Here is a 56,915-nt window from a genome sequence, read left to right as displayed (position 1 = left end):
CCCGCTGCCGGCTGCGGCAGGTCGGCGCCTCCCGCGCGGGGGAGCCGCTGTGGCTGCTCTCCGCCGGACACGGCTCCCGGAACGTCCTCGTGGTCAGCGGCGCGCATGCGAACGAGCCGGCCGGGGGCGCCGCCGTAGCAGAACTGGCCTGCCGCGCCGTGCGCGGCGGACCCGACGGCCGGCAGGACCGCGCCGCCGCCTGGCACTTCCTGCTCTGCCTGGACCCGGACGGCGCCCGCCACACCGAGGCGTGGACCCGCCACCCCGGCACGCTGGAGCGGCAGCTCCGCCACTTCTACCGGCCCGCCGCCGACCAGCAGCCCGAGTGGCTGCCGCCGCCCGGCACCCGCGCCGCGCCGCTGCCGGAGACCCGCGCCCTGCTGACCGTGCTGGACGAACTGCGCCCGGTGCTCCAGATCTCCCTCCACGCCAACGACGCCGGCGGCGCCTGGGCGCAGCTCACCCACGACCTGCCGGGCGCCCCCGCGGCGCTCGCGCACGCCGCCGCCGGCGTCGCCGTCCCGCTGGCCGTCGCGCCGGTGGACACCCTGCACATGCCCAGCGCGGGCCCGGGCGTCTTTCTGATGGCCGCCGGCGCCGGGCTCGACGCCAACGTCGTCCACCGCGACTGGCTGAACCGTTCCACGTGGTTCCACCCGCTGTGCCACGGCACCGTCACCGCCGTCGTCGAGACGCCGGTCTGGGCCGTCGAGGCCATCGCCGACCGCCGGCCCACCGAGGCGCCCGATCTGGTCGTCGGGCAGGCCGTGGCGCATCTGCGCACGCAGGCCGACCAGTTGGCGTGGCTGCTGGACGAGGCCCGCGCCGGTTTCGCCGACGCGCCCGGGCCGCTGCTGGACGCCGCGGCCTGGCTGACCGACGCCTGTCTCACCAACGCCGCGCAGTGGTCCGCGCCGCCCACCCCGGGCGGCGCCGCGCCCGCGGCGACCGCCGGCGGCGCCCTCGCGCTGCGGATGGCCGCCCAGCGGCTGCCGCTGCGGGCCGCGGCCATGCTCGCCCGCGCGACCGACGGCCATCCCGTCGGCCCGGCGGCCGAGGCGCTGCTCACCGGCTGGCGCAGCCGCTACGCCGCGGACTTCGCGCCCCGCTGGATCCCGGTGCGCGACCAGACCGCACTGCAAACGGAGTTCATCAGCCGCCTCGCCCGCCTGGCGCTCAACGCCCGGCGGTACACCGGCGGATCACCCGCGGCGCACCACCGCGATCGGTGACCCCGGCCCGCGGCCCGGGGCGCACCCGGCGGCCCCGTAGCGGAAGCCGGTCCCGCGGCCGTACGGGTGGAGACGAAAGAGCGGCCCTCTGCGCGTGCCACCACGTCGCGCAGAGGGCCGCCTCCCCTGTGCCGGCGTCGCCCAATACGCCGGCGGTGCCGCTGCCGTACCGGGGACCGTCACCTCCCGGTCGGCAGCGCGTCGTCGTGTCCCCTATATGCCCCTCACAAATTCACAACCCACATCTACTCGCGAGTAGATTTCTCGCGCCGTGCGGAACCGCAGGTGCGACCGGCGCGACCGGCGCAAACGTGCGCGGGGGGCGGCTACGGCACGACGACGACGGGCCGTTGCGCCCGCCGGGCGAGCCGGCCCGCGACGGAGCCGAAGATGCGGCCCACGATGCCCTGGGTGGAGCCGACGACGATGGCGTCGGCCTCGTACTCCCGGCCGACCTCCTCCAGTTCGTGGCAGATGTCGCCGCCGCGCTCGACGAGGATCCAGGGCACGTCGGAGAGATAGTCGGCGCAGGCGAGTTCCAGCCCGAGCACCTCGGTGCGGTGGTCCGGCACGTCCACGAAGACGGGCGGCTCGCAGCCGGCCCAGACGGTGGTGGGCAGCCGGTTGGCCACGTGCACGATGATCAGGCCGCAGCCCAGCCGCCGCGCCATGCCCACCGCGTAGGCAAGGGCGCGTTCGCTGGAGGTGGAGCCGTCGAAGCCGCAGACGACGCCGTGCTTGAAGGCGGGATCGCAGCCTTGGCGCGGCTCGGCCGCCGCTTCCAGGTCCGCCGTGGGATCGGCGACCGGCTTGCGGTCCGCGGGTTCGGGGATTTCGTGACCGGCCATCGGTGTCTCGGCGAAGGGAATCCTCGTGACTGGAGGGACTCGGCTTGCTGTGTCCGGGAATCATCTTCCCAATCCCGTACAACAAGGGTACGGCGACACTACCTCCCTTGCCCAGGGTCGGGCGGCAGTATGCCAGGTGGCCCCCGCGAACGGTTCACAGGAGCATGCCCGAGTGCGGCGTCCGGCGCAACGCCGACGGGGTCGCGCGGCGGCCCGGCGATCCGTCGCGGGCGCCGTCGGGGGGCGCACGGTACCGGCGCTCACGGATCCGGTGTCCGCCCTTCGTGCCGCCCCCCACGCTTCCGTGCGCTGCTGCCGCGCCCCCCGGGCGCATCGTCGCCGCCGCGAACGCGCACGCGGCCCGTGCGCCGGGGTCGCGCCGCAGGACACGGCGGGGCGCACTCGTCCACCGGCGTTTTCGCGGCTCCGTGCGTCCGTCCGCCCGTGGTTGAGGGGACAACTTCCTGTGACCCGATCTTTTCGGCCAACTTCCCTTCTGCACACCGGAGTTGCGAGACTGAAGGCTGGAACGTTCCGGGCTCGGGGGGCTGGGGGCGCAGTCGGGGCGCACGAGCCTTGCACGTCGGAGAACCGGAGGGGGGTGGCCTTCCCTGTTGCGTGAACCAGTGAAACCGTTCGCGATCGAAAGCTTCACGCCAGGTTTCCATGTCGACATAGAGGTAGGGCCGAACCTGTCCCGTCTGTCACACAAGACACGCTTTACCTGTCGATATAGATGCGGGGCTGAACCTGTCCGGTCCGTCGGACAAGACACAGTAGATTTGATCTTGGCCGAGAGACCGAGATCGTCCCGGGGGTGTAGGTGCAGGACGCAGAGGAAGAGAGAAGCGAGGGGGCTTAGCGTCATGAGCCAGGACTCCACCGGAGCGGGCGCAACGATCCGGTCCGGCGGGCCACGCACACCCGAGGTCGGGCCACGCACACCCGACGTGGCGGCGGCGGTACGAGGCGAGGCACCACGCCCGCCCCGGCGGCGCCGCGAGGTCGTCGCCGTGCTGCTGTTCAGCGGTGGCCCCGTCTTCGAGAACTCCATCCCCCTCTCCGTCTTCGGAGTCGACCGCCAGGACGCCGGCACACCCCGGTACCGGCTGCTGGTCTGCGCCGGTGAGGACGGCCCGCTGCGCACAACCGGCGGTCTGGAGCTGTCGGCTCCGTACGGGCTGGAGGCGCTGGCCCGCGCCGGCACCGTCGTCGTACCCGCGTGGCGCTCCATCACCCAGCCGCCGCCCGCCGCCGCGCTGGACGCGCTGCGCCGTGCGCACGAGGACGGCGCCCGCGTCGTCGGGCTGTGCACCGGGGCGTTCGCGCTGGCCGCGGCCGGGCTGCTGGACGGCCGCCCCGCCACCACGCACTGGATGTACGCGCCGACGCTCGCCAAGCGCTACCCGTCGGTCCACATGGACCCGCGCGAGCTGTTCGTCGACGACGGCGACATCCTGACCTCGGCGAGCACGGCCGCGGGCATCGACCTGTGCCTGCACCTGGTGCGCCAGGACCACGGCGCGGAAGCCGCCGCCGCGCTCTCCCGGAGGCTGGTGGTGCCCGCGCGGCGCGGCAGCGGCCAGGAGCGCTACCTCGACAGGTCTTTACCCGAGGAGATCGGCGGAGACCCGCTGGCGGAGGTCGTGGCCTGGGCGCTGGAGAACCTGCACGAGCAGTTCGACGTGGAGACTCTGGCGGCCCGCGCGTACATGAGCCGACGCACGTTCGACCGGCGGTTCCGCTCGCTCACCGGCAGCGCCCCGCTCCAGTGGCTGATCACCCAGCGGGTGCTTCAGGCACAGCGGCTGCTGGAGACGTCGGACTTCTCCGTGGACGAAGTGGCGGGCCGCTGCGGCTTCCGCTCGCCGGTCGCGCTGCGCGGGCACTTCCGCCGCCAGCTCGGCTCCTCCCCGGCCGCGTACCGGGCGGCCTACCGCGCCCGCAACCCCCAGGCCGTACCGCCGCCGGAACCCCCCACGGTGCCCGCGCCCCGGCGCCCGCAGCCGCCCGGCGGGGCCGGCGGCGCCGCGGGGGTCGTGGGCAGTGCCGCGGGGGGCGGCGCGGACGGTGCCGAGAAGCCGCAGTCCGACGCGTACGCGCCCGGCCACCCCGAGCCGCACCCGCAGCGGCACCGGGGCGCACTGGCCCGGCGCGCGACCGTGCCGGGTCAGCGCGACCGGCACGTAGGGTGAGGGCCATGAACGATCGGATGGTCTGGATCGACTGCGAGATGACGGGCCTCTCCCTGGCCGACGACGCGCTCGTCGAGGTGGCCGCGCTCGTCACCGACTCGGAGCTGAACGTGCTCGGTGACGGCGTCGACATCGTCATCCGGCCGCCGGCCGAGGCCCTCGCCTCCATGCCCGGCGTCGTACGCGCCATGCACACCGCCTCCGGCCTGCTCGACGAGCTGGCCGGCGGCACGACGCTCGCGGACGCGGAGCGGCAGGTGCTCGACTACGTACGGGAGTTCGTGCCCGAGCCCGGCCGCGCCCCCCTGTGCGGCAACTCCGTCGGCACCGACCGCGGCTTCCTCAGCCGGGACATGCCGAACCTGGAGGGCCACCTGCACTACCGCATCGTGGACGTCTCGTCCGTCAAGGAGCTGGCCCGCCGCTGGTACCCGCGGGCCTACTTCAACAGCCCCGAGAAGGCGGGCAACCACCGGGCGCTGGCGGACATCAGGGAGAGCATCGCCGAGATGCGCTACTACCGGGAGGCGGTCTTCGTGCCCCCGCCGGGCCCGGATTCGGAGACCGCGAAGGCCATCGCGGCCCGCCACACCCTGGCACCGGACGGCTCGTAGCGGGGCCCGGCGGGGCGGGGAAAGCGGGGGGCGAGCACCGCCGGCGACCCTGTACACTTCTAGTCGGCCGGTGCGGAAGCATCAGCTCACGGTGGGTGTAGCTCAGATGGTAGAGCACCTGGTTGTGGTCCAGGTGGCCGCGGGTTCAAGTCCCGTCACTCACCCTCTTCGGTCAGGGCCCGTATCGCGGAAGCGGTACGGGCCCTGACGCGTCCGCGCGTCCGTTTCCGTCGGAGGCGGCGGCGCGGCGGGCGGCGTAGGTGCGGGCCTTGGCGCGGTTGCCGCAGCCCTGCATCGAGCACCAGCGTTTGCTGCGGTTCTTCGACGTGTCCCAGAACACCTCGTGGCAGGTGTGCTCCGCGCAGCGCTTCAGGCGCGCGGCGTCGCCGGTGACCGCCAGGGTGCTCCACGCGACGGCCAGTTCCGCGACCGCCCGCTCCGTGCCGGTGAGGCCGGGGCCGGGGGAGAGGGTGCCGTCGGCGGCGATACGGACCGGGAAGTGCGCCAGCGCCGCGTCGGCCGCCGCCGTGACGGCGGGGTCGGGGGTGTCGCCGACGTGGGTGCCCAGGTGTTCGCGGATGCCCGCGCGCAGGGCGACGGCCGCCGTGTGCAGGGCGGGGCCGGGGGTGCCGGCGGCCGGCAGGCCGTGGTCCGTGAGCCAGGTGGCCAGGTCGTCCGGGGTGCTCAGGGTGTCCGTACCGGCGTGGATGTCGAGGGTGTTGGCGAAGTCGGCCACCAGCTCGGCGGCCCGGGGGGGTGCGCGCATACCTGCCACTTTACCGGCTATCGCGTTAGGTGGTAACTTCATCTCACCAGTAAACAGCTTTGACGGTTAGGTGGGAGTGGTCATGGGGGATACGGCAGCGGTTCTTCAGGGCGGGCGCCCGCGGGCCGGGCGGGACGCCGGGCGCCGCAACACCGCCGTGCTCGTCGCGTTCACCGCCGTCACGAACCTCGCCGACGGCGTCGTGAAGATGGCGCTGCCGCTCCTCGCCGTCCGCGCCGGGGGTTCCCCCGCGCAGGTCACCGGGGTGGCGCTGGCGATCTCGCTGCCCTGGCTGCTCGTCGCCCTGCACGCCGGCGTGCTCGTCGACCGCGTCGACCGGCGCCGGCTGCTCTGGATCGTCAACGTGCTGCGGTTGCTCGCGATGGTGCCGCTGCTCGCCGCCGCCGCCAGCGGCGGGCTGTCCCTCGGGCTGCTGACCGCCGCGGGCGCCGCCATCGGCATCGCCGACGTCGTCGCCTCCACGGCGGCCACCGCCCTGGTCCCCGCCGCGGTGCCGCCCGCCGGGCGCGACCGGGCGAACGCCTGGATGGCCGGGGCCGAGACGGTGTTCAGCGAATTCGCCGGGCCGTTCGTCGGCGGGCTGCTCATCGCCCTGGGCGCCGGGTACGCGCTGGGCGCGACCTGGGCCGCCTACGCCGCGGCGGCGCTCGTGCTGCTGCTGCTCGTCGGGCGCTTCCGGGCGGGCTCCGTATCCGCGGCGTACGAGACCGACGCCGCGGCGCCGCCGCCCGCCACCACCGTCAACGGGCAGATCGCCGAGGGCCTGCGCTACCTCTGGCGGCACCGCCTGCTGCGCTCCCTCTCCCTCATCCTCACCGTGCTCTCCGGCACCTGGGGCGCCTGGCTCGCCCTCATCCCGCTGTACGCCACCCGCGACATGGGCCTGACGCCCGGCGAGTACGGCGTCCTGCTCAGCGCCCTCGGTATCGGCGGGCTCCTCGGTGCCGTCACCGTCACCTGGCTCAACCGGCTGCTGGGCCGCCGCCGCGTGATGCTCGCCGACCTCTTCGGCACCGCCGCGATGGCCGCCGTCCCGGCGCTCACCGCGGACGCCCGCGCCGTCGCCGCGGCGGCGTTCCTCGGCGGGCTCGGCGGCACGCTGTGGACGGTCAACAGCCGCACGGTCGTCCAGCGGGCGGTGCCGGACGCGATGCTCGGCCGGTTCAGCTCCGCGAACCGGATGTTCGCCTGGGGCGCCATGCCGCTGGGCGCCGGGCTGGTCGGGCTGCTCGCCGAACTCGCCGGGCCGCGGGCGGCCTTCGGCTTCTTCGCGGTGGCCTCGGCGCTGACGGTGCCGTTCTTCCTGCGGGCGGCGGCCCGGGGCGCGGACGCGCTGCGCTGAGCGGACGGCTCGTACCCGCGGCTCGCGGCGCCGTCCGGCGGCCCCGGTTCGTCACGCGCGAAGATTTTTCCGCGGGCATGTCGAGAACCGGCGCGCGGCCGCGTCCCAGGGGTGAACGCGGCCCACAATGGGCCGTACCCCAGCAAGGAGAAGACCATGGCGAAGTACCTGCTGCTCAAGCACTACCGGGGCGCGCCGGAGGCGGTCAACGACGTGCCGATGGACCAGTGGGAGCCGGAGGAGGTCACGGCCCACATCCAGTACATGCGCGACTTCGCCGCCAAGCTGGAGACCACCGGCGAGTACGTCGGGGAGCAGGCGCTCTCCCCGGAGGGCACCTTCGTCCGCTACGACGGCGAGGGCCGGCCCCCGGTCACCGACGGGCCGTTCGCCGAGACCAAGGACCTCATCGCCGGCTGGATGGTGATCGACGTCGAGACCTACGACCGCGCGCTGGAGCTGGCCGCCGAGCTGTCCGCCGCCCCGGGCGCCGGCGGCAAGCCGATCCACGAGTGGCTGGAGATCCGCCCCGCCTACGGTGTGCAGGCCACGGCCACCGAGTGAACGAGTCGCTGCTGCGGGAGCTGGTCCCCGAGGTCATAGGCGTGCTCGTCCGCCGCGGAGCCGACTTCGCGGCGGCCGAGGACGCCGTACAGGACGCCCTGGTCGAGGCCGTGCGCGGCTGGCCGGACGACGAGGCGCCGCGGGACCCCAAGGGGTGGCTGATCACGGTGGCCTGGCGCAAGTTCCTCGACGCCGTACGCGCCGACACCTCCCGGCGGCGGCGCGAGGAACGGGTCGAGGCCGAGCCCGTGGCGGGTCTGGACGCGGGCGGGTCGGTGGACGACACGCTCCAGCTCTACTTCCTGTGCGCGCATCCCTCCCTGACGCCGGCCTCGGCCGTCGCGCTCACGCTGCGCGCGGTCGGCGGCCTGACGACGCGGCAGATCGCGCGCGCCTACCTGGTGCCCGAGGCGACCATGGCGCAGCGGATCAGCAGGGCCAAGCGGACCGTCTCCGGCGTGCGCTTCGACCGGCCCGGCGACGTCGCCACCGTGCTGCGCGTGCTCTACCTCGTCTTCAACGAGGGCTACTCCGGCGACGTCGACCTCTCCGCCGAGGCCATCCGGCTCACCCGGCAACTGGCGGACCTCACCCGCCACGAGGAGGCCGCGGGGCTGCTGGCGCTCATGCTGCTGCACCACGCGCGGCGCCCGGCGCGGACCGGCCGGGACGGCAGGCTCGTACCGCTCGCCGAGCAGGACCGCGGCCTGTGGGACACCCGGATGATCGCCGAGGGTGTCGGGATCCTCCAGGCCGCGCTGGCCCGCGACCGGCTGGGCGAGTTCCAGGCCCAGGCGGCGGTCGCGGCGCTGCACGCCGACGCCCCGACGGCCGGGGAGACGGACTGGGTGCAGATCGTCGAGTGGTACGACGAGCTGGTACGCCTCACCGGCAGCCCGGTGGCCCGGCTCAACCGGGCGGTCGCGGTCGGCGAGGCCGACGGCGCGCGGGCCGGGCTGGCGGCCCTCGCGGAGCTGGACCCGTCGCTGCCGCGGTACGCGGCGGTGGCGGCGTACCTGCACGAGCGGGACGGCGACGCGGAGACCGCGGCCCGGCTGTACGCCCAGGCCGCCCGCTCGGCGCCCAACATCCCGGAGCGCGACCACCTGACGCGGCAGGCGGCACGGCTCAACGCACTGCTGCGGGGGTGAACGGGGGTGAGGGCTGCCGGCGGCGCGTTGTCGGTGGGGCGGCCTACCCTTGGGCGGGTGTGCGGGGTTATGGGGTTAGCTGCCTCCGTACGGGGCCAAGGGGTTGCGTAGTGTGCCCACCAACTGGAGTGCCGCCGACGGGTCCGTCAGGTCCACCATCTGCCGGTTGTCGCGCAACTGGAGCCGGTTGAGGCACGACAGCGCGAACTCCGGCGCGAACAGGTCGTGCCGCTCGAACCGGTCCGCGAGGTCCGGCACCGCCGCCCGGTAGTCCCGCGCGCACTCCGCGACCGTCCGCCAGAAGTCCTCCTCGCCCAGCACCCCCGCCTCGTCCAGCAGCGGCGCGAGGAAGCGGAAGAAGCAGTCGAAGACGTCCGTGAAGACCGACAGCAGTTGCATGTCGTCCGGGACCTCGGCCCGGATCCGCTCCGCCGCCGCCGGCAGCGGCAGGTCCGGGTCCATCACCACGACCTCCTCCGCGATGTCCTTGAACAGCGCCCGCTCCACCGCCCCCGACTCGTCCAGCACGAGGATGACGTTCTCGCCGTGCGGCATGAACGCCAGCCCGTACGCGTAGAAGGCGTGCAGCAGCGGCGTCAGATACGCGTCGAGATAGCGGCGCAGCCACACCTCCGGCGCCAGCCCCGAGCCCTCGATCAGCGCCGCCGCCAGCGGCCGGCCGGCGCGGTCGGTGTGCAGCAGCGCCGCCATCGTCGCCAGACGCTGCCCCTCGGCGAGCCGCGGCACCGGGCTCTCCCGCCACAGCGCGGCGAGCATCTTGCGGTACGGCGAGCCGGGGGCGGTGGCGGCCTCGTACGCCTCGTGGCGGTAGCCGACCGCGGCCAGTTCGCGCAGGATCACCAGGCCTGTGCCGCGCAGCACCTCGTCCTGGTCGACCAGCCCGGCGACCCAGTCGTTGATGGCCGGGGTGGCCTCCATGTACGCGGCCGACAGCCCGCGCATGAAGCCCATGTTGAGCACGGACAGCGCGGTCTTGACGTAGTGCCGTCCGGGCGCGGAGGTGTTGAAGAAGGTACGTATCGACTGCTGCGGCTGGTACGTGTCCGCGCTCTCGCCGAGGTACACCAGCCGGCGCGTGGCGACCTCGCCGGCGAAGGTGACGGAGAGCTTGTGCTCCCACTGCCAGGGGTGCGCGGGGATCAGCAGGTAGTCGTCCGGGTCGAGCCCGAGGCCCCGCAGCCGGGCCGCGAACCCGTCGCGCACCCCCGGGCCCAGCTCCGCGCGCAGCAGCGTCTCGTGGTCGAGGTCCGCGGCGCAGGTGAAGGTCGCCCGGTCGCGGTGGGCGGCGAGCCAGACGAGGCGGGTGCGCGCGCCGGTCTCGGGGGCGTACGCGCGGTAGTCCGCCGCGCCCAGGCCCAGGCGGCCGTTGTTGGCGACGAAGCAGGGGTGGCCCTCGGTCATCCCCGCCTCGATCCGCTGGAAGTCGGCCGTCGCCAGGTCGGCGTCCTCCGGCCCGGCGAGCTTGTACGCGGTGCTCGCCAGCGTGGAGGTGATCTCCTCCAGGTAGACGGGCAGCACCTCGGCGCTCAGCCCCAGCGGCCCCCGCAGCTCGGTGAAGAACCGCTGCGCGTCGAGACCGGAGCCGCCGGGCGGGTCGCCGGGTGCGTGGCGGGTGACGGTGCGCGGGTCGACGCGCCAGTGGTCCAGCGCGTAGCGCCGGGCCTCGAAGCGGTATTCGGCGTCCCCGGCCCGTAGCGCGTACGAGCCGACCCCCCGCGGCTCGGGCGTCAGCAGCCGTTCGTGGGTGAACTCCCCGATCGCCTTGGCCAGCAGCCGACGGGTGGCCTCTTCCCAGCGGTCCGGGGTGAGGTGGCCGGTGGCGTCCGGGGGCCCGGCCGCCTGCGACGCCGCGAACTGCTCGCGGGTGCAGAAGCTCAGCAGCGCCTCCTTGCCGGGCTTGCCCGGTTCGCCGGGCATCCGTACGCGGCGCGCCACCCGGAAGCCGACGGCCTCGTTGAGCGCGTGCACGGCGGTGTTGCGCGCGTCGGGCTCGACCACCACCCGGCGCACCGCCGGGTCGGCGAAGAGCCACTCCATCACCGCCGTGATCACCGCCCGGGTGAAGCCGTGCACGGGGGTGCCGGTGGGCGCGGTCAGGAAGTGCATCCCGACGTCGCCGTCCTCGGCGTCGTGGACGCCGACCAGCTCGCGGTGCGCCGGGTCGTAGCGTTCGGCGAGGAAGGCGGGGGTGCCGTCGGCGAGGCCGAGGAAGGCGTCGTGGTGGGGATCGGCGTCGATCCGCGCGTACTCCTTCTCGACCTCCTCCGGCGTGCAGCCCTGCATCAGCCAGAAGGCGGCCTTGGGGTGGGTGACCCAGGTGTGCAGCAGCGGCGCGTCCCGGACCGGGTCCAGGGGGCGCAGGGTGAGGTTCATCAGGCCGGCGCTCCGAACTCCTGGAAGGCGATGGACTTCTCGATCGGGTAGACCTCGCGGCCGGTCATCTCCCGGATGATGCAGGAGTTGCGGTACGCGGCCATGCCGAGGTCGGGGGCGGCGAAGCCGTGGGTGTGCAGCTCGGCGTTCTGGACGAAGACCTCGCGGCCCGCGCGGTCGACGGTGTAGTTGCGGGCGACGGCGAAGCGCCCCTGCCCGTCGCGCGCGAGGCGGTCGGAGATGCCGGCGAGGAACGCCGGCTCGGCGTAGCGGTAGCCGGTGGCGAGCACCAGCCCCTGGGTGGCCAGGTCGAAGTCCCGGCCCTGCTCCTCGTGGCGCAGGCCCAGGGTGTACGTGCCGTCCGCGTAGCCGGCGGAGACCAGCGCGGTGTTGGTGAGCAGCCGGGTGGGCACCGGGCCGCGGCGGGACTTGACGTACAGCAGGTCGAAGATGGCGTCGATCAGCTCGGTGTTGATGCCCTTGTAGAGGTTCTTCTGGGCGGGGCCGAGCCGGTCGCGGACGGGCCCGGGCAGCGCGTGGAAGTAGTCGACGTACTCGGGCGAGGTCATCTCCAGCGTCAGCTTGGTGTACTCCAGCGGGAAGAACCGCGGCGAGCGGGTCACCCAGGTGAGGTGGTAGCCGTCGGGGGAGAGGTCCTGGAGCAGGTCGTGGTAGATCTCGGCGGCGCTCTGCCCGCTGCCGACGATCGTGATCGACTCCTTGGCCCGCAACCGCTCCTTGTGCTCCAGATAGCGGCTGTTGTGCAGGAGGTCGCCGCCGAGGCCGCGGCAGGGTTCCGGCACATACGGCGGCGTGCCGGTGCCCAGCACCAGCCGGCGCCCGCGGTACGTGCCCCGGGCGGTGCGCACGACGTACGTGCCGTCCGCGGCGTCCCGTTCGACGGCGGTGACCTCCTCGCCGAAGCGCACGTTCGGGAGTTTGGCGGCGGCCCAGCGGCAGTAGTCGTTGAACTCCTCGCGCAGCGGATAGAAGCTCTCGCGGATGTAGAAGGAGTACAGCCGCCCGGTCTCCTTCAGGTAGCTGAGGAAGGAGTACGGGGACGTGGGGTCGGCCAGCGTCACCAGGTCCGACATGAACGGCGTCTGGAGCGTGCTGCCCTCGATGAACATCCCGGAGTGCCAGTCGAAGCCGGGCTTGCGCTCCAGGAAGACGCCGTCGAGTCCGTCGACCGGGTCGGTCAGACAGGCCAGGCCCAGGTTGAACGGGCCGAGACCGACGGCGACGAAGTCGTGGACCCGGCGCTCAGCGGACCGGGACCGCGGGGACTGCGGGGACGCCGGCTGCGGGGGCTGCGGCTGCTTCGGGGACTGCGGGGACTGCGGGGACGTCGGTGACTGCGGGGACGTCGGGGACAAGGGATTCTCCCGTGTAGGCGGCGGCGTGCTCGGCTATGAGGTCGAGGACGGCGGCGAGGTCCTCGGTGGTCGTCTCGGGGTTGAGCAGCGTGAACTTCAGGTAGTGCCGGCCGTCGACCTTGGTGCCGGCGACCAGCGCGGCGCCGGAGGCGGCCAGTTGCTCGCGCGCGTGCAGGTTGGCGGCGTCGGCGAGAGCGGGGTCGGCGAGCGACGGGTCGGCCAGCGCGGGGTCGGCGCCGGTGCCGGCCGTGCCGCCCGGGACGTAGCGGAAGACCAGCGTCGACAACTGCGGCCGGACGGCGACCTCGAAGCGGGGGTCCTCCTCCAGCAGCCGCCAGCCCGCCCCCGCGAGGTCGCAGACCTCGTCGAAGAGCGCGCCGACGCCGTCGGCGCCCATGACGCGCAGCGTCAGCCACAGCTTGAGCGCGTCGAACCTGCGGGTGGTCTGGAGGGACTTGTCGACCTGGTTGGGGATCTGCTCGGCGACCATCCGCTCGGGGTTGAGGTAGTCGGCGTGGTACGTCGCGTGCCGCAGGGTCGCCCGGTCCCGTACCAGCACGGCGGAGGAGCTGACCGGCTGGAAGAAGGACTTGTGGAAGTCGACCGTCACCGAGTCGGCGCGCTCGATGCCGGCGAGCAGGTGCCGGCGCCGGCCCGAGACCAGCAGCCCGCAGCCGTACGCCGCGTCCACGTGCAGCCACACGCCGTACCCGGCGCACAGCCCGGCGATCTGCGGCAGCGGGTCGACGCTGCCGAAGTCGGTGGTGCCGGCGGTGGCGACGACGGCCATGGGGACGAGGCCGTCGCGCTGGAGTTCCGCGAGCGCCGCGGCCAGCGCGGCGGGCCGCATCCGGCGCTCGGCGTCGCACGGCACCTCGATGACGGCCTCCTGGCCGAGGCCGAGCAGCACGGCGGCCTTGCGGACGCTGAAGTGGCCGTGCGAGGAGGCGAGGATACGCAGCCGGGGCAGGATCTCGGCGGTGCGCAGCCCGGCGCCCTGCTGTTTGCGTACGCCGTCGCACGCCTCCTCCCGGGCGAGCAGCAGCGCGTGCAGGTTGGACTGGCTGCCGCCGGAGGTGAACACGCCGTCCGCGGCCGGGCCGAGGCCGACGCGCTCGGCGGTCCAGTCGACGAGGCGGCGCTCGATGAGCGTGCCGCCTGCGGACTGGTCCCAGGTGTCCAGGGAGGAGTTGACGGCGGAGAGCACCGCCTCGCCGAGCACCGCGGGGATGACGACGGGGCAGTTGAGGTGGGCGAGGTAGCGAGGGTGGTGGAAGTAGACGGCGTCGCGCAGGTAGAGCCGGTCCAGCTCGGCCAGCGCGGCGTCGGCGTCGCCGAGGGGGAGGTCGAGGTCGACGGCGTTGACGACCGGGGCGAGGGTGGGGGGTGTGATGCCCGTGAACGGGCGGTCTGCATGGGCCAGTCGGGCCGCGATGTGCTCGACGCCTGCGGTGACCGTACGACGGTAGGTGCCGGCGGTGCGGTCGTTGAGCAGGTGGGACCTCATGGATGCTGTCCTCACGACGGGGGCCAGAAACTTAGGGAAGCCTAACCTAAGTAATTCGGCCTAGGGCCCTCGCCCCCGTCGTTTCGGCCACTGTGTGCGGGCTCACCCCTCCGCGTCCGTATCCTCGGCCTCGTAGCGGAACTGGTCCTCGGAGGCGCCGCGGCGCCAGTAGCCGGTGAAGGCGACCGCCCGGCGGTCGAACTTCCGCTCCCGGACGAGCTGTCGGCGCAGCTCCCGCACCATCCCCGCCTCGCCCGCGAGCCAGGCGTACGGCGTCCCTTCCGGCAGCTCCGCGGCGCGCAGCGCGTCGACCACGCCGCCGGTGGCGCCGGTGAGCCAGGTGATCTCGGCGTCCGCGGCGGTGTCCAGCTTGATCGCGTCGTCGGTGTGCGGCACCCGGATCCACACCTTCGCCGGCTGCCCCTCCGGCAGCGCCTGGAGGATCGCGGCGGCGGCCGGAAGCGCCGTCTCGTCGGCGGCGACGATGACGAAATCCGTACCCTCGGGCGGCCGGAAACGTACGCCGGTGTTGTCGGGCACCGCCGGGCCCAGCGCGATGATCCAGTCGCCCGGCTCGGCCTCGCTCGCCCACTGCGCGGCGGGGCCCGCGGGGTCGGTGTGCAGCACGAAGTCGATGTCCACCTCGCCGGGGCGCTGGGCGCGCACCGTGTACGAGCGCAGCACGGCCCGTACGCCCGGGTCGAGCGCGCGGTACTCCTGGAACCAGTCCGGGCCCGTGGGCATCACCGGCTCCGCCTGGCCGGGGTGCGGCAGGAACAGCGACAGGCTCTGGTCGAAGCCGCCGGAGGCGAAGCCGTCGAGGCTGCCGTCGCCGTCGGCGCCGAAGGTGATCCGCAGGAGGGTGGGGCTGAGCCGCTCGGTGCGGGCGACTTCGAGGCGGAAGAAGCGGAACGGCTCGGCGGCGGCGTCGGCCGCCGGCTCCTCCGTCTGCGCGGTCGGTTCCGTGGTCACGTCAGCTCACCTTCCTGGCGTTCTCAAGGGCGTCGGCCAGGTCTTCGAGGACCGGCGCACATTTGTCGTACGAGTAGACGGGCTCGGTGACGCGGGAGACGACCTGGCCCGCCCGGACCGCGGGCAGCCGCTCCCAGGTGGGCTTGGCCTTCAGGGCACCGGGCTGGAGCGTGGCGGTGCGGTTGTCGAGCATGATCAGGTCGGCGTCGTACCTGTCGGCGTTCTCCCAGCTCAGCTCCTCGAACCAGCCGCCGCTGTTCTTCTTCGCCGACTCCGGCGGCTCGATGAAGTTCACCCCGAGCTGCTTGAAGTACTCCAGGTCGGCGGAGAGGTTCGTGCCCGAGACGTAGAAGAGGTCGGCGCTGCCGGAGCCGACGAGGACCTTGATGTCCTTCCTGGCCTTCGCCGCCTCCCGCAGCCGTCCGGCGGCGTCCTCGAAGCGCTTCCTGGCCGCCTTGATCCGCGCGGACCCGGTGTCGGCGCCGAGCGACCCGGCGAGCTGGAGCGTGCGCTCCAGCGGCTCGGTCATGGGCCGGTCGTAGACGCTGACGGCCACGCTGGGCGCCAGCTTGAGGATCTTGCCGGCGGACTCCTCGGGTACGTACCAGAGGGTGCCCGCGGCGTCGAACGTCGGGGCGACGATCAGTTCGGGCGCGAGCGCCGCGTACTTCTCGATGCTGAACTGGCCCCAGGCGTTGCCGAGTATCTCGACCTTGTCGACGTCCAGATCCCCGGCCTGCACGTCCGGCTTGCCGTCCGCGGTCTTGGTCGGGCCGAACACCCCGGCGCACTCGACGCCGTAGTCGTGCAGGGCGGCGGCCGTGCCCGTGAACGCGACGACGGTCCGCGGCGTGCCGTCCGCCTTCGCCGTCTTGCCGCGGTCGTCCTCGAACGACCAGGGGCCGCCCTTCGCGTCGCCGCCGCCGGAGCCGCCGTCGTCGCCGCAGGCGGCGAGGAGTGCGGTGAGGCCGGTGGCGCCGCCGGCGGCCAGCAGGCTGCGGCGGGAGAGCGGGCGGGCGCGGGCTCGGGGCATGGCGAGTCTCTCTCGTGCGTACGGTGGCCCTGCCGGGCCGTCGACGCCGATTAGGCTAGCCTAACCTAATTGACCTTCCCAGAGGGGTCGCGGACGATCCCGCCGCGGCGACGGAATCAGGCCATGAACCCCGCCTCCCGGTAGGCGCGCGCGGCGCCCGGGTGCAGCGGTGCCGGGACGTTGCGCCACGCGGTGTTCGGGTTGAACGCGGCGAGCGACGGATGCACGTCGGGCAGTCGGACGAGGGCGCCGAGCAGCAGCCGGGTCAGCGCGTACGCCGTGTCGTCGGCCAGGTCCGCGGAGACCACCAGGACGGTCCCGGCGAAGCACGTCGCCACGTCCCCGGTGTGCAGGCCCGGATACGTACCGGCGGGGATGACGCCGGGGGTGCAGCCGTAGCGGCGGGCGAGGTGGGCGACGAGGTCCGCGGGCAGCGGGGCGAGTTCGAGGCGCCGGGCGCCGCCGACCGCGGCGGCGATGCTGGGGGCGGGCAGCGTCGTCGCGCCGAAGACGTGGTCGACCTCGCCCGCGTGCAGCGCGCGGACCAGCGCGTCGTAGCCGTCGAGGAGCACCCGGCCGCCGCGGGCGCGGATGCCGTCGTACGAGGTGCCGTAGTGCGCGACGACGGCACGGAACATCAGCTCGTCGGTGGTGTCCTCCGGCGGCGCCCCGAACCGCCCGCTGGGCGGCCCGGATATCGCCTCCCTGAGCCCGCCGGGCACGGCATCGGAGTCCGCCGCCCGCAGCAGGTTGTACGGCAGCGCCGACCAGCCCGTGCCCAGGACCCGAAGGCCGGGCATCGGGGCGTCGAACGGCGGCCCGCCGTTGTACGCCGCGGCCGTCACCACGTCCGTACTCATCCCCACCTCGCCCGCGCCGTCCCGGATCCGCGCCAGGTTCTCCCGCCCGCCCCCGGCCGCCAGCGACAGCCGCAGCGCCGGGTCGCGGCCGTCGAGGAGCCGGATCAGGCCCTCGGTCATCTCGTACCAGCCGTCGCCCGGATTGCCGCCCAGCCAGGTCGATTCCCGGGGCGCCAGGGGCTCGCGTGCCTGCTCCGTACGGTCGGTCATGTGCGTCCGCCTCTCCCGTGAGGTGGGGCCACGTTCCGGATCAGTGCGTCAAGAAGCCGTCAGGAAACGGTACGTTCCCATAATCTGGTACCCCGTCAGCGTGGACGGGGACGAGGAGTTGCGCATGGGCCAGGGGTGGGAGGGGCGCTCCCGGCGCGACCGGGTCGTCACCGAGTACGTGGGCACCGCGCTGCGGCGCCGTTTCCGGCCCGCGTTCCTGCGGCTCACGTACCCCGCGCCCGCCGACGAGCAGCAGCCGGTGACCCTGGTGCTGGGCCCGCGCGGCAGCGGCAAGAGCACCCTGCTGCGGCACTTACGAAGTGCGTGGGACGACGTGCCCGCCTCCCTCCAGGACATCGCCGTGCACCGGCAGCACAACGCCACCTGCTTCGACGTACTCGCCGAGCTGGTCTTCGACCTGCACGCACGCAAGCGCGGCTGGCCCCGGCTCACCTTCCCCTCCTTCGGCGTGCAGGCCGTCGCCGTCCGGGCCGACGTGCCGCTGGACAGCCGGAAGGCGGCGGCCCGTGCCATGGTCAGGGCCCTCGCGCCGGTCCCGGCGGACGGCGGCGACGGCGCCTTCGTCAACCGGCTCGTGGAGGCCGCCGGCATGCTGGGCATACCGGCGCCGCTGCGCGCGCCCCTGCTGCTCGTGCCGGGCGGCCGGCGGGCGTTCGCGCTCGGGCTCGCCCGGCTGCGCCTCGGCCGGGCCCTGCGCGACGCGCGCCACCGCGGCTACCTCGACTACCTGGTCGACCTGAAGAAGCGTTTCCACGACCCCGCCACCCGGCGCAGCGCCGAGCAGGACCTCGCCCGCGCGTTCCTGGACGACCTCTGCCGCGCGTACGGGCGCGGGCACAGCGCCCGCGTCCACGACACCCGCTGCCTCGTGCTCCTCGACAACGCCGAACACCAGCTCGGCGGCGACCTGCTGGAGCTGCTGCTCGAAGCGCGCCAGGCCCGGCAGGAGGGAACGGGCATCCAGCCGCGGCCGGGGGAGCCCGGGGAGCCGGCCGGGCGCACCGACCCGCTCGTCGTCCTCGCCGCCGCTGCCGCCTACCCCAAGGCGCTCAAGAAGCCCGCGCTCGGCTACAAGCCGCAGCCCGGCCGCTATCCCGGCTGGTGGGACCCCGAGGACCCCGGCTTCCGGCCCAAGCGGCTCGCCCCGGGGCTGTGCGTCGGGCAACTGCGCGACCTGCGGCGCGAGGAGGTGGAGGCGCAGGCGCTCGAAGTGCTGCGGGCCGACGGCGCGGCCGGGGCCGGCGCCCCCGACGGCGATCCCGGTGAACTCCTGCCCGACGCCGGCGTGAAGTGGCTGGGCTGGGCCGCGTACGAGGTGACCCGCGGCCACCCCCTGGCCACCCGCCACCTCTTCGACGAACTGCTCGCCACCGAAGACCGCCAGTCCTGGGAGACCCGCATCCAGCGCGTGCTCGCCCCCGACTCGCCCCTCGTCACCACCCTGCTGGAGCGCCTGCTGCCCAGGGACGCCCGCGAGACCGGCCTGTGGGACGCCCTGCCGCGCTGCGCCGCCGCCACCGACCTGGCCCGCGCCGTCGCCGCGGGCCCGCTGTGGGCGGAGGGCGAGACGGCGCTGCGCAACGCCGTCGGCGCGTTCTCCGGCGACGTGCTCCAGACCATGCACGTACGCACCCGCGACAGCGCCGCCGACGGCCCGCTCCAGACCCTCCACCCGCTGCTGCGGCTGCTGCTCCTGCGCCGTCTGGAGGCCACCGGCGGCTGGCGGGACGCCCACGAGGCCCTGCGCCGCGACGCCGCGGAGCGCGGGCTGCCGGAGATCGAGGCGTACCACCGGCTCGCGCTGGAGGACCTGCACGCCGCCGCCCGCTTCCTCAACGACCGCTTCGGCGACGCCGACGCCACCCGCTGGTGCCGCCTCCTCGTCCGGCTGCGCCGCGCGCCGGTACGCGCCCGCATCCACGCGCACGCCCCGCAGGCCGACTCGCCGCAGCAGCGGTACGAGGGGCTGCTCGGCTTCCTCAGCACCGACGAGGTCGAGAGCCGGGAGCGCACCGTTACCCGGCTGCTGGTGGCGAGCTGGATGGCGCCCGAGCCCGCCGAGTCGCCCGAGACCGACCACGTCGGCGACCCGTACCGCAACCCGCTCGAAGACCTCTACGGCCAGCTCTACGGCGAGATCAACGCCCGCTTCATGACGCTGGCCTACGGCCCCTTCGGCGGCGGCACCCCGGCGCTGCTGGACCAGGCGCGACAGTACGAGGAGAAGCCCGGTGAGTGACAGGCGGCTGGGGCGCGGCGGCACGACGCCCTGGGGAGCGGTGGTGCTCGTGGCCGTGGTCGCGCTCGGCGCGCTGGCCTGGTTCCTGCCCAGGACCCTCGGCGGCGACGAGGAGTGCGCGGCCGGGGTCGTGCGGCTGGGCGGCGAGTGCGTGGGCGTCACCGACGGGGCGTACTCCTTCGACGGCGAACTGGACGAGGTCACCCGCCGGATCCGGGAGGAGAACGAGCGCGTCGAGCGCTCCGGCGCCGCGTCGGTGAGCATCGCGTACGTCGAGTCCATGACCCACGGCGCGGACGGCGGCGGCACCGGCGGACGGGCCGACGACCGCGACCCGACCGTCGTCCGCCAGGCGCTGGAGGGCGCGTACCTCGCGCAGCGCGCCCACAACCGGCTCGACGCCGACGACCCGCGCGCGGAGGAGGGCCCGTCGCCGAAGGTGCGGCTGCTGCTCGCCAACACCGGGGAGGGCGGGGCGCACTACGAGCGCGTCGTACGCGACCTGGAGGGCAGGGCGCGCGGCGACGAGCACCTGGTCGCCGTCACGGGCCTGGGCCAGAGCGTCGAGTCCACCGTCGCGACGGTGCGGCGGCTGCGCCGCGCCGGGATACCGATGGTCGGCGCGACGGTCGCCGCCGACGAACTGGCGCGCAAGGACCCCGACTTCTTCCGCGTCTCCCAGCCCACCGCGCAGCAGGCCGCCATCGCCGCGCGCGAGCTGGCCGAGCGGCAGCGCGAGGACCCCGGCTACCGGGTCGACGTCGTCAAGGACATCAAGGCCGGGGACACCTACAACAAGGCGCTGCGCGACGGCTTCGAACAGGCCGTCGCCGAACGCGGCGTGCGGCTCGCCACCGACGACGGCTACTCCTTCGAGTCCGGCCGCAGCTCGACCGCCAACGCGCTGACCTACATCGCCGACCAGGTCTGCCGCGCCCGGGAGGAACTGGACGCCGTCTACTTCGCCGCCCGCGGGCGCGCCCTGCGCCAGTTCGTCCAGGCCCTCGGGCAGCAGCCAGGCTGCAAGCTGGCCGTGGTGTCCGGGTCCAGCGCGCTCGGCCTGTACTTCGACTCGCCCGACCTGGAGCGCTGGGGCGCCCAGGGGCTGCGCATACGGTATACGGCCTACGCCCACCCCGAGGCCGGCGACGCCGCCGCCCTCGCGGACTTCGCCGACCGCTACTGCGCCGACTTCCGCCCCGGCGCCCGCCGCGGCGCCTGCGCGGCGGGCGACGGGCCGCTGGAGAGCGGGCAGGCGATCATGGGGTACGACGCGATGCTGGCGCTGGTCAAGGCGGTGGAGTTCGCCACGGGGCCGGACGGCGACGACCCCGTGGACGCGGGCGCGGTACGGCAGATGCTCCTCCAGCTCGGCACCACGAAGGAGGTCCGCGGCCTCGGCGGGCCCATCGGCTTCGACACGTACGGCAACCCGAAGGACAAGCCCATGGCGTACGTCGAACTCCAGTGGCGCTCCGGCTTCCGGTACGTCCACAAGGCCGAACTCTGGCCGTGAGCCCGCCTCCCGGCGACCGCCCGCGGCCCGTCAGGCGGTGGGCGGCAGGCCCAGCTCGCGGGCGATCAGCATGCGCTGCACCTCGCTGGTGCCCTCGCCGATCTCCAGGATCTTGGAGTCCCGCCACATCCGCGCCACCGGGTACTCGTTCATGAACCCGTACCCGCCGTGGATCTGCGTCGCCTCCCGCGCGTTGTCCACCGCCACCGTCGAGGTGTGCAGCTTCGCCAGCGCCGCCGCCTTCTTGAACGGCTCGCCGTGCACCAGCCGCGACGCCGCGTCCCGCCAGGCCAGCCGGGCGGTGTGGGCGCGCAGGTCCATGTCGGCCAGCTTGAACTGGATGGCCTGGTTGGCGCCGATGGGCCGGCCGAAGGCGTGGCGCTGCTCCGCGTACGCCAGCGACTCGTCCAGGCAGCCCTGCGCCAGACCGGTGGCCAGCGCGGCGATCGCGATGCGGCCCTCGTCCAGGATCCGCAGGAACTGGGCGTAGCCCCGGCCGCGTTCGCCGAGGAGGTTCGCGGCCGGGACGCGGACGTCGGAGAAGGACAGCTCCCGGGTGTCGGAGGCGTTCCAGCCGACCTTGGAGTACGGGGCGGCGACCGTGAAGCCGGGGGTGCCGGACGGCACGATGATCGAGGAGATCTCCGGCTTGCCCGCCTCGCTCCTGCCGGTGACGGCGGTGACGGTGACCAGGCCGGTGATGTCCGTACCGGAGTTGGTGATGAAGCACTTCGTCCCGTTGATCACCCACTCGCCGGCCGCCTCGTCCAGGCGCGCCGTGGTGCGCGTACCGCCCGCGTCCGAGCCGCACTCCGGCTCCGTCAGGCCGAACGCGCCCAGCATCTCGCCGGAGCACAGCTTCGGCAGCCAGGTGCGCTTCTGCTCCTCCGTACCGAAGTGGTAGACCGGCATCGCGCCCAGCGAGCAGCCCGCCTCCAGCGTGATGGCCACCGAGGAGTCGACCCGCGCCAGCTCCTCCAGCACGACGCCGAGCGCCAGGTAGTCGCCGCCCATGCCGCCGTACTCCTCGGGGAACGGCAGGCCGAACAGGCCCATGCGGCCCATCTCGCGCACGATGTCGTACGGGAACTCGTGCCGCTCGTAGTAGTCGCCGATCTTCGGCGCCACCACGTCGTGCGCGAACTCCTCGACCGTGCGGCGGAGCTGTTCCAGCTCGGGGGAGAGGCGGTGGTCGAGACTCGGCGTCATCGGGGTCACTCCTTGTGGGAGAGGGCGGTCACGGTGCGGGACGGGCTCGGGCGGCCGAGGCGGTCGGCCATCCAGACGCTGGTGGCGACGAGCCGGTCGAGGTCGACGCCGGTCTCGACGCCGAGCCCCTGGAGCATCCACACGAGGTCTTCGGTGGCGAGGTTGCCGGTCGCGCTCTTCGCGAACGGGCAGCCGCCGAGGCCGCCCGCGGAGGCGTCGACGGTGGTGACGCCGTGCCGGAGCGCGGCGAGGGTGTTGGCCAGGGCCTGGCCGTACGTGTCGTGGAAGTGGACGCCGAGCCGGCCGGCGCCGAGGCCGTCCGCGGCCAGGGCGTCGAGCAGCGCGGAGACGTGGCCGGGGGTGGCGACGCCGATGGTGTCGCCGAGGCTCAGCTCGTCGCAGCCCATGTCGGCGAGCGCGCGTGCGGTGCGCACCACCTGGGCCAGGGGGACCTGCCCCTCCCAGGGGTCGCCGAAGCACATCGACAGATAGCCGCGGACGTGCAGGCCCTCCTCCTTGGCCCGCGCGACGACCGGGGCGAACATCGCCAGGGACTCGGCCACGGTGCGGTTGAGGTTGCGGCGGGCGAAGGTCTCGGTGGCGCTGGCGAAGACGGCGACGCGGCGGGCGCCGAGGGCGGTGGCGCGATCGAGGCCGCGGATGTTCGGTACGAGGACGGGGAGGCGGACGCCGCTCTCCGGTCCGGTGAGGCCGGCGAGGCGGGGGTAGAGGTCCTCGGCGTCGGCGAGCTGCGGCACCCACTTCGGGTGCACGAAGCTGGTCGCCTCGACGGTGGTGAGGCCGGCGGCGGCCAGGCGGTGCACGAACTCGGCCTTGACGTCGGTGGGGACGGTGGCCTTCTCGTTCTGGAGCCCGTCGCGGGGGCCGACCTCGTGGATACGGACCCGGGCGGGCAGCCCGGCGGCGGGGACGCGCATGGGGAGGGGGGAGTCGGTCATCGCGGGCCCTCCTGGTCGTCGTCCGGCACCACGATGGCCAGGACCTGGTCCATGGCCACGGTCCCGCCGGCGACGACGTCCAGCTCGGCGACGGTGCCGGCGTGCGGGGCGGAGATGACGTGCTCCATCTTCATCGCCTCGACGACGAGCAGGCTCTGCCCGGCGGCGACGCGGTCGCCCACGGCGGCCTTGACGACGGTCACGGTGCCGGGCATCGGCGCGGTGAGCGCGTCGGCCCCGGCGGCGAGGGCGCCGCCGCGGAGCGCGGCCTCGACGGGGTCGTGGGCGAGGAGGTGCCAGGCGTCGCCGTCGCGCCCGAGCCAAAGACCCTCGGGGCCGGGGCCGGGGCCGGCGCCGGGGTCGTCGGCGGGGGCGAGGGTGAACCGGTGGGTGACGCCGTCGAGTTCGAGGGTGACGGTGCCGCTTTCGCTCTGCCGCAGCCGGGCCCGTACGGTCGCCGCGCCGTCCGCCGAGTCCTCCGCCGCGTCGTCGCCGGTGCGTACCTCCGCGGCCGTCGTCAGCCCCCGGACCCGTACCGCGACCGGATCCCGGCCCGGCCCGCGGAACCACCGCACCGTCCACGCGGGCGGGCCGCCCGCGCGCCAGCCCGAGGGCTCCGCGAACGGATCCGTCCAGCCCGCCGGGCCCGCGGGCTCGCGCGCCGCCGACTCCAGCGCCGACTGCGCCAGCAGCCCCGCCGCCGCGTACGCCTCCGGCGGCACCAAAACCGCCGCCAGGCGGGCCGCGTCGCGGTCGACCAGGCCCGTGTCCAGGTCCCCCGCCGCCACCGCGGGGTGCGCCAGCAGCCGCCGCAGGAAGCCCGCGTTCGTGTCCAGGCCCAGCACCACCGTGTCCGCCAGGGCCGTCCGCAGCCGGCGCAGCGCGGTGGTGCGGTCCGGGCCCCAGGCGATGACCTTCGCCAGCATCGGGTCGTACGCGGTGCCGACCTCCGTGCCCTCCGCGAGCCCCGAGTCGACCCGCACGCCGGGACCCGACGGCTCGCGCAGCAGCCGCACCCGGCCCGCCGAGGGCAGGAAGTCGACCCGCGTGCCGTCCTCCGCCACGCGCGCCGTCTCCGCGCAGATCCGCGCCTCCACGGCGTGCCCGTCCAGCACCACCTCGTCCGAGGTGAACGTCAGTTGCTGCCCCGCGGCCACCCGGAGCTGCCACTCCACCAGGTCGAGGCCCGTGACCAGCTCGGTGACCGGGTGCTCGACCTGGAGCCGCGTGTTCATCTCCATGAAGTAGTACGCGACGGGGCCCGCGCCCCCGCCCGGCACGATGAACTCCACCGTCCCGGCGCCCGCGTACCCGCAGGACCGCGCCGCCTCCACCGCCGCCGCGCCCATCGCCGCCCGGGTCGCCTCGTCCAGCAGCGGCGACGGCGCCTCCTCGACGATCTTCTGGTGCCGCCGCTGGAGCGAGCACTCCCGCTCGCCGAGGTGCACCACGTTCCCGTGGCCGTCCGCCAGCACCTGGATCTCGATGTGCCGCGGCCGGTCGATCCACCGCTCCACCAGCAGCGTGTCGTCGCCGAACGAACCCCGCGCCTCGCGCCGCGCGCCCGCGATCTCGTCCGCCAGCGCGCCTTCGTCCCGTACCAGCCGCATGCCCTTGCCGCCGCCGCCCGCCGAGGGCTTCAGCAGCACCGGCAGGCCGATCTCCCGCGCCGCCGCCGCCAGTTCGGCGTCCGACAGGCCGCTGCCCGACGAGCCCGGCACCACCGGCACACCCGCCGCCCGCACCGTCTCCTTCGCGCGGATCTTGTCGCCCATCAGCTCGATGGCACCGGCCGGCGGGCCGACGAAGACCAGCCCGGCCGCCACGCACGCGCGCGCGAACTCCGCGTTCTCGGCGAGGAACCCGTAGCCGGGGTGCACCGCCTCGGCGCCCGTCTCGCGGGCCGCGCGCAGCAGCTCCTCGACGGACAGATAGCTCTCGATCCGCACGGCGGTGCCGCCGGCCGCGGCGGCCTCGCGTACGTGCCGGGCGTCCGCGTCCGCGTCGGTGAACACCGCCGCGGGGCGGATGCCGAGCGCACGCAGCGTACGGATGACCCGTACCGCGATCTCACCCCGGTTGGCCAGCAGAACGGTCTCGAACACCGTCACCCTCCCCCTCACATCCGGAAGACGCCGAAGCCCTGCGCCGCGCCGTCCCTGGCGGGCAGCGGCGCGTGGGCGCAGGCGGTCAGCGCGAGCCCCAGCACCCGGCGGGTGTCCAGCGGGTCGATGACGCCGTCGTCCCACAGGCGGGCGGTCGCGTAGTAGGCGTTGCCCTGCGTCTCGTACTGCTCGCGGACCGGCGCCTTGAACTCGGCCTCCTCCGCCGCCGACCACTCCTCGCCGCGCGCCTCCAACTGGTCGCGCTTGACGGTCGCGAGGACGGAGGCGGCCTGCTCGCCGCCCATGACGGAGATCTTCGCGTTGGGCCACATCCACAGGAAGCGGGGAGAGTAGGCCCGGCCGCACATGGAGTAGTTGCCGGCGCCGTACGAGCCGCCGATGACGACCGTCAGCTTCGGCACCCGGGTGCAGGCCACCGCGGTCACCATCTTCGCGCCGTGCTTGGCGATGCCGCCGGCCTCGTAGCTGCGGCCGACCATGAAGCCGGAGATGTTCTGGAGGAACAGCAGCGGGATGCCGCGCTGGTCGCACAGCTCGATGAAGTGGGCGCCCTTCTGGGCGGACTCGGAGAACAGGATGCCGTTGTTGGCGACGATGCCGACGGCGTGCCCGTGGATGCGGGCGAAGCCGGTGACGAGCGTCGTGCCGTACTCGGCCTTGAACTCCTGGAAGCGCGAGCCGTCGACCACCCGCGCGATGACCTCGCGCACGTCGTACGGCGTCCGGGAGTCGACCGGCACGACGCCGTACAGCCCGGCGGGGTCGTGCTTGGGCTCCACCGCGGCGCGTACGGACCAGGGGGGCGGGCCGGGCTCGGGGAGGGTGTCGACGATGCCGCGGACGATGCGCAGCGCGTGCGGGTCGTCCTCGGCGAGGTGGTCGGTGACGCCGGAGGTGCGGGAGTGCACCTCGCCGCCGCCCAGCTCCTCGGCGCTGACGACCTCGCCGGTGGCGGCCTTCACCAGGGGCGGGCCGCCGAGGAAGATCGTGCCCTGGTCGCGGACGATGACGGCCTCGTCGCTCATCGCCGGGACGTACGCGCCGCCGGCGGTGCAGGAGCCGAGGACGGCGGCGATCTGCGGGATGCCGGCGCCGGACATGCGGGCCTGGTTGTAGAAGATCCGGCCGAAGTGCTCGCGGTCGGGGAAGACCTCGTCCTGCATGGGCAGGAAGGCGCCGCCGGAGTCGACGAGGTAGACGCAGGGCAGCCGGTTCTCCAGCGCGATCTCCTGCGCGCGCAGGTGCTTCTTGACCGTCATCGGGTAATACGTGCCGCCCTTGACGGTGGCGTCGTTGGCGATGACGACGCAGGCCCGGCCCCTGACCCGGCCGATGCCGGCGATGACCCCGGCGGCGGGCGCGGCGCCGCCGTACATGCCGTCGGCGGCGAGCGGGGCCAGCTCCAGGAAGGGCGAGCCGGGGTCGAGCAGGCCGTCGACGCGGTCGCGGGGCAGGAGCTTGCCGCGGGCGGTGTGCCGGGCGCGGGCCTTCTCGCCGCCGCCGGCGCGGGCGGCGGCGAGCTTGTCGTACAGCTCGCCGGCGAGCGCGCGGTGCGCTTCCTCGTTCGTCCGCCAGGCGGCGCCGGCCGGGCCGGCGGGGTCCGCGGCGGTCGTCAGCACGGGTGCGTGGTCCACGGGGGCGCGCCCTTCCCTAGGTGAGCCGTACGGCCGGAGTGACCGGGCCGGACGGACTGGCCGACAAGCAGGTTAGCTGTCGTTAACGCCGTGTGCCCAAGGTTAACGCTCACTAACCAGGCTGTCTACAATGGTCCCCATGAGCACCGAGGCCCCCACCCCCACCCGACGCGAGCAGATCCTGCGCGAGGCCGCCCGCCTCTTCGCGGACCGCGGCTTCCACGGGGTCGGCGTGGACGAGATAGGCGCGGCGGTCGGCATCAGCGGCCCCGGCCTGTACCGGCACTTCGCCGGCAAGGACGCCATGCTCGCGGAGCTGCTGGTCGGCATCAGCGAGCGGCTGCTGGAGGCGGGCCGCACGCGGGCGTCGGTGCGCGGAGCCGCCCCGGACGCCCCGCTCGACGCGCTGATCAGCGGCCACATCGACTTCGCGCTGGACGACCGCCCGCTGATCACCCTGCACGACCGCGAGCTGGACCGGCTGCGCCACGAGGACCGCAAGCTGGTACGCCAGTTGCAGCGGCAGTACGTCGAGCTGTGGGTCGACGTCGTACGGGAGGTGTACCCGGGCCTGACCGAGGGCGCGGCCCGTACCGCCGTGCACGCGGTCTTCGGCCTCCTCAACTCCACGCCCCACCTCGGCGCCCGCGGCACCCTGCCCGACCGCACCGCCACCGCCGCCCTCCTGCACCGCCTGGCCCGCGGCGCCTTCGCGGCGGCCCCGCAGCCGGAGCGGTGACCGCGCGGCCGGTGCGGCGCCTCGCGGTCAGGGCTGTGGCCGTGCGGCCGGGCTGTGACCCCCGCCGCAGCGATGCGGCCTGGACAGCCGTGGTGACTCGCAGGTAGCTTCGACTGAGCAAGCGCTTAGTCGGAGTTGCCCCGGGAGGCGAGGACCATGCGGCGGACGGTGTTCAACGAGGACCACGAGGCGTTCCGCGAGACCATCCGGGACTTCATCGCCGCCGAGGTCGTGCCGAACTACCACGACTGGATGGAGGCCGGCGCCGTCCCCCGCGAGCTGTACAAGAAGCTCGGCGAGCTGGGCGTCTTCGGCATCGAGGTGCCCGAGGAGTACGGCGGCGCCGGCGAGCGGAGCTTCAAGTTCAACGCCGTCATCAGCGAGGAGTGCGCCCGCGCCGGCGTCTCCTTCGGCGGCTCCTCCGTCCACACCGCGCTGTGCCTGCCGTACCTGCTCAAGTACGGCAGCGAGGAGCAGAAGCGCCGCTGGCTGCCCCCCTTCGCCTCCGGCGACATGATGACCGCCATCGCCATGACCGAGCCCGGCACCGGCTCCGACCTCGCCGGCATGAAGACCACCGCGAAGCTCTCCGACGACGGCACGCACTACGTACTCAACGGCGCCAAGACCTTCATCACCGGCGGCGTCCAGGCCGACCGCGTCCTCGTCTGCGCCCGCACCGCCCCGCCGACCCCCGAGGACCGCCGCGGCGGCATCTCCATCCTCGTCGTCGACACCTCCGCCGCCGGCTACGCGGTGGGGCGCAAGCTCGACAAGCTCGGGCTGAAGTCCTCCGACACCGCCGAGCTGAGCTTCACCGACGTCAAGGTGCCCGTCGCCGACCTGCTCGGCGAGGAGGGCAAGGCGTTCACGTACCTCACCCACAACCTCCCGCAGGAGCGCCTCGGCATCGCCGTCGGCGCGTACGCCCAGGCCGCCGCGGCCGTGCGCTTCGCGCTGGAGTACGTCAGGGAGCGCACCGTCTTCGGCCGCACGGTGGCGGAGTTCCAGAACACGAAGTTCGTCCTCGCCGACTGCAAGGCCGAGGTCGACGCCATGCAGGCGTACGTCGACCGCGCGCTGGACGCGCACGACGCGGGCGAGCTGGGCGTCGCCGACGCCGCCGCCGTCAAGCTCTTCTGCACCGAGCGCGCCGCCGTCGTCATCGACAAGTGCCTGCAACTGCACGGCGGCTACGGCTACATGAACGAGTACCCGATCTCCCGCCTCTACGCCGACACCCGCGTCACCCGCATCTACGGCGGCACCAGCGAGGTCATGCGCTCCATCGTCGCCAAGTCGATGGGCCTGTAGGGCCGCGGCTTCTGCGAGACTCGGCCCATGGACGACGCCGCACTCACCGCGCTGGTCGAACTGCTGGACCTGGAGCAGATCGAGCAGGACATCTACCGCGGCCACTCCCGCGCCGCCGTCGTCCCGCGCGTCTTCGGCGGGCAGGTCGCCGCGCAGGCGCTGGTCGCCGCCGGCCGCACCGTGCCCGCCGACCGGCCGCCGCACTCGCTGCACGCCTACTTCCTGCGCCCCGGCGACCCCGGCGCCCCCATCGTCTACACCGTCGACCGCATCCGCGACGGCCGCTCCTTCACCACCCGCCGGGTCGTCGCCGTCCAGCACGGCCAGCCGATCTTCCACCTCTCGGCGTCGTTCCAGATCCACGAGGAGGGCCTGGCGCACCAGGTGCCCATGCCGCCGGCGCCCGACCCGGAGACGCTGCCCACCGCCGAGGAGGCGATGCCGCGCTACGCCGTCAACTTCCTCGACCCCTCCCTCGCGCCCCGGCTGCTGGAGGCGCGCGCCGCGGTCGACCTGCGGTACGTCGCGCCGCCGCCGTGGGGCGAGGTCGGGGTTCCGCGGGAGCCGCGCTCGCAGGTGTGGTTCCGTACGAACGGCAAGCTCGCCGGCGCCATCGACACCCCGCTGCTGCACGTCTGCCTCATGACGTACGTCTCGGACATGACGCTGCTCGACTCCGTGCTGCTCGCGCACGGCCGCGGCGGCTGGGCCGTCGGGGACGTGGTGGGCGCCAGCCTGGACCACGCGATGTGGTTCCACCGGCCGTTCCGGGCGGACGAGTGGCTGCTGTACGACCAGGAGTCGCCGACGTCGCAGGGCGGGCGCGGGCTGAGCGAGGGGCGGATCTTCACCCGCGACGGGCGGCTGGCGGCGTCGGTGATCCAGGAGGGCGTGATCCGCGTCCCGCGCGCCTGACGCCGCGGACGCCGCACCGCGCCATCGGCAGCACGAGCGCTCACGTGCCCGAGCCGCCGGGCTACGGCAGCTCCAGCCCCGCCGCCGCCAGCAGGTACGCCGTCAGCAGCGGGTACGCCCCCGGATCCGTGACGTGGTCGTCCAGCGGCACGGCCACCGCGAGCGTGCCCTCGGCCTCGCCGAGGAACAGCGCCGGGTCGTTGCAGTCCGCGTACCCCACGGCGTGCACACCGCGCTGCGCGGCCCCGCCCGCCCAGCCGTGGTCGGCGACCACCAGGTCCGGCAGCGGCTCGCCGGCCCGCTCCAGCGCGTCGAGGATCCGCCGCACCGGCTGCGGCGCGTGCGTGTGCCACAGCGTCGCGCCCCGCTCCAGCACGGCCACGTCGCAGAACTGCTGGACGTTGCCGTACGTCCCGTCGTCGCCCTCGTCCGCCCGCAGCCCCGGCGGCACCGTGACGATGTCGCAGCCCGCCGCGCGCAGCGCCGCCGCCGTCCTGCTGTGCACCTCAAGCAGCCCGCCGGGGTGGCCGGTCGCCAGCAGCACCCGCTGCCGGCCCTCGGCGGCCTTGCGCAGCTCGGCCGCCATCCGGTCCAGGCCGTCCACGGTCAGCTCCGGGTCGATACGGTCCTGGCCGTGGGTGTGCGCGGGGTCGGCGACGACGCCGACCCGCTCGGCCATGACGGCCAGCACGTCGCGCTCGTCCGTCCAGCGGTCGCCGAGGTCGAGGCCGAGCCAGTAGCGCAGGTTGCCCTGGCTCAGCTCGCGGTAGTGGCGCAGGTTTCCCTCGCGGGGCGTGGCGACGTCGCCCGCGATCCTGGTGCGTACGAGGTGGTCGACGAGGTCGGGGCGGCTGGGTGCGTCAGGCAGGGACATGGGTGCCATGGTGTCATTGTCACCCGGACACATGTACGGGGGCGCAGGTGTCCATTCTGTACAGCGGCCTCCGCGCTGCCCTGCGCTTATGGTCGAAGGCATGAGCAGCACCGGCACCCCTCGCGGCCCCGTCGACTCCTCCCGCGTCCCGCGCTACGCGGGCCCGGCGACCTTCGCCCGGCTGCCCCGCCTGGACGAGGTGGGGCGTACGGACGTCGCCGTCGTCGGCGTCCCGTTCGACAGCGGCGTCTCCTACCGTCCGGGCGCCCGCTTCGGTGGCAACGCGATCCGCGAGGCGTCCCGGCTGCTGCGCCCGTACAACCCGGCGCAGGACGCCGCGCCCTTCGCGCTTGCCCAGGTCGCGGACGCGGGCGACATCGCGGTCAACCCCTTCGACATCGGCGAGGCGGTGGCCACCGTCGAGGGCGCCGCCGACGAACTGCTGGCCACCGGCGCCCGGCTGATGACCCTCGGCGGCGACCACACCATCGCGCTGCCGCTGCTCCGCGCGGTCGCCCGCCGGCACGGGCCGGTCGCCCTGCTGCACTTCGACGCGCACCTGGACACCTGGGACACCTACTTCGGCGCCGCGTACACCCACGGCACGCCCTTCCGGCGCGCGGTGGAGGAGGGCGTGGTCGACACCGAGGCGCTCTCGCACGTCGGCATCCGCGGCCCGCTCTACGGGCGCAAGGATCTGGACGACGACGAGAAGATGGGCTTCGGCATCGTCACCTCGGCCGATGTGATGCGCCGCGGCGTGGACGAGGTCACCGACCAACTGCGGCAGCGGATCGGGGACCGGCCGCTGTACGTGTCCGTCGACATCGACGTCCTGGACCCGGCGCACGCCCCGGGCACCGGCACCCCGGAGGCCGGCGGGCTCACCTCGCGCGAGCTGCTGGAGATCCTGCGCGGGCTGGCGGGCTGCCGGCTGGTCTCCGCGGACCTGGTGGAGGTGGCGCCGGCGTACGACCACGCCGAGATGACGTCGGTGGCCGCCTCGCATACGGCGTACGAGCTGACGACGCTGATGTCCCGGCAGATCGCCGACGAGCGGGGCGCGGACCAGCGCACGACGGACCAGGCGCCGCCGCGCCTGATCCTCTGATGCTGTGTGGGCCGGGAGTCCGTCAGAACTCGTCGGCCAGCCGCTCCAGTATCCGCATGCTGCCCGCGTGGGTCTCGGCCGTGGCGCAGAGCCGGTCCATGACCAGCTTGTAGTTCTCCACCTCGTCCGGCTTGTCCAGGTAGAGCGCGCTGGTGAGCTGCTCCAGATAGACGACGTCGGGCAGGTCCGGCTCGGTGAAGCGCATGATGTGTATAGGTCCACCGGCCGCCGCGAGGCCGCCGATGTCGAAGGGCGCGATCTGGATCGTGATGTTCTTCCGCGTGCCCATCTCCAGCAGGTGCCTGACCTGGCCCCGCATCACGTCCGCCCCGCCCAGCGGGCGGCGCAGCGCGGCTTCGTCCACGACGACCCACAGCTTCGGCGCGTCCGGCCGGTCCAGCACCTGCTGGCGGCGCAGCCGCACGTCGACCTTGCGCCGGATCTCCTGCTCGGCAGCGCCGGCGTTGGCCAGCAGCGTGACGGCGCGGGCGTAGTCCGCGGTCTGGAGCAGCCCGGGGACGAACTGGACCTGGTAGTTACGGATCAGGCCCGCGGCCTCTTCGAGGCCGAGCAGCGTCTCGAACCAGCCCGGCAGCACGTCGCCGTACTTCTGCCACCAGCCCGGCGAGCTGGCGCGGCGGGCGAGGGCCAGGAACTCGGAGCGCTCCTGCTCGTCCGTGACGCCGTAGAGGGAGAGGAGGTCGGAGACGTCGCGCTCCTTGTACCCCACCCGTCCCAGCTCAAGGCGGCTGATTTTGGCGTGCGAGGCCCGGATCGCATCACCGGCTGCCTCACGGGAGACGCCGGCCGCCTCCCGGAGCCGACGCAGGTGTGTGCCCAGCAGGATGCGAAGAACCGTGGGCCCTCCATGCTGCTGAGAGAGTGCCCTGCGTACCGATGAAGTCTGCTCCGGTGACGCTGACATCTGGCCTGCCCCTGTCCCGCGGTGTGTGAATTGACCGCTCAGTCTCTCACCGTGAAGGCTTCGGTGTACAGCTACTACGGAGTTCAACCAGGGTCTCTCGGCGCTCCGTTGACGATCAGATCGTCGAACTGGCCGTCCTTCGCGCCGAGCAGGAAGGCGGTGATCTCCGCCTGTGTGTAGATGAGGGCAGGTCCGCCCGGATCGCGTGAGTTGCGCATGGCGATGTCCCCTCCGGGGAGCCCGGCGACCTCCACGCACTCGCCGTTCGGATTGCTGAATCGGCTCTTTCGCCAGGTGATTCCGGCCAGTTGATCCGCCGGTACACCGTTCATGACCTGCTGCATCCTGTCTCCTTCTGTGACCGCGACACCAATGTACGTGCACCTGTTCTTGCGAATGAAATTGCATCCGTACTTGCAGCGGCAAGTGCACATCGATCACTATGGCATCGCAACCTGTTTCATCAACGTGCACGTGAGACTGGGGAGTTGGAGATGACCGCACCGGCTGAAGGGTGGGTGACTGCCTCCGAGTTCGCAGCGTGCACGCTCGAAGACGACCCCCGGTCCATATCCATCGCCCGCAACGTCGCCCGGGCGACGCTCCGCGGGTGGCTGCTGGAGGACCTCGTCGACGACGTCGCCGCCGTCGCCTCGGAGCTGGTGGCCAACGCGCTGCGGCACGGTCTCTGCGAACCGTCCTGGAGCCAGGCCCCCCACCCCGTAGTCCTCAGTCTGCTGCGCCGCGGCTCGGAGGTCGTCTGCGCGGTCTTCGACCCCGGGACCGGCGTCCCGCGGGTCTGCGTCGCCGACCCCCTCGCGGAGTCCGGCCGCGGCATGCAGATCGTGGAGTGTCTCAGCGACAGTTGGGGCTGGAGCGAGCCGGGCCCCTACGGCAAGGCCGTCTGGGCCCGCTTTTCCGAGGGCGGCAGGCCGGCCGCGCCGGCGGAGGAACACGGCGTCGAACAGCCCCTCACCCGGTTACTGGTACTCGTCGAGGTGCTCACCGGCAGCAGCCCGCCCCAGTTGCAGGCGGTGGCCTGACCTGCGCCGGGGCGCCCGCGCCCGGCCGCGCGCAACATTCCGTACGCACCCGAGAAACAAATCCCGGCGCCCGTAGGTTGTCGATCCTGGACCAGGACGATCGACACTGAGGCGGAGGCGGCCGGTGGCGGAACCATCGGGGAAGATCCCTGCGGCGCGGACCCCATCGGACGAGACCCCAGCGGAGCAGACGGACGGGACCCCGGCACAGGCGCCCCCGCGGAGCGGATCCGACGGCTGGGCGCGGCGGCTGGTCCGCCACTGTCTGCGCTATCGCCGCAACGTCCTGCTCTCGCTCGGCGCCTCCCTCGCCGGGATGGGCATCATGGCCCTCGTTCCGCTCATCCCCAAGCTGATCATCGACGACGTGATCGTCTCCGGCGACCGCCCGCTCGCACCCCTGGCCGTCCTCATGGTCGTCGCCGCCCTCGCCGTCTACGGCCTCACCTATGTCCGGCGCTACTACGGCGGCCGGCTCGCCCTCGACGTGCAGCACGACCTGCGCACCGAGATGTACGACGCGATCGTCCGGCTCGACGGCCGCCGCCAGGACGAGCTGTCCACCGGCCAGGTCGTCGGCCGCGGCACCACCGACCTCCAGCTCGTCCAGGGCCTGCTCTTCATGATCCCGATGATGATCGGCAACGTGCTGCTCTTCGCGGTCTCCCTGGTCGTCATGGTCGTGCTCTCCCCGACGCTCACCCTCGTCGCCCTCGGCGTCGCCCCCGCTCTGTGGTGGATCGCCAACCGCAGCCGCACCCGCCTGTTCCCCGCCACCTGGTACGCCCAGCAGCAGGCCGGCACCGTCGCCTCCGTCGTGGACGGCGCCGTCGGCGGCGTCCGCGTGGTCAAGGGCTTCGGCCAGGAGCGGCAGGAGACCGGCAAGCTCCGCGCCATCAGCCGCAAGCTCTACGCGGCCCGGCTGCGCACCGTCCGCATGAACGCCCGCTACACCCCCGCCCTCCAGGCCGTGCCCTCTCTCGGCCAGGTCGGCATGCTCGCGCTCGGCGGCTGGATGGCCACCCGCGGGGAGATCACCCTCGGCACCTTCGTCGCCTTCTCCACCTATCTCGCCCAGCTCGTCGGCCCGGTCCGGATGCTCGCGATGATGCTCACCGTCGGCCAGCAGGCCCGCGCGGGCGTGGAGCGGGTCTACGAGCTGATCGACACCGAGCCGGAGCTGTCCGACCGGCCCGGCGCACACGAACTGCCGGCCGACGCCTCCGCCGACGTCGAGTTCGACGACGTGACCTTCGGCTACGACCCCGGCCACCCGGTCCTCGACCGGCTGTCGCTGCGCGTCGAGCCCGGCGAGACGATGGCGGTCGTCGGCGCCTCCGGCAGCGGCAAGTCGACGCTGTCGATGCTGATCCCCCGCTACTACGACGTCGCGCCGGACGGCGGCGCCGTCCGCATCGGCGGCCACGACGTCCGCGACCTGACGCTGCCCTCCCTGCGCGCGGCCATCGGGCTCGTCCCCGAGAACAGCTTCCTGTTCTCCGAGTCCATCCGGGACAACATCGCCTACGGCAAGCCCGACGCGACCGACGCGGAGATCCGCACCGCCGCCCGCGCCGCACAGGCCGACGGCTTCATCACCGCCCTGGGCAACGGCGCCGGTCCCGACGGTGACGGCGACGGTGAAGGGGACGGGGGCGGGGACGGCGGCACGGACGCCGGCCTCCCGGAGGGCTACGACACCGTCGTCGGCGAGCAGGGCATGACCCTCTCCGGCGGCCAGCGCCAGCGCATCGCACTGGCCCGCGCGATCCTCACCGACCCCCGGCTGCTGCTCCTGGACGACGCCACCTCCGCGGTCGACGCCCGCGTCGAGCACGAGATCCACGAGGCGCTGAAGAGCGTCATGGCCGGCCGCACCACCCTGCTCATCGCCCACCGGCAGTCCACCCTGGCGCTCGCCGACCGCATCGCCGTCCTCGACGGCGGCCGGCTGGTCGACGTCGGCACCCACGAGGAACTCCAGGCCCGCTGCTCCCTGTACCGCCGGCTGCTGACGGACCCGGACGAGCTGGCGGACCGCGAGCGCGACCCCGCCGGCCAGGTCGCCGCCGACACCCACGCCAGCGTCGACGGGATCACCCCCGGCCTGTGGGTGCGCAAGGAGACCGGGGAGGAGAGCGCCGCCGCCGGCGGCAACTCCACGGCCTCGGCCGGCGACCCCTCCGGCTTCGCCGGCATGCTCGCCGGCTCGCCCGGCAGCCCCGAACTGCTCGCCAAGGTCGCCGCCCTGCCGCCCGCCACCGACGCCCCCGAGGTCGACGAGGACCACGCCGAGGCGCCGGAGAAGTCCTACGGGCTGCGCCGCCTGCTGCGCGGCTTCGGCGCACCGCTGGCCGTCGCCCTGCTCTTCGTCGCCGGCGACGCGATCGCCGGGCTGCTGCTGCCCGTCCTCATCCGGCACGGCATCGACAACGGCGTCCAGCAGCTCTCCCTCGGCGCCGTGTGGACCGCGGCGGGCCTCGCGCTGGCCGTGGTGCTCGGGCAGTGGGCCGCCCAGGTCGGCGCCACCCGGCTCACCGGCCGCACCGGCGAGCGCGTGCTCTACGCCCTGCGCGTCAAGATCTTCGCCCAGCTCCAGCGGCTCGGCCTCGACTACTACGAGCGCCATCTGACCGGGAAGATCATGACCCGGATGACCACGGACGTGGACGCCCTGTCCACGTTCCTCCAGACCGGCCTGGTCACCGCCGTCGTCTCGCTGCTCACCTTCTTCGGCATCCTGGTCGCGCTGCTGGTCATCGACCTCCAGCTCGCCCTGATCGTCTTCGCCACGCTGCCGCCGCTGATCGTCGGCACGTTCTTCTTCCGCCGGCAGAGCGTCAAGGCGTACGAGCTGGCGCGCGAGCGCGTCAGCGTCGTCAACGGCGACCTCCAGGAGTCGGTCGCCGGGCTGCGCATCGTGCAGGCGTTCCGGCGCGAGGACGGCGGCGCCGCACGGTTCGCCGAGCGCAGCGACGGTTACCGCACGGCCCGGGTCCGGGGCCAGTGGCTCATCTCGGTCTACTTCCCGTTCGTCCAGCTCCTCGCCTCCTTCGCCACCGTCGGCGTGCTGGCGGTCGGCTCTGACCGGGTGGCCGCGGGCACCCTGTCCGCCGGGGCGCTCGTGGCGTACCTGCTGTACATCGATCTGTTCTTCGCCCCCGTGCAGCAGCTCTCCCAGGTCTTCGACGGCTACCAGCAGGCGGCCGTCGCGCTCGGCCGCATCCAGGAACTCCTGCACGAGAAGCCCTCCACGCCGCCGCCCGCGCAGCCGCGGCCGGTCGGGAAGCTGAGCGGCGAGATCGCCTTCCACGACGTGCACTTCGCGTACGACGGGCAGGCGAAGGGCGCCGCCGAGGCGGCGCTGAGCGGGCTGGACCTCACGATCCCGGCGGGCCAGACCGTCGCGTTCGTCGGCGAGACCGGCGCCGGGAAGTCGACGCTGGTCAAGCTCGCCGCCCGGTTCTACGACCCGACCCGCGGCGCCGTCCGAGTCGACGGCACCGACCTGCGCGAACTCGACCTCACCGGCTACCGCCACCGCCTCGGCGTCGTCCCCCAGGAGTCGTACCTCTTCTCCGGCACCGTGCGCGACGCCATCGCCTACGGCCGCCCCGACGCCTCCGACGCCCGGGTCGAGGCCGCCGCGCGCGCCGTCGGCGCCCACGACATGATCGCCTCGCTGTCCGGCGGCTACCTCCACGACGTCGCCGAGCGCGGCCGCAACCTCTCCGCGGGCCAGCGCCAGCTCATCGCCCTGGCCCGCGCCGAGCTCGTGGACCCCGACATCCTGCTCCTGGACGAGGCCACCGCGGCGCTCGACCTCGCCACCGAGGCCGCGGTCAACAGCGCCACCGACCGCCTCGCGGGCCGCCGCACGACCCTGGTCGTCGCCCACCGCCTGACGACGGCAGCCCGCGCCGACCGCATCGTGGTCCTCGACCACGGCCGGGTCGCCGAGGACGGCACCCACGAGGAGCTGCTCGCCCGCGGCGGCCGGTACGCGGAACTGTGGCGGACCTACGCGGGCTCGGTGGAACCCGCGGCGGCATAGCCGGAGCAGCAGTCGACGAAATCCCCCCGGGCGGTTCTGCGTCATCGCTCGGCCCTGCCTTCCCAGCCCCCAGATGTCCATTCCGCTACTCAGAGTAATCGAGGCAGTGCAATCCGTGGAAGTTATCCACAGGTGGGCTCGGCGTTCTTCTCCGGCGTGGCCAACGCGGCTAGGTTCCGAGGGTCATTGTGAACCCGGGGAGGGAAGATGCGCAGGACGCTCGGATGGCTGCTGAGTCTGGCCGTGCTCACCGGCACGGCAGGGCTGGGCAGTTCACCGGTCGGCGCCGCTACCGCGGACGAGGCCGACATCAAGGACCGGCTCCTCTCGGTCAAGGGCATGAGCCTGATCGAGGAGAAGCCCGTCGACGGCTACCGCTACTTCGTCTTGAACTACACGCAGCCCGTCGACCACCGGAAGCCGCACGGCCGGACCTTCCAGCAGCGGATCACCGTGCTGCACAAGGACACCGACCGGCCCACGGTCTTCTCCACCGGCGGCTACAACGTCTCCACCACGCCGTCGCGCAGCGAGCCCACGCAGATCGTGGACGGCAACCAGGTCTCCATGGAGTACCGGTTCTTCACCCCGTCCCGGCCCGACCCCGCGGACTGGAAGAAGCTCGACATCTGGCAGGCCGCCAGCGACCAGCACCGCATCTTCGGGGCGCTCAACGACATCTACGACGAGAACTGGCTGGCCACCGGCGGCAGCAAGGGCGGGATGACCGCCACGTACTACGAGCGCTTCTACCCCCGTGACATGGACGGCGTCGTCGCCTACGTCGCGCCGAACGACGTGGTGAACAAGGAGGACGCGGCCTACGACCGGTTCTTCGAGCGGGTCGGGACGAAGGAGTGCCGGGACGCGCTCGAAGCCGTGCAGCGCGAGGCGCTGGTGCGGCGGGACGCGCTGTCGGAGAAGTACGCGGCCTGGGCCGCGGACACGGGCGCGACATTCACCACGGTGGGCAGCCTGGACAAGGCGTTCGAGGCGACGGTCCTCGACCTCGTGTGGGGCTTCTGGCAGTACAGCTCCGCCGCCGACTGCGCCGACGTGCCGGACGCCGCCACCGTCTCCGACCAGGGGCTGTACGACTACGTCGACGCCATCGCCGGCTGGTCCTTCTACACCGACCAGGGGCTCGCGCCGTACACGCCGTACTACTACCAGGCGGGCACCGAGCTGGGCGCGCCCACCATCCGCCTGCCGCACCTGAAGGACCTGAGCCGCTACGGCTACCAGCCGCCGCGGAACTTCGTGCCGCGCGACATCGACATGCGCTTCAAGCCGTGGGTGATGAACGACGTCGACAAGTGGGTGCGCAAGAACGCCCACCGGATGCTCTACGTCTACGGCGAGAACGACCCGTGGGGCGCCGAGCCGTTCCGCCTCGGTAAGGGCGCGCGCGACTCGTACGTCTACACCGCGCCCGGTGCGAACCACGGCGCACGGGTCAGCCAGCTCCCGGAGGCCGAGCGCGCCCGTGCCACCGAGCGGATCCTCGACTGGGCCGGTGTCGAGGCCGAGGCCCGCACCACGAAGGCGAGGCCGCTGGCGGCGTACGACAGCGGGCTGGACAAGGTGACGAAGAAGGAGCTGCGGGAGCAGTCGCTCCGGCCGTGAGCCGGCGCCGCTGAGCAGGCCGGGCCCGCGGGTGCCACCCCGCCCGCGGGCCCGGCCGTACGACGCGGGGGGGGCATGGGGCGTACAAGACGAGCCACGCGGCTCGTGCCGGACGTGTCACGTGGGGCCCACGGGACGGGTCGTGCCGGCCCTACGGGACGGATCCCGGCCGCGCCCTCAGCCGCCGACCCGTTCCTTCCACTCCCGCTGGAGCAGCCGCACCGCCTCCCGGATCGCCGGCCGGCGCGCGGCGCCCGTACGCCACAGCGCGTACACCCGCCGCACGGGCACCGGCTCCAGCGGCACCGCGACCGCCCCCTCCGGCAGCGGCCCGCGGCCCAGCCGCGGCACCAGCGCGATGCCCAGGCCGGCCGCGACCAGGGCGAGCTGCGAGGCGTACTCGGCGACCTGGTAGGCGAGATCCGGCTCGTGGCCGGAGGTGCGCAGGGTGCGTACGAGCCAGTCGTGGCACGTCGAGCCCGGCGGCTGGCAGATCCACCGCTCGCCCACGAGATCCGCGCGGGTCAGTGCGGTGCGCCGGGCGAAGGGGTGGCCGGCCGGGACGCAGATGTCGCACAGGTCGTCGCCGATGGGCGCCAGCTCCATCCCCTCGGGCGTGGGCAGCGGGGCGGTGTCCCAGTCGTGGGCGACGGCGAGGTCGGCCACGCCGCGGGTGACCAGGCCGGGGGAGAGGTGCGGGTCGGCCTCCAGCATGCGGGTGTCGAGCGCGGGGTGCTCGGCGGCGAGCGCGGCCAGCGCCGCGGGCAGCAGCCCGCGGGCGGCGGTCGCGAAGCAGGCCACCGTCAGCCGGCCCATGGGCCGGCCGCGGCGCTCCTCCAGCGTGGTCTCCGCCTCCTCGACCAGGGAGAGCAACTGCTCTGCCGTGGTGACGAGGTGCTGGGCCGCGTCGGTGAGCGTCACCCCGCGCCCGCGGCGCTCCAGCAGCGGCGTCCGGGTCTCGCGCTCCAGCTTGGCGATCTGCTGGGAGACGGCGGACGGGGTGTAGCCGAGGGCCGCCGCGGCGGAGCCGACGGAGCCGTGGACGGCGACGGCGTGCAGGGCACGGAGCCGGGACAGATCGAGCATGGCCACTCCCAGGATTCAGCGTTCCTACATCCAATCATGAAGTAATACGTGCTGGTGCTTCACGGTTGCCGGGGCCGATCCTGGGTGCATGCGCCCGCTGCACACCGCACTCGCCGTCCTCGTCGCCTTCCTGTGGGGCCTGAACTTCGTCGTGATCGACGTGGGTCTCGACCACTTCCCGCCGCTGCTCTTCACCGCACTGCGCTTCCTGGTGGCGGCGCTGCCCGCGGTCTTCTTCGTCGGCCGGCCGCAGGTGGCGTTCAAGTGGATCCTGGGGGTCGGGCTCGCGCTGGGCGTGGCGAAGTTCGGGCTGCTGTTCATCGGCATGGAGCAGGGGATGCCGCCGGGGCTGTCGTCCCTGGTGCTCCAGATCCAGGCGGTCTTCACCGCCTGCATCGCGGCGGTGGTGCTGGGGGAGCGGCCGGGGCGGGTGAGACTCGCGGGCATGGGGGTGGCGCTGTGCGGGGTCGCGCTCGCCGCCGTGGACGAAGGGGCTTCGGGGCCGCTGGGGGCGTTCGCGATCGTGCTCGCCGCGGCCTTCAGTTGGGGCATCGCGAACGTCGTCATGCGCAAGGCCGCGCCGCCGGACGGGCTGCGCTTCATGGTGTGGGTCTCCTGCGTGCCCGTGCTGCCGCTGCTCGCGCTGTCGCTGGTGTTCGAGGGCCCCGAGCGGGACTGGGCGGCGCTGCGCTCGCTGGACTGGGCGGGCGTCGGCTCGGTCGTCTTCATCGCGTGGGTCGCCACGATCTTCGGCTTCGGCGCGTGGGGCTATCTGCTGCGTACGTACGACGCCTCGACGGTGGCCCCGTTCTCGCTGCTGGTGCCGGTCGCCGGGATGTCGTCGGCGGCGGTGTTCCTGGGCGAGGGGATCACCGGGCTGCGCTGGATGGCGGCGCTGCTGCTGGTCGGCGGCGTGGCCGTGACCTCGCTGGGCGGCGGGCGGCGCCGGCGGCGGGACGGGGGCGGCCCCGCCCGCCGGTCCGACCCCCGCCCGCCGCGGGACGACGTCAGGCCGGCGCGTATGCCGGCCGGTTGATCAGCGCGACGCTCATCCAGAAGCCGGCCGAGGCGAGCACCAGCATCAGGGTGGCCCTCGCCTTGTCGTCGTAGTGCTCCGCGACCTCGGCGTACAGGGCGTCCGGCACCCGTACGCCGCCGCGGGCGTCGGGGCGGAAAACGGCGTCGGTCAGCGCCAGCGCGGCCTGCTCGGCGGCGGTGAAGCACGGCGCGTCACGCCAGGTCGCCACGGAGGCGATCCTCTCCTCGCTCTCACCTGCCCCGCGCAGGTCGGCCGTGTGCCGCAGCACCTGGTACGTGCTGCCGACGAGCTGGCCGGCGCGCAGGTAGACCAGGCTGGTGGTGGCCGGCGGCACCGAGCCGTTGCCGATGGCCCTGACCATCGTGCCGGCCAGCTCCTGGATCTCGGGCAGGTACGTGTGGGCGTCGGGGATCCGTGCGGTCACGGTGTCCTCCTCGATGTTCGGGAAAGCTGTCGCCCTATGAGCCCTCGCGCGGCGGCGATGTGACAGGCGGCGCGGAGATTCCGGCGGCGGCGGCGAACCGGCGGACCCGTTCCGGGTCGCGGATCCCGTGGATGGCGGCGATCCGATCGCCCGCGACGGTGAACACCAGCACGGCGAACGGCCGGTCGTCGATGGTGACCAGCGCGCCGACCGTGTCGTCGACGAGCACAGGATGCAGCCGGCCGCCGTGCGGGCCGCGGGCCTGCCCGGCCACGGCCGCCGCGCCGCGGACGACGACGGGCTGCTCGCCTTCCCTCAGGTCCGAGGTCAGGACGACGTCGGGGTCGAGGATGTGGACGAGGGCGTCGAAGTCGCCGGCCCGGGATGCCGCGAAGAAGGCGTCGACCACCTTCCGCTGCCGCGCCAGGTCCGGGCCGGGCGCCGGCACTCCGGTGCCGTTCGGCCCGGTGCCGCCGGTGCCGTTCACCCGTCGCCGTGCCCGGCTGGCCAGTTGCCGCGTGGCGGCGGGCGTACGGCCGAGGATGCCGGCGATCTCGTCGAAGGGCAGCTCGAACATGTCGTGCAGCACGAACGCCAGCCGCTCGGCCGGGCCGAGCCGGTCGAGCACCACGAGCAGCGCCAGCCCCACCGAGTCGGCCAGCAGCGCTTCCTGCTCGGGGTCGGGAGCGCCGCGCGGCGGCACGGCCGGCTCGGCGGTCCGCGGCTCCTCCCGCCGCCGGGAGCGCAGCGCGTGCAGGCACTCCCTGGCCACGACGGTGGTCAGCCAGCCGCCGAGGTTGTCGATTCCGTCCGCGCCGGACCGCCAGAGCCGCAGCCAGGCGTCCTGAACGGCGTCATCGGCCTCGGCCCGCGACCCCAGCATCCGGTAGGCCACGGCATGCAACCGGGGCCGGTGCTGCTCGAACCGCTCGGCCAGCCACTCGGTCTCCTCCATCGCTCACGTCATCCTCTCGTCCGGGCTCGGAGACATGAGCCCGCCGGGGCGCCGGATGTGACACGAGCGCCGCGCCGCGGCACCGGGCGACGCCGCCCGGTGCCTGCGGAACGGGTCAGCGCACCACCGTCTGGATCTCCCTGACGGTCACCGGGATCTCCGTGGTCGACTGCCCGTCGGGGAAGTCCTCGTGCACGGGCGTGCCGTCCGGGCCGCCGCTGGGGTTCCAGTTGACGTTCCAGGTGAGCGAGGCTTCCAGCTCGTACGTGCCGTCGCCCGAGGACTTGCGGTACGTGATGTTGCAGCCGGCATCCTCGGTGTCCACGGCGAAGCCGCCGCCCCTGCGGACGAGGTCGTACACACAGACGTCCGGGTCCGCGTACTCCGTGCCGGCCTCCAGCCTCAGCCGCTGCGGGGTGGCGACGGTGGTGGCGGAGATCCGGTCCATGCCCGGCGGGTCGATGTACGCGGTGACCCAGACGCGCTGCAACTCGGCCGGGTCGAGCACGGCGTGCGTCTCCAGGTTCACGACCTGGCGGTCGGGGTTGGGCTTCAGGTCCACCGGCGGCGCGGGCAGCTCGGTCTTGTTGTACGCGAGCGCGGCCAGGGTCTCCGGGTCGATCACGTCGGTGTTCGGCTCCGCGGGCTCGTCGGGGCCGACGAACATGAAGGACTTCGTCGCCGGGCACGCCTCGGCCGTCACGCCGTCGTCCTGGTAGACGAGCTGCCACCACAGCCCCTTCTTGTCCTTGCGGAGGTCGAAGGTGCTGTCGTCGGTGACGAGTTCGGAGATGGCCGCGGTGGCGTTGTGCTCGGCGTTGAAGTTCTCGTGGACGTAGTCGTCCATCTGGTCCGGCGTGTAGCGCGGCTCGTACCAGCACACCGGCGGTGACCAGCTCCCGCCGATCGGCGTCATGGGCGAGGTCTCGCCGGAGCCCGGGCTGCTGGCGTTGTACAGCACCCGGGAGCCGATCGTGTCGGAGTCGCCCTGGCCCGTCCCGTCGCCCGCCGTCGCCGGGACCGTCGCCGCGAGGACCAGGGCCGCGCCGGCCAGGGACACCGCTGCCGTTCGCCGTGTGCTCAGGAGGTTCCGCACTGCGCTGCTCCCTGTTCGTCGGACTCGTGGACCATCTGCCAGATGCCGTCCGCCGTCTTGCGCATGGTCGAGACGTGCCGGATGAAGTCGTCGGGGCTCGGCTCGGTCTTCAGCACCTTGCCGGAGTCGGCGATCTTCGCGTACGAGTTCGTCTGGTCCTCGCAGTACTCGACGGAGGCCACGTCGCCCTTCCGCGAGGTGACCTCGCGGTCGTAGTAACGCACGGTGCCGGACACGGTCCTGCCGTCCGCGACGAACTCGTCGATGCCCGCGCGCCAGCCCGCGAGGGCGTCGCCGGCGAGGTAGCGCTCCAGGACGTCCAGGCGCGGGTCCTGCTTCGCGTAGCCGAGGCGGATCGACTGCACGGCGTAGCCGTGGTCGCGCAGGACCGCGTCCTCGGTGGCGTCGCCGGCCGGTCCGTTCTCCACCTCGACCGTGACGTCCTCGGGGTAGTCGAACTCCGGTGCGTCGGCGTCGCTGTCCGCGGCCTTGGAGGGCGGGGCGGAGGAGGCGTCCCCGGACTCCTCGGTCGAGTCCTTCGCGCCGGTGATCCGGTCCGGGCCGTCGTCGGACGACCCGCACGACGTCAGCAGCGTGACCGCCATGGCCAGTGCCACAGCACTCGCCGGTGCGCAGAGCTTCATGACGGATCGAGCCCCCGTTCCCCGTGTGCAACTGCAAGTCGCGCCTCAGCGTAGGCAAGAGCGTAAGGATTAGGCCAGTCGGCCCCTTGGTTTCACAACCGATCTGTGACACAAGGCGGCCGGCGCCGCGGCCCCGAGGACCGCGCCGAGGTGCGGAGTTGTGCGGTCGCGCATCGTCGCGGGCGTCCGGGCGTGCCGGTCGTCCGCCGGGGGCGCCGCGGGTTCAGGCCACGTCGGCCAGCAGCCGCAGCAGATGCTCGCGTCCCCCGGCCAGCAGCGGCGCCAGCTCCCGGGCCTCGGGGAACCAGCGCTTCTCGTACTCCCAGCACAGCCAGCCGTCCCAGCCCGCCTCGGTCAGCACCGCCAGGCACTCCGCCAGCGGCACCGTCCCCTCGCCCAGCGCCAGCGGTGCCAGCTCGTCGCGCGACGCCGCGTCCTTGACCTGCACATAGCCGAGGTACGGGGAGAGCGCCGCGAACGACTCCTGCGGCTCCTCACCCCCGAGCCAGGTGAGCATCACGTCCCACAGCGCGCCGGTGCTCTTGTGCCCGACGCGGTCCAGGATGCGGGCGACGTCCGCGCCGGTGCGGTGCGAGTCGTGCGTCTCCAGCAGCACACGCACGCCGAGGTCCGCGGCGTACGGGGCCACGGCGGCGAGCCGCCGGACGGCGGTGGGGTCCGCCTCGACGGCCGGCTGTTCACCGCCGTGCGGGAAGACCCGGACGTGGTCGGCGCCCAAGTCCCGGGCGAGCGCCAGCAGCTCGCGCATCTCGGTGACCACCGGCGCGTCGTCCCCGGCCGCGGCGACGCCCGCGTAGCTCGCCAGCGTCAGGATCTCCACCCCGGCCGCGGCGAACTCCTCGACCACATCGGCCCGCTCCTCGATCCCGAGCCCGGTGTGCACAGGCTCCTCGGGGTGGCACCGCAGCTCCACGCCCTGGTAGCCGCCGTCACGGGCGAGCCGGGCCACCTCGGCGACCGGGAGCTGGGGCAGGCCGAGAGTGGAGAAGGCGAGTCGCATGCCGTGAGTCGATCAGACCCCACCGGCCCTGGCAACCCCGCGGGCGGCCACCCGAAGCACCCGTTCGCACCCCGCCCGCGCCCCGCGCGCACGCCGAGCCCCGCGCGCCCGCACCCGGCCTCCGCGCGCCCCCGCCCCCGGGCGTTCGGCCGCCCGGCGGAAGCCGTCAGAGCGTCAGCCGCCAGTCCTGGCCCACCAGATCCGCGCCGTAGCTGTGGTGCGGCTTCTCCGCTATCAGCTCGAACCCGGCCCGCTCGTAGACCCGGCGGGCGGACTCCAGCACCGAGTTCGTCCACAGCACCAGCTCCCGGTATCCCGCCTCCCGGGCGAAGCGGACGCACTCGTCGACCAGCCGTGCGCCCAGCCGGTGCCCCCGCACCTCCGGGTCGACCAGCAGCAGCCGCAGCCGCGCCGTGTCCGGGGCCTCGTCCCGTACGCACATGACCGTGCCGACCGGCCGGCCGCCGAGGTCCGCTATCCACGTGCGCTCGCACGCCGGGTCGCGATGCGCGGCGTGGTCCGCGACGATCCGGGCCACCAGCGCCTCGAAGTCCCCGTTCCACCCGTACTCCTGCGCGTACAGCTCGCCGTGGCGCTTGACGATCCAGCCCAGCTCGCCCGGCCCCGGCTCGCGCAGCTCGGCCTCCACGACCGGGCTCGGCACGACCGACTCCGCCAGCAGCTCCCGCACCGTGCTCATCGCGGCGGCCAGCCGGGCCCGCCGGGCCGGCGGCACCTGCGCCAGCAATGTCCCCACCTGCTCCCGCGAGCGCTCCTCCAGCAGATCGGCCGCCTCCCGCCCGCGCGCGGTCAGCGCCACCCGCTGCCGCCGCGCGTCGGCCGCCGACGGCCCGCGCGTGATCAGGCCGTCCTTCTCGAACTTGCCGAGCAGCCTGCTCAGATACCCCGCGTCCAGCGTGAGCGTCCCGCGCAGGTCCGCGGCGTCGGACTGCCGGGCGCGGCTCAGCTCGTACAGGACGCGGGCCTCGGTGAGCGTGTACGGCGTGTGGAGCCGGCGGCTGTAGTCGAGGGCGCCGATCAGATTCGTGTAGAAGCGGTTGAACGAGCGGATGTCCTCGATGGTCACGGAACCCCACCTCCTGGCGCGCGAATTTCCTTTGACTGAGTCAAAGATACCCGCATGCGCCGACCGCGTGCAGAGTTATCCACAGGTCGTGCGGTCCGGTCGGATAATCGCCCCGGCTCCCGGCCGCCGCTACGCCCGCGGCGCCGCCGTCGACGCCCGGGCCACCAGCTCCGCCGGCACCATGTCGCGCCCGCCCGCCGGCGACTCCTCCCGCCCCAGCGCCAGCCGCGCCGCCCGCGCCGCCGCCTCCTGGAGCGGCAGCCGCACCGTCGTCAGCGCCGGCGTCGCGTCGGCGCTGAACGGCAGGTCGTCGAAGCCCGCCACGGACACGTCGCCCGGGATGTCGAGCCCCTTCTCGCGCAGCGCCGCGCAGATGCCCAGCGCCACCGCGTCGTTGGAGCCGACGACCGCGGTCAGGCCCGGCTCGCGGTCGAGCAGTTCGAGCGCGCCGTCGTAGCCGGACTGCCGGGTGTACGGGCCGTGCACCGTGAGCCGGCCGAGTTCGCCGGCGTCGCCGCCGAGGCCGTGGGCGGCGAGCGCGGCGCGGTGGCCTTCGAGCCGGTGCCGGGTGGTGGTGCGGTCGGCGGGGCCGGCGACGTAGCCGATGCGGCGGTGGCCGAGGGAGACGAGGTGCTCGGTGAGCCGCCGCCCGCCCTCGCGGTTGCCGAACTCGACGGCGAACGCGGAGCCCTCGGGCGCGGCGCTCGCCGGCCGGCCGAGGAGGACGACCCGGGTGCCGTTGGCCGCGAGCCGGCCCACCTTCGCCGCGCTGGCCGCGGCGTACTCGGGCGTCTCGACGGCGCTGCCGGTGATCACGACGGCGGCGGCGCGCTGGCGGAGCAGGAGCGTGAGGTAGGTCAGCTCCCGCTCCGGGGAGCCGCCGGTGTTGCAGACGACGGCCAGCTTCTCGCTGCCCAGCTCGGACTGCACCGCGCTGGCCATGATGCCGAAGAAGGGGTCGGCGACGTCGTTGACCAGGACGCCGACGAGGTCGGAGGTGGCGGCGGCGAGCGCGCTGGCGGGGCCGTTGATGACGTAGTCCAGCTCGTCCACCGCGGCGAGCACGCGGGTGCGGGTGGCCTCGGCGACCGGGTAGTTGCCGCTGAGTACCCGGGAGACGGTCGCGGCGGAGACGCGGGCGCGTGCCGCGACGTCCGCGAGGGTGACTGCCATCGCTCTGCCTCCCGTGGGATACGACATCCCGGCCCGGTGGCCGGGATCCCCCGGGGCCCGCGCGGGGCCCCGCCCGGCGCCTGTCGCCGGTCCGATCTGTGAGCGGAAGTCTTGCACGTCGCGCCGCCCGCGTCGCGAGAGGTGGCAGGAGTGTGCACGCCTTTGTCCTTACCCGGTCGGGCTCTTGCGCGGCAGGCCGGGCGGGGATAGCTTTCTCCCGGGGCAGAAAGCGCTTACTACAGGAGACCAGATGCCACGTAGGACGCTGCGTATCGCCATGAACGGCGTCACCGGGCGGATGGGGTACCGACAGCACCTCGTCCGTACGATTCTTGCCATTCGCGAGGAGGGCGGGCTGGATCTCGGCGGCGGCGACGTGCTGTGGCCCGAGCCGGTTCTGGTGGGGCGCAGGGAGCACGCGCTTGAGGAGATCGCCCGCCGGCACGACCTGCCCGAGTACACCACCGACCTCGACGCCGTGCTCGCGGACGACTCCGTGGAGCTGTACTTCGACGCCCAGGTCACCTCCGCCCGCGAGGAAGCGGTGAAGAAGGCCGTCGCGGCCGGCAAGCACATCTACGTGGAGAAGCCGACCGCCACGTCCGCGTCCGCCGCCCTCGAACTCGCCCGGATGGCGCAGGGCGCGGGCATCAAGCACGGCGTGGTGCAGGACAAGCTTTTTCTGCCGGGCCTGCTGAAACTCAAGCGCCTCATCGACGGCGGATTCTTCGGCCGCATCCTGTCGGTCCGCGGCGAGTTCGGCTACTGGGTCTTCGAGGGCGACTGGCAGGCCGCCCAGCGGCCCTCCTGGAACTACCGCGCGCAGGACGGCGGCGGGATGGTGCTGGACATGTTCCCGCACTGGGAGTACATCCTGCACGAGCTGTTCGGCCGGGTACGCAGCGTGCAGGCGCACGTCACCACCCATGTGCCCCGCCGCTGGGACGAGCACGGCGAGGAGTACGAGGCGACCGCCGACGACGCGGCGTACGGCATCTTCGAACTGGCCGCGCCCGGCGGCCCCGTCGTGGCCCAGATCAACTCCTCCTGGACGGTCCGCGTCCACCGCGACGAGCTGGTCGAGTTCCAGGTCGACGGCACCGACGGCTCCGCCGTCGCGGGCCTGCGCGGCTGCCGCGTGCAGCACCGCGCGGCGACGCCGAAGCCGGTGTGGAACCCCGACCTGCCGGTCTCCGAGACCTTCCGCGACCAGTGGCAGGAGGTGCCCGACAACGCCGGCCCGGCCGGGTTCCCCAACGGCTTCCGCGCCCAGTGGGAGCTGTTCCTGCGGCACCTGGTGCTCGACGAGCCGTACCACTGGGACCTGCTCGCCGGCGCGCGCGGGGTGCAGCTCGCGGAGCTGGGCCTCAAGGCCGCCGCGGAGGGGCGGCGCGTCGAGGTGCCGGAGCTGGCCCGATGACGACGATCCGGCTGCCCAGGCCGGGGGGCGGGCTGGAGGCGTACGAACCGCGCGCCGAGCCCGCCCCGGCGCTCACCGCCGGCGGTCCGCGCCCCTCCTGCCGCACGGTCTTCGCCGCCGCGCACGTCGTCGCCGACCCGTACGCCGACGCCTCCCCCGGCGACCCGGACAGCCCCGCCGCGGTCGACTGGGACGCCACCCTCGCCTACCGGCGCCATCTGTGGTCCCACGGTCTCGCCGTCGCGGAGGCCATGGACACCGCGCAGCGCGGCATGGGCCTGGACTGGCCCCGCGCCGCCGAGCTGATCCGCCGCTCCGCCGCCGAGGCCAAGGCCCACGGCGGCCGGGTCGCCTGCGGCGCGGGCACCGACCAGCTCGCCGTCCAGGACGCCACCGTCGCCGACGTGCGGGCCGCCTACGAGGAGCAGTTGGCCCTCGTCGAGGACGCGGGCGCGCAGGCGGTGCTCATGGCCTCGCGCGCGCTGGCGGCGTGCGCCCGCGGGCCCGAGGACTATGTGGAGACGTACGGCGCGCTGCTGCGCCAGGCGCGCGAGCCGGTGATCCTGCACTGGCTTGGCGACATGTTCGACCCGGCGCTCGCCGGCTACTGGGGCAGCGCGGATCTCAACACTGCCACCGACACCTTTCTCGACGTCATCGCCCAGCACCCGGACAAGGTCGACGGCGTCAAGGTCTCCCTCCTCGACGCCTCCCGCGAGGTCGGTCTGCGCCGCCGGCTGCCCCGCGGGGTGCGCTGCTACACGGGCGACGACTTCCACTACCCCGAGCTGATCGAGGGGGACGAGCACGGCTTCAGCCACGCACTCCTCGGTGTCTTCGACCCGCTCGCCCCGCTGGCCGCCGAGGCCGTACGGACCCTCGACACCGGCGACGCGGCCGGCTTCCGCAAGGTCCTGGACCCGACCGTGCCGCTGGCCCGCCACCTCTTCCAGCCCCCGACGCGCTTCTACAAGACGGGCGTCGTGTTCCTGGCCTGGCTCGGCGGCCACCAGAGCCACTTCACGATGGTCGGCGGGCAGCAGTCGGCCCGCTCCCTGCCCCACCTCGCGCGCGCGTACGAACTGGCCGACGCGCTCGGCCTGTTCCCCGACCCGCAGCTCGCGGCGCGGCGCATGACCTCCTTCCTCGCCGTCCACGGAGTCGCCCTGTGAGCACCGGACAGCCGGCCGGCGGGCCGGCCCGCCTCAGCCTCAACCAGGAGACCATCAGACAGTGGTCGCTCCCCGAACTCGCGAACGGCAGCGCCGCGGCCGGGCTGCGCGGGGTGGGGCTGTGGCGCGCGCCCGTCCAGGAGTTCGGGGTGGACGCCGCCGCCAAGCTTTTCCGCGACGCCGGCCTGACGGTGACGAGCCTGTGCCGCGGCGGCTTCTTCACCGCCGACGACCCGGGCGAGCGCGCCGCCGCCCTCGACGACAACCGCCGCGCCATCGACGAGGCGGCCACGCTGGGCACGGACACCCTCGTGCTCGTCTCCGGCGGCCTGCCGGCCGGCAGCCGCGATCTGCACGGCGCGCGGGAGCGCATCGCGGACGCGCTGGGCGCCCTCGCGCCGTACGCGGCGGAGCGCGCCGTGCGGCTGGCGATCGAGCCGCTGCACCCGATGTTCGCCGCCGACCGGTGCGTGGTCTCCACCCTGGCCCAGTCGCTGGACCTGGCCGAACGCTTCCCGGCGGACCGGGTGGCGGTGGTGGTGGACACGTACCACCTGTGGTGGGACGACACCGTCGCGGCGCAGATCACGCGCGCGGGGGAGTCCGGCCGGATCGCGGCCTTCCAATTGGCCGACTGGGTGACGCCGCTGCCGGAGGGAGTGCTGCTGGGGCGGGGGCAACTGGGCGAGGGGAGCGTCGACCTGCGCTGGTTCCGGGAGCGGGTGGACGAGGCGGGCTACACGGGCTTCGTCGAGGTGGAGATCTTCAACCCGGCGCTGTGGGCGCGCGACGGCGCGGAGGTGCTGGCGGAGATCGTCGAACGGTACGAGCGGCTGGTCGCGCACTGAGCGGCGGGCCGGCGTGACGTAGGCCCCGGGCCGGCGGGTCCGGGGCGTTCGTCGCCCGCGGGCCGAACCCGGCCGTGCCGTCAGGCGCGGTGGCGCCCGCCGCCGTACGACTGCCCGCCGCCGAACAGCCGCGCGAGCGCGCCGAGAGCCCCGCCCGGCTTGCGGGTCGCCCGCTGCTCCTCCGTGAGCATCTCCGACAGCCCGTCCGCCCGGATCTCGCGGTTCTGGGCGGCCCGGGAGACGGCGTGCATCGCGACGGGCGTGAGGATCTTCAGCGCCCGGGACACCTGCGCCATCGGGATGCCCGTGCGCTGCGAGACCGCGCGGGCCACGGGCATGCTCGTCCTGCCGACGATCGTCGCCAGCATCCCGCCGCCGAGCGCGCTCCCGGCGAACGGCACCGCGCCGACGAGGGCCGAGCCCTTCGCCGGGCGTGCGGCCACGCCGGCGCCCGCGGGCGCGGCCCCCTGCGCCTCGTCGAGCGCCTGCTCGACCTCGTGCGCCCCGTGGGGGGTGGCGGCCTCTTCGGCGAGCGAGCCGGTGAGTGCGGCGACCGTCTCGCCGACGACGCGCTTCGCGCCCCGGCTTCCGGTGCCCAGTTCATCGGCAACCTGGTGCAACTGCCCCGGACCGAGGTCGTCCAGGACAGCCTTGTGTATCGGTTTGTCCTTCATGCCGGAAACGTTACGACCGATCACCGGTGTCGGCACGTCGGATCACAGATCGATAAAGTGCCGAAGCCGTGCAACCCTTCGCCGTCGATCGGGGTCGTATAGGGCATCAGGCTTCCCGGGGGGAGTACCAGGGGGGTGGGGGAGCCTAGGGGAGGGGGACGCGAGGGCCCGGCCCGCAAGGGCCGGGCCCCTCGCTGCGCCCGCCGCGCGCGAAGCGCGGTTGTCCACAACCGCCGAGTAGTCCACAGGCCGGCCCGCGATGTCGGGGCCCGGCGATAACGTCGTTCCCATGACGCAACTGGCGGTGGTGGAGGGAGTCCTCGAACGGATCACGTACGCCAACGAGGACAACGGGTACACGGTCGCCCGCGTCGACACCGGCCGCGGCGCCGGTGATCTGCTCACGGTCGTCGGCGCCCTGCTCGGCGCCCAGCCGGGCGAGTCGCTGCGCATGGAGGGCCGCTGGGGCTCCCACGCGCAGTACGGCAAGCAGTTCACCGTGGAGAACTACACGACGGTCCTCCCCGCCACCGTCCAGGGCATCCGCCGCTATCTCGGCTCCGGGCTGATCAAGGGCATCGGGCCGCGCATCGCCGAGCGGATCGTCGACCACTTCGGCGTCGGCACGCTCGACGTCATCGAGCAGGAGCCCGCCCGGCTCATCGAGGTCCCCGGCCTCGGCCCCAAGCGGACCAAGCTGATCGGCGCCGCCTGGGAGGAGCAGAAGGCCATCAAGGAGGTCATGCTCTTCCTCCAGGGCGTCGGCGTCTCCACCTCCATCGCCGTGCGGATCTACAAGTCGTACGGGGACGCCTCCATCTCCGTGGTGAAGAACCAGCCCTACCGGCTGGCCGCCGACGTCTGGGGCATCGGCTTCCTCACCGCCGACCGCATCGCCCGCTCCGTCGGCATCCCGCACGACAGCCCCGAGCGGGTCAAGGCCGGGCTCCAGTACGCGCTGTCGCAGTCCTCCGACCAGGGCAACTGCTTCCTGCCCGAGCAGCAGCTCATCACCGAGGCGGTCAAGCTGCTCCAGGTCGACACGGGGCTGGTCATCGAGTGCCTGGACGAGCTGGTGAAGGAGGAGGGCGTCGTCCGGGAGACGGTGCCCGGGCCCGCCGGGGAGGAGGACGTGCAGGGCATCTACCTCGTGCCGTTCCACCGCGCGGAGGTCTCCCTGGCCGCCCAGTTGCTGCGCCTGCTGCGCACCGAGCGGGACCGGATGCCCGCCTTCCGGGACGTCGACTGGGACCGGGCGCTGACCTGGGTCGGCGGCCGTACGGGCGCCGAGCTGGCACCCGAGCAGCAGCAGGCCGTCCGGCTGGCCCTGACGGAGAAGGTCGCCGTGCTCACCGGGGGCCCGGGCTGCGGCAAGTCCTTCACCGTCCGCTCCGTGGTGGAGCTCGCGCGGGCCAAGCGGGCGAAGGTGGTGATGGCCGCGCCCACCGGCCGCGCGGCCAAGCGGCTGGCGGAGCTGACCGGCGCCGAGGCGTCCACGGTCCACCGGCTGCTGGAGCTGAAGCCGGGCGGCGACGCCGCGTACGACCGGGACCGGCCGCTCGACGCCGACCTGGTCGTCGTCGACGAAGCCTCCATGCTCGACCTGCTGCTGGCGAACAAGCTGGCCAAGGCCGTGCCGCCGGGGGCGCACCTGCTGCTCGTCGGCGACGTCGACCAACTGCCGTCCGTCGGCGCCGGGGAGGTGCTGCGGGACCTGCTGGCCGACGGCGGCCCGGTGCCCGCGGTCCGGCTGACCCGGATCTTCCGCCAGGCCCGGCAGTCCGGCGTGGTCACGAACGCGCACCGCATCAACTCCGGGGTCCAGCCCCTGACCCAGGGCCTCCCGGACTTCTTCCTCTTCGCCGAGGACGACACCGAGGCCGCCGGCCGGCTCACGGTGGACGTGGCGGCCCGCCGCGTCCCGGCGAAGTTCGGCCTCGACCCGCGCCGCGACGTGCAGGTTCTCGCCCCCATGCACCGCGGCCCCGCCGGCGCCGGCGCGCTCAACGGGCTGCTCCAGGAGGCCGTCACCCCCGGCCGCCCGGGGCTCGCCGAGAAGCGCTTCGGCGGCCGTACGTTCCGCGTCGGCGACAAGGTCACGCAGATACGGAACAACTACGAGAAGGGCCGCAACGGCGTCTTCAACGGCACCGTCGGCGTCGTCACCGCCCTGGACGCCGTCGAGCAGCGGCTGACGGTGCTCACGGACGAGGACGAGGAGGTGCCGTACGACTTCGACGAGCTGGACGAGCTGGCGCACGCGTACGCCGTCACCATCCACCGGTCTCAGGGCAGCGAGTACCCGGCGGTGGTGATCCCGGTCACCACCGGCGCGTGGATGATGCTCCAGCGGAACCTGCTGTACACGGCCGTCACCCGGGCGAAGAAGCTGGTGGTGCTGGTGGGCTCCCGCAAGGCTCTGGGGCAGGCGGTGCGCACCGTTTCCGCGGGCCGGCGCTTCACGGCTCTGGATCATCGGCTGCGTGGGCGAGTGGGTCTCCCCTAACGCGCTCCGAGAGGGCACGATGGTCGGTGAGTGGCACGCAGTGCCGTATGTTGATCCGGCAGCCGACCCCGAGTGCACGTAACAGCTCCGCATGGGGGAAGCTGGAGGGTAGTCAGGGCACCTCAAGCACACCTCAAAGAAGAGGCACGATACGTCGGGTGAGGACAGAGTGAGCGACAAATCTGCAGTACTTCGGTACGGCGACGGCGAGTACACCTTCCCGATCGTCGACAGCACCGTCGGTGACACCGGCGTCGACATCGGAAAGCTGCGCTCGCAGACCGGGCTGGTGACCCTGGACAGCGGTTACGGCAACACCGCGGCGTACAAGTCGGCCATCACCTACCTGGACGGCGAGCAGGGGATCCTGCGTTACCGCGGCTACCCCATCGAACAGCTCGCCGAGCGCAGCACGTTCCTGGAAGTCGCCTACCTGCTGATCAACGGTGAGCTGCCCACCGTCGACGAGCTGTCGGTGTTCAAGGGCGAGATCACCCGCCACACCCTCCTGCACGAGGACGTCAAGCGCTTCTACGACGGCTTCCCGCGGGACGCACATCCGATGGCGATGCTGTCCTCCGTGGTCAGCGCGCTGTCGACCTTCTACCAGGACAGCCACAACCCGTTCGACGAGGGACAGCGGCACCTGTCGACGATCCGGCTGCTGGCCAAGCTGCCGACGATCGCGGCGTACGCGTACAAGAAGTCCGTCGGCCACCCGGTGGTCTACCCGCGCAACGACCTCGGGTACGTCGAGAACTTCCTGCGCATGACCTTCTCGGTGCCGGCCGCGGAGTACGACCTCGACCCCGTCGTGGTCAGCGCGCTCGACAAGCTGCTGATCCTGCACGCGGACCACGAGCAGAACTGTTCGACCTCCACCGTGCGGCTGGTCGGCTCCTCGCAGGCCAACCTGTTCGCCTCCATCTCGGCGGGCATCAGTGCGCTGTGGGGGCCGCTGCACGGCGGCGCCAACCAGAGCGTGCTGGAGATGCTGGAAGGCATCCAGGCCACGGGCGGCGACGTCGACACCTTCATCCGCAAGGTGAAGAACAAGGAAGACGGCGTGAAGCTCATGGGCTTCGGGCACCGCGTCTACAAGAACTTCGACCCCCGGGCGAAGATCATCAAGGCGGCGGCGCACGATGTCCTCTCCGCGCTGGGCAAGTCCGACGAGCTGCTGGACATCGCCCTGAAGCTGGAGGAGCACGCGCTCGCCGACGACTACTTCGTCGAGCGCAAGCTGTACCCGAACGTCGACTTCTACACCGGCCTGATCTACCGCGCGATGGGCTTCCCGACCGAGATGTTCACGGTGCTCTTCGCGCTCGGGCGGCTGCCGGGCTGGGTGGCCCAGTGGCACGAGATGATCAAGGAGCCGGGCTCCCGCATCGGCCGTCCCCGGCAGATCTACACCGGTGAGGTGCTGCGGGACTTCGTCCCGGTCGAGGAGCGCTGAGCCCCGCCGGCCCGCACGCCGGCAACGAAGCGCAGAAACGCGAAGGCGCCCCGTCTGCGATCCCCCCACGGATCAGTCGACGGGGCGCTTCGCTCTCCCGGCCCCGGTAGGGGTCGGGCGCCTTCGTGCCGCCGGGACGCCGCCGCGGGAGGGGCCGCTCAATGCTCCTCGCACGTGCCGTCCCGGCCTCGTGCACGTCGACTCCGCCGGGTGTCGACGTCACCCGAATAGACACGCGACCCATGCCGATGGTTACCCCCCGATCTGTGTGATCTAAGTCACACGACGAGGGCTGGGTGGCCGGCGGCCTACGCGCCGACGCCGCCGCCCCCGTGCGTGACGGCGGGGGCGGCGTGTGCGGGAGTGGCGTGCGGGTCAGGCCCTGCCGACCAGCTCGTAGCCGGCCTCGTCGACGGCGGCGCGCACCTGCTCCTCGTCGAGCGGGGCGGCGGAGGTGACGGTGACCTCGCCGCTGGCGGCCGTGGCCCGGGCCGAGGAGACGCCGTCCAGCCCGGACAGCTCGGCGGCCACGGCGCCCTCGCAGTGACCGCAGGTCATGCCGGAGACCTTGTAGACGGTGGTGACGGAGGTCTGGGCGCTCATGGGTGTCTCCCTTCGACGGTGGGCGCAGCCGTGTCCTGCTCCCTGCGCTTCAGAGTATACCCCCTAGGGGTATTCCCGCATCCCCGCTGATCACGCGGGCGCGCGGTCAGTCCGGCGGGGGTACGGCGTCCGTGCCGACGGCCGGGGCGAGGTAGCCGAACAGGGCCCGCTTGATCTCCGTGCGGTACGCCTCCCGTTCCCCGTGCCCGGCGGTCATGAACAGCTCCAGTCCCGCCTTGAAGATGCTGAACGACATCGTGGTGGTGCGGGCTATGTCGGTGCGCGAGAGCTTCGGGGCGCGCAGGGTGAGCATGCCCT

Annotated in this window: 47 protein-coding genes and 1 tRNA gene (2 of these 48 cut by a window edge); 22 read left to right on the top strand and 26 right to left on the bottom strand. The window is 73.4% G+C overall.

Going from position 1 to position 56,915, the window contains the following annotated elements; genetic code table 11:
- Positions 1-1,232, top strand: partial view of a M14 family zinc carboxypeptidase gene (locus tag QBL21_RS28440; protein ID WP_407565091.1) — the 3' portion only. The gene continues 49 nt to the left of window position 1, outside the view; 1,232 of the gene's 1,281 nt are visible here — the last part of the coding sequence; the start codon falls outside the window, past its left edge; the stop codon is at positions 1,230-1,232.
- A 326-nt stretch (positions 1,233-1,558) separates the two neighbouring features.
- On the opposite strand, the gene QBL21_RS28435 is transcribed toward QBL21_RS28440, so the two are convergent.
- Complete coding sequence (locus QBL21_RS28435) at positions 1,559-2,080, bottom strand: universal stress protein (protein ID WP_018834110.1); 522 nt, start codon at positions 2,078-2,080, stop codon at positions 1,559-1,561.
- Positions 2,081-3,093: 1,013 nt separating this feature from the next.
- On the opposite strand from QBL21_RS28435, the gene QBL21_RS28430 reads away from it, so the two are divergent.
- The 3 genes from QBL21_RS28430 (at position 3,094) to QBL21_RS28420 (ending at position 5,053) form a co-directional block, all read left to right on the top strand.
- Positions 3,094-4,275 carry a helix-turn-helix domain-containing protein gene (locus QBL21_RS28430; protein WP_407566591.1) on the top strand — a complete coding sequence of 394 codons (1,182 nt, stop codon included), beginning with the start codon at positions 3,094-3,096 and terminating at the stop codon, positions 4,273-4,275.
- Between the two features lie 5 nt (positions 4,276-4,280).
- Positions 4,281-4,889, top strand: a complete 609-nt coding sequence (orn, locus tag QBL21_RS28425) for an oligoribonuclease (protein ID WP_407565090.1) — start codon at positions 4,281-4,283, stop codon at positions 4,887-4,889.
- Positions 4,890-4,980: 91 nt separating this feature from the next.
- Positions 4,981-5,053 (top strand) — tRNA-His (locus QBL21_RS28420).
- Positions 5,054-5,061: 8 nt separating this feature from the next.
- Here the strand turns inward: QBL21_RS28420 and QBL21_RS28415 are convergent.
- Positions 5,062-5,655, bottom strand: coding sequence for a CGNR zinc finger domain-containing protein (locus tag QBL21_RS28415; RefSeq protein WP_407565089.1), 594 nt, complete (start codon positions 5,653-5,655; stop codon positions 5,062-5,064).
- 82 nt (positions 5,656-5,737) lie between these two features.
- Here QBL21_RS28415 and QBL21_RS28410 point away from each other — a divergent pair, with 82 nt between their 5' ends.
- The 3 genes from QBL21_RS28410 to QBL21_RS28400 all read left to right on the top strand — a co-directional run bounded on the left by QBL21_RS28410 (position 5,738) and on the right by QBL21_RS28400 (position 8,733).
- Positions 5,738-7,018, top strand: a complete 1,281-nt coding sequence (locus QBL21_RS28410; protein ID WP_407565088.1) for an MFS transporter — start codon at positions 5,738-5,740, stop codon at positions 7,016-7,018.
- A 156-nt stretch (positions 7,019-7,174) separates the two neighbouring features.
- Positions 7,175-7,582, top strand: coding sequence for a YciI family protein (locus tag QBL21_RS28405; RefSeq protein ID WP_407565087.1), 408 nt, complete (start codon positions 7,175-7,177; stop codon positions 7,580-7,582).
- Positions 7,579-8,733 carry an RNA polymerase sigma factor gene (locus tag QBL21_RS28400; RefSeq protein ID WP_407565086.1) on the top strand — a complete coding sequence of 385 codons (1,155 nt, stop codon included), beginning with the start codon at positions 7,579-7,581 and terminating at the stop codon, positions 8,731-8,733. The genes QBL21_RS28405 and QBL21_RS28400 overlap by 4 nt, the downstream gene beginning before the upstream one ends.
- Before the next feature lie 75 nt (positions 8,734-8,808).
- Here the strand turns inward: QBL21_RS28400 and QBL21_RS28395 are convergent, their stop codons facing one another.
- From QBL21_RS28395 to QBL21_RS28370, 6 genes are all read right to left on the bottom strand, one after another.
- Positions 8,809-11,127, bottom strand: coding sequence for a GNAT family N-acetyltransferase (locus QBL21_RS28395; RefSeq protein WP_407565085.1), 2,319 nt, complete (start codon positions 11,125-11,127; stop codon positions 8,809-8,811).
- Complete coding sequence (locus tag QBL21_RS28390; RefSeq protein WP_407565084.1) at positions 11,127-12,503, bottom strand: lysine N(6)-hydroxylase/L-ornithine N(5)-oxygenase family protein; 1,377 nt, start codon at positions 12,501-12,503, stop codon at positions 11,127-11,129. The genes QBL21_RS28395 and QBL21_RS28390 overlap by 1 nt, the downstream gene beginning before the upstream one ends.
- On the bottom strand, positions 12,391-14,010 hold the full coding sequence (locus QBL21_RS28385; RefSeq protein WP_407565083.1) for a pyridoxal phosphate-dependent decarboxylase family protein: 1,620 nt from the start codon (positions 14,008-14,010) through the stop codon (positions 12,391-12,393). Before QBL21_RS28385 ends, QBL21_RS28390 begins: the two co-directional genes overlap by 113 nt.
- A 102-nt stretch (positions 14,011-14,112) precedes the next feature.
- Complete coding sequence (locus tag QBL21_RS28380) at positions 14,113-14,982, bottom strand: siderophore-interacting protein (protein ID WP_407565082.1); 870 nt, start codon at positions 14,980-14,982, stop codon at positions 14,113-14,115.
- 1 nt (position 14,983) lies between these two features.
- On the bottom strand, positions 14,984-16,015 hold the full coding sequence (locus QBL21_RS28375) for an ABC transporter substrate-binding protein (RefSeq protein WP_407565081.1): 1,032 nt from the start codon (positions 16,013-16,015) through the stop codon (positions 14,984-14,986).
- Between the two features lie 116 nt (positions 16,016-16,131).
- The gene (locus QBL21_RS28370) at positions 16,132-17,085 is read right to left on the bottom strand and encodes a TAXI family TRAP transporter solute-binding subunit (RefSeq protein WP_407565080.1); all 954 of its coding nucleotides are present in this window, start codon (positions 17,083-17,085) and stop codon (positions 16,132-16,134) included.
- 100 nt (positions 17,086-17,185) lie between these two features.
- Between QBL21_RS28370 and QBL21_RS28365 the strand changes: the two genes are divergently transcribed.
- A complete protein-coding gene (locus QBL21_RS28365) occupies positions 17,186-19,345 on the top strand; it encodes an ATP-binding protein (RefSeq protein ID WP_407565079.1) in 2,160 nt (719 codons plus the stop codon).
- Positions 19,338-20,861 carry an ABC transporter substrate-binding protein gene (locus tag QBL21_RS28360; RefSeq protein ID WP_407565078.1) on the top strand — a complete coding sequence of 508 codons (1,524 nt, stop codon included), beginning with the start codon at positions 19,338-19,340 and terminating at the stop codon, positions 20,859-20,861. The genes QBL21_RS28365 and QBL21_RS28360 overlap by 8 nt, the downstream gene beginning before the upstream one ends.
- Positions 20,862-20,891: 30 nt before the next feature.
- On the opposite strand, the gene QBL21_RS28355 is transcribed toward QBL21_RS28360, so the two are convergent.
- The 4 genes from QBL21_RS28355 to QBL21_RS28340 are packed head-to-tail and all read right to left on the bottom strand — an operon-like array spanning position 20,892 to position 26,789.
- Positions 20,892-22,070, bottom strand: coding sequence for an acyl-CoA dehydrogenase family protein (locus QBL21_RS28355; protein WP_407565077.1), 1,179 nt, complete (start codon positions 22,068-22,070; stop codon positions 20,892-20,894).
- Between the two features lie 5 nt (positions 22,071-22,075).
- On the bottom strand, positions 22,076-23,029 hold the full coding sequence (locus tag QBL21_RS28350; protein WP_407565076.1) for a hydroxymethylglutaryl-CoA lyase: 954 nt from the start codon (positions 23,027-23,029) through the stop codon (positions 22,076-22,078).
- On the bottom strand, positions 23,026-25,134 hold the full coding sequence (locus QBL21_RS28345) for a biotin carboxylase N-terminal domain-containing protein (RefSeq protein WP_407565075.1): 2,109 nt from the start codon (positions 25,132-25,134) through the stop codon (positions 23,026-23,028). Before QBL21_RS28345 ends, QBL21_RS28350 begins: the two co-directional genes overlap by 4 nt.
- A 14-nt stretch (positions 25,135-25,148) precedes the next feature.
- Entirely contained in the window at positions 25,149-26,789 is a 1,641-nt protein-coding gene (locus QBL21_RS28340) for a carboxyl transferase domain-containing protein (RefSeq protein ID WP_407565074.1), read from the bottom strand.
- Positions 26,790-26,928: 139 nt separating this feature from the next.
- On the opposite strand from QBL21_RS28340, the gene QBL21_RS28335 reads away from it, so the two are divergent.
- The 3 genes from QBL21_RS28335 to QBL21_RS28325 all read left to right on the top strand — a co-directional run bounded on the left by QBL21_RS28335 (position 26,929) and on the right by QBL21_RS28325 (position 29,757).
- On the top strand, positions 26,929-27,528 hold the full coding sequence (locus tag QBL21_RS28335; RefSeq protein ID WP_407565073.1) for a TetR/AcrR family transcriptional regulator: 600 nt from the start codon (positions 26,929-26,931) through the stop codon (positions 27,526-27,528).
- 156 nt (positions 27,529-27,684) lie between these two features.
- Positions 27,685-28,842: an acyl-CoA dehydrogenase family protein gene (locus tag QBL21_RS28330; protein ID WP_407565072.1), complete on the top strand. Its 1,158-nt coding sequence runs from the start codon at positions 27,685-27,687 to the stop codon at positions 28,840-28,842.
- Positions 28,843-28,869: 27 nt separating this feature from the next.
- Complete coding sequence (locus tag QBL21_RS28325) at positions 28,870-29,757, top strand: acyl-CoA thioesterase (protein WP_407565071.1); 888 nt, start codon at positions 28,870-28,872, stop codon at positions 29,755-29,757.
- Between the two features lie 61 nt (positions 29,758-29,818).
- Here the strand turns inward: QBL21_RS28325 and QBL21_RS28320 are convergent, their stop codons facing one another.
- Positions 29,819-30,640 (bottom strand): phosphatase, encoded by an 822-nt coding sequence (locus QBL21_RS28320; protein ID WP_407565070.1) that lies wholly within the window; start codon positions 30,638-30,640, stop codon positions 29,819-29,821.
- A gap of 91 nt (positions 30,641-30,731) precedes the next feature.
- Between QBL21_RS28320 and speB the strand changes: the two genes are divergently transcribed.
- On the top strand, positions 30,732-31,742 hold the full coding sequence (gene speB, locus QBL21_RS28315) for an agmatinase (RefSeq protein WP_407565069.1): 1,011 nt from the start codon (positions 30,732-30,734) through the stop codon (positions 31,740-31,742).
- 22 nt (positions 31,743-31,764) lie between these two features.
- Here the strand turns inward: speB and QBL21_RS28310 are convergent, their stop codons facing one another.
- On the bottom strand, positions 31,765-32,667 hold the full coding sequence (locus tag QBL21_RS28310; protein WP_407565068.1) for a helix-turn-helix domain-containing protein: 903 nt from the start codon (positions 32,665-32,667) through the stop codon (positions 31,765-31,767).
- Between the two features lie 83 nt (positions 32,668-32,750).
- The gene (locus QBL21_RS28305) at positions 32,751-33,011 is read right to left on the bottom strand and encodes a DUF397 domain-containing protein (RefSeq protein WP_407565067.1); all 261 of its coding nucleotides are present in this window, start codon (positions 33,009-33,011) and stop codon (positions 32,751-32,753) included.
- Between the two features lie 174 nt (positions 33,012-33,185).
- Here QBL21_RS28305 and QBL21_RS28300 point away from each other — a divergent pair, with 174 nt between their 5' ends.
- The 3 genes from QBL21_RS28300 (at position 33,186) to QBL21_RS28290 (ending at position 39,390) form a co-directional block, all read left to right on the top strand.
- Positions 33,186-33,710 (top strand): ATP-binding protein, encoded by a 525-nt coding sequence (locus QBL21_RS28300; protein ID WP_407565066.1) that lies wholly within the window; start codon positions 33,186-33,188, stop codon positions 33,708-33,710.
- Positions 33,711-33,960: 250 nt separating this feature from the next.
- The gene (locus tag QBL21_RS28295) at positions 33,961-37,764 is read left to right on the top strand and encodes an ABC transporter ATP-binding protein (protein WP_407566590.1); all 3,804 of its coding nucleotides are present in this window, start codon (positions 33,961-33,963) and stop codon (positions 37,762-37,764) included.
- A 207-nt stretch (positions 37,765-37,971) separates the two neighbouring features.
- The gene (locus QBL21_RS28290) at positions 37,972-39,390 is read left to right on the top strand and encodes a S28 family serine protease (RefSeq protein WP_407565065.1); all 1,419 of its coding nucleotides are present in this window, start codon (positions 37,972-37,974) and stop codon (positions 39,388-39,390) included.
- A 177-nt stretch (positions 39,391-39,567) separates the two neighbouring features.
- Here QBL21_RS28290 and QBL21_RS28285 read toward each other — a convergent pair whose 3' ends face one another.
- On the bottom strand, positions 39,568-40,476 hold the full coding sequence (locus QBL21_RS28285) for a LysR family transcriptional regulator (RefSeq protein WP_407565064.1): 909 nt from the start codon (positions 40,474-40,476) through the stop codon (positions 39,568-39,570).
- Positions 40,477-40,564: 88 nt separating this feature from the next.
- Between QBL21_RS28285 and QBL21_RS28280 the strand changes: the two genes are divergently transcribed.
- Entirely contained in the window at positions 40,565-41,512 is a 948-nt protein-coding gene (locus QBL21_RS28280; protein WP_407565063.1) for an EamA family transporter, read from the top strand.
- On the opposite strand, the gene QBL21_RS28275 is transcribed toward QBL21_RS28280, so the two are convergent.
- The 7 genes from QBL21_RS28275 to QBL21_RS28245 form a co-directional block, all read right to left on the bottom strand.
- Positions 41,484-41,939, bottom strand: coding sequence for a carboxymuconolactone decarboxylase family protein (locus QBL21_RS28275; protein ID WP_407565062.1), 456 nt, complete (start codon positions 41,937-41,939; stop codon positions 41,484-41,486). The two genes, QBL21_RS28280 and QBL21_RS28275, sit on opposite strands and share 29 nt — an antisense overlap.
- A gap of 34 nt (positions 41,940-41,973) precedes the next feature.
- Positions 41,974-42,894, bottom strand: a complete 921-nt coding sequence (locus QBL21_RS28270) for a sigma-70 family RNA polymerase sigma factor (RefSeq protein WP_407565061.1) — start codon at positions 42,892-42,894, stop codon at positions 41,974-41,976.
- A 115-nt stretch (positions 42,895-43,009) separates the two neighbouring features.
- Positions 43,010-43,990, bottom strand: a complete 981-nt coding sequence (locus tag QBL21_RS28265; protein ID WP_407565060.1) for a hypothetical protein — start codon at positions 43,988-43,990, stop codon at positions 43,010-43,012.
- Positions 43,975-44,607, bottom strand: coding sequence for a hypothetical protein (locus tag QBL21_RS28260; RefSeq protein WP_407565059.1), 633 nt, complete (start codon positions 44,605-44,607; stop codon positions 43,975-43,977). Before QBL21_RS28260 ends, QBL21_RS28265 begins: the two co-directional genes overlap by 16 nt.
- A 250-nt stretch (positions 44,608-44,857) precedes the next feature.
- The gene (locus QBL21_RS28255) at positions 44,858-45,655 is read right to left on the bottom strand and encodes a sugar phosphate isomerase/epimerase family protein (RefSeq protein WP_407565058.1); all 798 of its coding nucleotides are present in this window, start codon (positions 45,653-45,655) and stop codon (positions 44,858-44,860) included.
- Positions 45,656-45,821: 166 nt separating this feature from the next.
- The gene (locus QBL21_RS28250; RefSeq protein ID WP_407565057.1) at positions 45,822-46,742 is read right to left on the bottom strand and encodes a GNAT family N-acetyltransferase; all 921 of its coding nucleotides are present in this window, start codon (positions 46,740-46,742) and stop codon (positions 45,822-45,824) included.
- Between the two features lie 129 nt (positions 46,743-46,871).
- Positions 46,872-47,915 (bottom strand): LacI family DNA-binding transcriptional regulator, encoded by a 1,044-nt coding sequence (locus tag QBL21_RS28245; RefSeq protein ID WP_407565056.1) that lies wholly within the window; start codon positions 47,913-47,915, stop codon positions 46,872-46,874.
- A gap of 250 nt (positions 47,916-48,165) precedes the next feature.
- On the opposite strand from QBL21_RS28245, the gene QBL21_RS28240 reads away from it, so the two are divergent.
- Genes QBL21_RS28240 through QBL21_RS28230 form a run of 3 tightly spaced genes read left to right on the top strand, consistent with a single transcriptional unit; the run spans position 48,166 to position 51,355 of the window.
- On the top strand, positions 48,166-49,335 hold the full coding sequence (locus QBL21_RS28240) for a Gfo/Idh/MocA family protein (RefSeq protein ID WP_407565055.1): 1,170 nt from the start codon (positions 48,166-48,168) through the stop codon (positions 49,333-49,335).
- Complete coding sequence (locus QBL21_RS28235; RefSeq protein ID WP_407565054.1) at positions 49,332-50,507, top strand: dihydrodipicolinate synthase family protein; 1,176 nt, start codon at positions 49,332-49,334, stop codon at positions 50,505-50,507. The genes QBL21_RS28240 and QBL21_RS28235 overlap by 4 nt, the downstream gene beginning before the upstream one ends.
- A complete protein-coding gene (locus tag QBL21_RS28230) occupies positions 50,504-51,355 on the top strand; it encodes a sugar phosphate isomerase/epimerase family protein (protein WP_407565053.1) in 852 nt (283 codons plus the stop codon). Before QBL21_RS28235 ends, QBL21_RS28230 begins: the two co-directional genes overlap by 4 nt.
- Before the next feature lie 80 nt (positions 51,356-51,435).
- On the opposite strand, the gene QBL21_RS28225 is transcribed toward QBL21_RS28230, so the two are convergent.
- The gene (locus QBL21_RS28225; protein ID WP_407565052.1) at positions 51,436-52,029 is read right to left on the bottom strand and encodes a DUF937 domain-containing protein; all 594 of its coding nucleotides are present in this window, start codon (positions 52,027-52,029) and stop codon (positions 51,436-51,438) included.
- Between the two features lie 289 nt (positions 52,030-52,318).
- On the opposite strand from QBL21_RS28225, the gene QBL21_RS28220 reads away from it, so the two are divergent.
- Entirely contained in the window at positions 52,319-54,535 is a 2,217-nt protein-coding gene (locus tag QBL21_RS28220; protein ID WP_407565051.1) for an ATP-dependent RecD-like DNA helicase, read from the top strand.
- A 169-nt stretch (positions 54,536-54,704) separates the two neighbouring features.
- The gene (locus QBL21_RS28215; protein WP_407565050.1) at positions 54,705-55,994 is read left to right on the top strand and encodes a citrate synthase; all 1,290 of its coding nucleotides are present in this window, start codon (positions 54,705-54,707) and stop codon (positions 55,992-55,994) included.
- Positions 55,995-56,369: 375 nt separating this feature from the next.
- Here the strand turns inward: QBL21_RS28215 and QBL21_RS28210 are convergent, their stop codons facing one another.
- Entirely contained in the window at positions 56,370-56,597 is a 228-nt protein-coding gene (locus QBL21_RS28210) for a heavy-metal-associated domain-containing protein (protein WP_407565049.1), read from the bottom strand.
- A gap of 106 nt (positions 56,598-56,703) precedes the next feature.
- A protein-coding gene (locus tag QBL21_RS28205) for a TetR/AcrR family transcriptional regulator (protein WP_407565048.1) crosses the window boundary here: on the bottom strand, positions 56,704-56,915 show its 3' end. Its footprint extends 457 nt past the window's final position; the window shows 212 of its 669 coding nt (coding positions 458-669); its start codon lies off the right edge, out of view — the gene reads right to left on this strand; the stop codon is at positions 56,704-56,706.

The sequence above is a fragment of the Streptomyces sp. 184 genome, assembly GCF_045781775.1.
Classification (GTDB): domain Bacteria; phylum Actinomycetota; class Actinomycetes; order Streptomycetales; family Streptomycetaceae; genus Streptomyces.
This window is presented reverse-complemented; position numbering and strand designations above follow the sequence as displayed.

Bases quoted from the DNA above. Each gene is read 5' to 3' on its own strand.
- QBL21_RS28375 (WP_407565081.1), bottom strand. From the start codon at position 16,015: ATGCCCCGAGCCCGCGCCCGCCCGCTCTCCCGCCGCAGCCTGCTGGCC.
- QBL21_RS28335 (WP_407565073.1), top strand. From the start codon at position 26,929: ATGAGCACCGAGGCCCCCACCCCCACCCGACGCGAGCAGATCCTGCGC.
- QBL21_RS28270 (WP_407565061.1), bottom strand. From the start codon at position 42,894: ATGGAGGAGACCGAGTGGCTGGCCGAGCGGTTCGAGCAGCACCGGCCC.
- QBL21_RS28370 (WP_407565080.1), bottom strand. From the start codon at position 17,085: ATGACCGACCGTACGGAGCAGGCACGCGAGCCCCTGGCGCCCCGGGAA.
- QBL21_RS28280 (WP_407565063.1), top strand. From the start codon at position 40,565: ATGCGCCCGCTGCACACCGCACTCGCCGTCCTCGTCGCCTTCCTGTGG.
- speB (WP_407565069.1), top strand. From the start codon at position 30,732: ATGAGCAGCACCGGCACCCCTCGCGGCCCCGTCGACTCCTCCCGCGTC.
- QBL21_RS28240 (WP_407565055.1), top strand. From the start codon at position 48,166: ATGCCACGTAGGACGCTGCGTATCGCCATGAACGGCGTCACCGGGCGG.
- QBL21_RS28225 (WP_407565052.1), bottom strand. From the start codon at position 52,029: ATGAAGGACAAACCGATACACAAGGCTGTCCTGGACGACCTCGGTCCG.
- QBL21_RS28355 (WP_407565077.1), bottom strand. From the start codon at position 22,070: ATGACGCCGAGTCTCGACCACCGCCTCTCCCCCGAGCTGGAACAGCTC.
- QBL21_RS28245 (WP_407565056.1), bottom strand. From the start codon at position 47,915: ATGGCAGTCACCCTCGCGGACGTCGCGGCACGCGCCCGCGTCTCCGCC.
- QBL21_RS28210 (WP_407565049.1), bottom strand. From the start codon at position 56,597: ATGAGCGCCCAGACCTCCGTCACCACCGTCTACAAGGTCTCCGGCATG.
- QBL21_RS28255 (WP_407565058.1), bottom strand. From the start codon at position 45,655: ATGCGACTCGCCTTCTCCACTCTCGGCCTGCCCCAGCTCCCGGTCGCC.
- QBL21_RS28330 (WP_407565072.1), top strand. From the start codon at position 27,685: ATGCGGCGGACGGTGTTCAACGAGGACCACGAGGCGTTCCGCGAGACC.
- QBL21_RS28320 (WP_407565070.1), bottom strand. From the start codon at position 30,640: ATGGCACCCATGTCCCTGCCTGACGCACCCAGCCGCCCCGACCTCGTC.
- QBL21_RS28435 (WP_018834110.1), bottom strand. From the start codon at position 2,080: ATGGCCGGTCACGAAATCCCCGAACCCGCGGACCGCAAGCCGGTCGCC.
- QBL21_RS28235 (WP_407565054.1), top strand. From the start codon at position 49,332: ATGACGACGATCCGGCTGCCCAGGCCGGGGGGCGGGCTGGAGGCGTAC.
- QBL21_RS28290 (WP_407565065.1), top strand. From the start codon at position 37,972: ATGCGCAGGACGCTCGGATGGCTGCTGAGTCTGGCCGTGCTCACCGGC.
- QBL21_RS28395 (WP_407565085.1), bottom strand. From the start codon at position 11,127: ATGAACCTCACCCTGCGCCCCCTGGACCCGGTCCGGGACGCGCCGCTG.
- QBL21_RS28410 (WP_407565088.1), top strand. From the start codon at position 5,738: ATGGGGGATACGGCAGCGGTTCTTCAGGGCGGGCGCCCGCGGGCCGGG.
- QBL21_RS28405 (WP_407565087.1), top strand. From the start codon at position 7,175: ATGGCGAAGTACCTGCTGCTCAAGCACTACCGGGGCGCGCCGGAGGCG.
- QBL21_RS28385 (WP_407565083.1), bottom strand. From the start codon at position 14,010: ATGAGGTCCCACCTGCTCAACGACCGCACCGCCGGCACCTACCGTCGT.
- QBL21_RS28325 (WP_407565071.1), top strand. From the start codon at position 28,870: ATGGACGACGCCGCACTCACCGCGCTGGTCGAACTGCTGGACCTGGAG.
- QBL21_RS28305 (WP_407565067.1), bottom strand. From the start codon at position 33,011: ATGCAGCAGGTCATGAACGGTGTACCGGCGGATCAACTGGCCGGAATC.
- QBL21_RS28285 (WP_407565064.1), bottom strand. From the start codon at position 40,476: ATGCTCGATCTGTCCCGGCTCCGTGCCCTGCACGCCGTCGCCGTCCAC.
- QBL21_RS28350 (WP_407565076.1), bottom strand. From the start codon at position 23,029: ATGACCGACTCCCCCCTCCCCATGCGCGTCCCCGCCGCCGGGCTGCCC.
- orn (WP_407565090.1), top strand. From the start codon at position 4,281: ATGAACGATCGGATGGTCTGGATCGACTGCGAGATGACGGGCCTCTCC.
- QBL21_RS28415 (WP_407565089.1), bottom strand. From the start codon at position 5,655: ATGCGCGCACCCCCCCGGGCCGCCGAGCTGGTGGCCGACTTCGCCAAC.
- QBL21_RS28220 (WP_407565051.1), top strand. From the start codon at position 52,319: ATGACGCAACTGGCGGTGGTGGAGGGAGTCCTCGAACGGATCACGTAC.
- QBL21_RS28310 (WP_407565068.1), bottom strand. From the start codon at position 32,667: ATGTCAGCGTCACCGGAGCAGACTTCATCGGTACGCAGGGCACTCTCT.